This is a genomic window from Flavobacterium sp. LB2P53 (assembly GCF_003970305.1).
In the GTDB taxonomy this organism is placed as follows: domain Bacteria; phylum Bacteroidota; class Bacteroidia; order Flavobacteriales; family Flavobacteriaceae; genus Flavobacterium.
The window spans coordinates 115,344-173,014 of the sequence record NZ_RYDG01000006.1; the positions used below are offsets into that span (position 1 = coordinate 115,344).

Here is a 57,671-nt window from a genome sequence, read left to right on the forward strand (position 1 = left end):
CTTTTGGTTACCAAATCAAAAAAAACATTACAGCGGAATTAGCGTAATAAGAAACAACAGCCGAGAAGATACACCGCCCGACGCAATAATAATTGATTTTACAGATTAATCAAAAAAGCCCCGATAAACTAAAATGTTATCGGGGCTTTTTGTCTAGTAAAAAGTTATCAACATGTACAAAAGGCAACTAAACTGGCAACTAGAAATAAAAAACCCTTATAAATCAAACGTTTATAAGGGTTTTAGTGAAGGCAGAAGGATTCGAACCTTCGACCGCCTGCTTAGAAGGCAGGTTTTATTTAGTTTCCTTTGTTTTCCTATATTTTCTTTTTATTGATAATCAATAACTTATAAGTATTCACAGTTGCCTATTTCTTTCTTTTATTGTAGTTTTGCATATAAATGTTCGACAAATGTTCGACAAATATACAAACCTATATGATATCAACTAAATTTACAATCAGAAAAAAACCGAACAAAGACGGAAAGCATACAATTGTTATGACTTTGGTAAAAGACAGGAAAAACACTTTGGTTTCAACAAAATATTCTTGTGATTTTGAAGATTGGAGTTTTGAAGCTGACAGATTAAAAACTTCAAGCAAAAAGCATAAAATCATCAATGGTTTTATTGGAAAAACAAATAAAAAAGTTGAAGATTTCATTGACGAAAGAATAAAACTTGACGAAGATTATTCCCTAAGCGAAATTATAAATGAAATAAAAAGAGAAGAAACAAAGTCTATCACTTATGATTATTTTGGATTTCATCAAGAAATTAGGGATGAATTTTACGCCTCTGAAAAAATTGGTACTGCAGACATATACAAAGAAACGCTACAGTCTTTACAAAAATTTTGGAAAAGTGATACTTTGAAATTTACTCAACTAAATTTTGAGTTTTTACAAAAATACGAATCCTTTTTAAGAAGTAACGGAGGAACAGATAGCGGTATAAGCATTAGAATGAGGACAATAAGAGCTGTTTTAAATAAAGCAATTATGCGAAAACGTATTCCTGAACGGATTTATCCATTTAAAGACTATAAAATAGCAAAACTAAAAAACGAGGCTAAACGAGATTATTTATCTGAAATTGAAATTGGATTATTACTAAAAATAGACGTTTCAAACAACTTAAAACTTCAATTTGCAAAGGACATGTACTTGTTTAGTTTTTATTGTAGAGGTATGAATTTTATAGACATTTCTTGCTTAGTCAACTCAAATGTTTCTGATAATATAATGTCTTATACTAGAATAAAAACAGGTGTTCACTTGGAATTTGAATTAACTCCCATTTCAATAAAAATACTCGGTTTTTATAAAAGTAGATCCTTTGCAGATTATTTACATCCAATTTTAAGAGAAAAAAGCTTAACAAAAATTCAAATAAAAAATAGAGAAGAAAAAATATTAAAAGAAGTCAATAAATCTTTAAAAGAAATTGCCAATCTTATAGGAGTGAATAAGAATATTACTTTTTACACTGCAAGACATTCTTTTGCAACCTATTTAAAATTTAATGGTGTGCCAATTGATGCAATTAGCGAAATGCTTGGCCATACTGATATAAAAACAACACAAGCATATCTAAACAAATTACCAAACAAAAAATTAGATAAAATAGCTAATGATGTTTTTAAAAATTCTAAATATTTATAAAAGCTGAAAAACAATTTGCATAGACTTATTAAATCTACCTGCACAGATATTAAAAAAAAATATTTAAAAAACTAAAATGAAAGCTAAAGGAAAAGTAATTGGAATAATAAATCCAAAAGGAGGAATCGGAAAGTCAACATTGACATTGCACATAGCGATGGGTTTACATCACATTCGTGTTTTTAACCCCAATAAAAGTAATAATAGAGTCGTATTGTTAGATACAGACACACCTCAATATTCATTAGTTAATTTAAGGAAAATTGAGAGCGATTCTTTGAAAAATAATTCAATACTGGCATATAAAGAAAAATATGATTCAATATATACGGATGGATTTGAGCCTCTTTCAATCAATCCTAAATTTATATCAGAAATAGTAGAATCTCTTGAACTTATTAAAAATGAATATGATTTTACAATTGTTGACGTTGGCGCAAAATTATGCGACAAAGACTTTAACGAAGACTTTTTAAAATATTTTGATTATATTTTGATTCCAATGAATGAGGATTTTGAAAAACAGAGAATCACGGTTGAATTTGTTGAGAAAATAATCATACCTTCCTCAAAAAAATTAGGTTTTGAATATGATGTTGTTTTAAACAATATTCATCATACTAAAGAAACATATAGCAAAAACTTAAAAAAGATTTTAGAAAATAATGGGGTTCGTTTTTTGAACACATTAATCAGCAAAAAGGATAAGTACGTAAGCTACAAATTTGATGAACCAACAGGAATGTATAGTTCATTAATCTACACCTATGATGAACCTATTTATGAGTTAATAGATGAAATTATTAACAAATTTAATGTTGACGAAATTAATTCTCTAGATACACATTAAAAAAACAGACATCATGGAAAGAAAAATGAAAAAAATACACCCCGGACAAATTCTTCACATGGAGCTTGTCGAGGGAAGAAATTTAACTATTAGTAAAATTGCCGAACTACTTGGAACTACTCGATCCAATTTTTCAAACATCATAAACGGTCACACTTCTATTTCGCCAAATATGGCGTTAAGATTAGAAAAAGTATTTGGAAGTACTGCGAGTCATTTACTCAATTTGCAAAGATCGTATGACCTAGCAAAAGCAAAAGAAAATTTTTTAATCAACACACCAAATTTAAAAAGCTATGAAATGGCGAAGTAGGAGCTATCAAATTAGTATTAAATATACTGAATTACAGTAAAAAAAAATTATGAAAACAGATTTAGCTAGCTTTTTAAACCAAAGCAAAGAAATATTTACCGATTTAGGACTTGAGAAAGTAACAGGACTTAATTCAAAACAAATTCAGGACTTTGCAACTGGTAATAGTATACCAACAGTAAAGCAACTCAAGAAAATTGAGGATGCTATACATTGTTTTGGTCAAGAAATTTTAGATGATAAATGGATCTAAAATTAATTTTGTAGAATCCAAAGAGTAAATGTTTGAATCAAATCAAATTAGATAGAAAATACGGCATTATTTCTGTAATTTTCATTCTCATTGTATTTGATATATCCCAATTGATTAGTTACCAATTTGGTTTTACCAATTGTAAAATCAGTTATATTACAATGATGATGGCCATAGATCCAATAGTCTATTTCATTATTTTCTATGACAGATGACATTTCTGTCCCAAAAGCTTCATTTATATTGCTATTAGCATACTTCTCTGGATAATTGATAAAAGTTGGCGGATGATGGCTTATTACAACCGCGGGTTTATCTGTTTTGGTTTGGAAAGTTTCTTCTAAAAAGGATCGGCATTCAAGATGGAACTGATTATAATCATCAACAGTTAATCTTTTTTCATTATTTCGTATTACTCTAAAATCTGAAAGGCTTTGTTCTATTATAAATTGTTTTTCTACCGAAATGTGTGACCATAAGGTTGAAAATACTAGTCGTACTTCATTAATGGTTTTTACTGTATTGTTTAGTAAAGTTACATTGTCTCTTATTTTTTCTTCAAAAGAACCACTTCTTTTGGAAATATCTGCATTGTAGTATTCATGATTACCGGGAATCCAAAACGTTTGCTCAAAATTTTTGGATACATAATCAAAGAATTTTTGATGTTGGTGTATTTCCTTAAAAAGCACAATATCTCCAGCCAAAATTAGAATATTTCCAATAGGTATAATAGGATTTTCTAAAACCCATTTGCGGTTGTCTAAAAATTCTAAGTGAAGATCGGAGCAATATTGTATTTTCATAACTTTTAGAAAATTGTATTAAAAACTAATTATTCTAGGCTCTATACTTCTTAAAATTCTCTGCTTGCTCAAAAATTTCTTTATAAACTTCGTCTCTATCTACAGGGGGATAACCATTGTCTGCCAACAGAATAATCAAGCCTACTTTCAATTCAGCTTTAATATCGTCACGTTTACTCCAATCGGTATATTTTGCTTTATCATCAACGACCTCTTTTACTTTTTGAGCAAGTATAATAAGCTTGTTTTCTGGATAAACAAAATCATACTTAATCGCCAAGGCTTTTAAAATATCGTAAAACGCTTTTTCTTCAATGTCTATTCCTAAATCCTTAAAGGAATCTTTTTCTTTTTTTAAAGCAAAATACAAATCAATAATCTCATCGGTAAAATCCTCCAATACCATACTATCTAATACATCGCTTTCTTTTCGTTCGTTGTATTTATCGACAATAAATTGGAGGCGTTTTGTGAAATCAATCCCTATAATCTTATTGATTTTCTGTATGTCTTCAATAGCTTTTGCTAAGAGTTTTTGCAATAATTTGATTTTAGTATTGGGCAATTTGATTTTATCTAATTTTGCTAAGTAATCATCCGAGAAAATATCCACCTCTGTTTCGCCTGTTTCACCTAATTTAAAGATTTCCTCCACACCTTCACTCTCAATTGCTTCTTGAATCATGTTCCGGACACGATTATTCATTTGTGCAGTATCTGGCGCTATTCCTTTAGTTAATTTGAAAACAATGGATCTAACAGCTAAGAAGAAATGAATTTCATCTCTATCGTGATGCGTGAAAGCTTCACTACCTGAACAAATGTCATAAGCTAATTTCAAACGTTTTACGATATACATAAAACGCTTTTCTATTTCTTGTGTTATTTGCGCAAATTCAGCCCCTTTATTTAAGGTATTTAGCTGTTCGAGTGGCGTACCGTTGAAGTATTTACTACTATCGAATTTATGAAAGAGTTTGTGCAATAAATCCAATTGATCTTTAACCACTATAATAGATTGCTCGATATCTTCAAAAATATCGGAATCCTTTTTGTTATAATGTGCTAAAGCCAAGTTCATTTGTTTTTTAATACCTATATAATCTACGATTAAGCCTTTGTTTTTTCCTTCAAATTTACGGTTAACCCTTGAAATGGTTTGGATTAGATTGTGTCGCTGGATCGGTTTGTCAATATACATCGTATCTAAAAACGGAACATCAAAACCTGTTAGCCACATATCGACAACAATCGCTATTTTGAAATTGGATTTTTCATTTTTAAATTGGCGATCCATTTCTTTTCGATCCTCTTTTGTACCCAATAAATAATACATATCTTCAGGATCATCTTTTCCACGAGTCATAACCATTTTCATGCGTTCCATCGGTTTGATCTCCTTTTTCTCTTTATCCGTGAGGATAGCACCTTCATCACAAACTTTTATTTCGCCCCATTCTGGTCTTAGTTCCAAAACGTTTTTATATAACTCATAAGCAATGGGTCTGCTGCTGCTGCAAACAAACATAGCTTTTCCTTTTATTGTAGCCCCTTCGGATACTCGATTTTCATAATGGGTTACAAAATCCTCAGCCAAATCCTTTAAACGTTTTGGATCTCCGATGATCGCATTCATTTGCGCCATCACTTTTTTACTTTCTTCTATTTGGTGTTCATTGCTGCCTTCCTCTGCACAACGATTGTAATACTCTTCAATTTCTTGAAGTTTACGGTTATTCAATAAAACTTTGGCAGCACGTCCTTCATAAACGATGCGCACCGTGATTTCATCTGCAACAGATTCCGTCATTGTATAGGCATCAACAACATCCCCAAAAACATCAATAGTTGCATCAATGGGTGTTCCTGTAAAACCTACATAGGTTGCATTGGGTAGGGAATCATGTAAATATTTAGCAAAACCAAAAGTTTTAGTTACACCCTTCTCTGTTATTTTTACTTTTTGGTCTAAATTGGTTTGGCTTCGATGCGCTTCGTCTGAAATGCAAATTACATTTGTTCTGTCCGTTAATAATTTAGTGTCTTCCGTAAATTTATGAATCGTTGTCAAAAAGACTCCGCCACTATTCCTGCCTTGCATTAATTCACGTAAATTAGATCGGCTTTCAACACTAATAATAGTATCATCCCCTACAAATCCTTTGGCATTGGTGAATTGTCCCGACAATTGATCGTCCAAATCTGTTCTGTCTGTAATGAGAAGAATGGTAGGACTTCCAAAATAAGTGCTTTTCATTAGCAAGCGACTCAAAAACAACATGGTGTAGCTTTTACCGCATCCTGTGGTTCCGAAATAAGTTCCCCCTTTACCGTCACCATCTGGGCGTTGGTGTAATTTTATATTTTCAAAAAGTTTTGTAGCTGCATAATACTGCGGATATCGACAGACTATTTTTTCATTTTTCTTGGAACTATCAGGCAAATAGATAAAGTTGTGAATAATATCCCGCAATCTTTTACGATTAAACATGCCTTGAATTAGAGTGTACATGGCGTCAATGCCATCTACTTCATTGACCATGCCTTCAATTTTGCGCCAAGCATAAAAGAATTCGTAGGGCGCAAAGAAAGAACCGGCTTTGGTATTCACTCCGTCACTAATGACACAAAACGCATTGTATTTAAACAGTTCCGGAATATCTCTTTTGTATCTTGTGGTTAATTGTACATAAGCATCGTGTATCGTGGTGTTTTCCTGAATGGCTGTTTTGAATTCAAAAACCACCAATGGCAATCCATTGATGTACAGAATTAAATCGGGGATACGCATTTCATACCCTTTAATCGCCAACTGGTTGACAATCCTATAAGTGTTATTATCCTCCTCAGTATAATCAATCAACTGAATATAAACATCTTTCTGGTTACGGTCTTCGCGTTTCAACAGAAAACCATTACTCACCATTTTCATAACGGTTTTGTTGGTCTCGTATAAATCAGAAGCAGGCAAACGATCTAAATCCCTTATGATGGAATCAATTTCGTTTTCGGTAATATTTTCGGTCATGTATTGGTTGCGCAAATAGTTTTTCAGATCTTCTATAATCAAGACTTTTTCACTTACTACATGGCCATAAACAGTTGGTGGTTCCGCAAAACCGTTGAATTCTGTTTTACGCACTTCCCCGCCTGCAAGGTGCGTCATTTTCTCTTCTTGTAGTAGTGATATAAATGCCTTTTCTAATTGCGCTTCGGTGAATTTCATTTTTGTTCTATTATTTTCCAATACCCACTTTTTGTTGAACCTTCTCTTTCAATCACTTTATCATCCTTAAATTTAGCGATAACTTTTTCTATTGTACTTGCCGCTAGACCAAGAATAACAGCAATATCTTTAGACCTAATGGATGGCTCAAGCATGAAGAGCGTAAGAATATCAATTGCATTTCTTCCGTATTTCTTCCGTATTTCTTCCGTATTTCTTCCGTATTTCTTCCGTATTTCTTCCGTAAATACCCCGTAATTACCCTGCAAAAAAGCGATGTTCGTTTCCTTCCCGAGAGTAATTCGGTCTGACAATAACCCAAATTCTTTTTGGAGATCTTCTATAGACTTCGTTGTACCAGCTGGGATAACAGCTTGGTCGTCAACTTTATCGTTTGGCGACCAAGTTGTTTTTTTAAATACAGTAACCAAAATACCACCATCTAAGCTTGTGATTTCTGGTTCCGGCAAGCCCATCTCTTTACTGGCTTCATAAATCTTTAAAGTACCACGACCCCAAGAATCAATATAACCCGCTTTGAAACAAACATCGGCTATCAAAGGATTTCTGGGACGTGAAATATGGTGGCGTTTCAAGCTTTCCAGTTCCATACCTTCAGGCAGTAAACCTTCGTTCCAAATAGTTAATTTATTATCATACACACGCATTTGAATCATCGAACCCATATAGGAACGGTGTACCAAAGCATTCAGCAGCATTTCTCGTATGGCGGCTACAGGATACTCGTCTTTTTCTATGCGTAGCAAACCTTCGAAGTCAATGGGTTTGGTGAAAAACTTGTAGTTTAACTGATTGGGAACTGTTTTAAGCAATTCCATAATATTGCCTTCTTCCACTTCCTGAAAACGCAGGTCGGCATCGTTGACACCAAAACGACCTATTTTTACTTTAATGTTGGGATAAAAACGATTTGGGTCTTTACCAAAGAGGATTATGGCTGCTCTTTTGAGTTTCCCGTGATCGAGCAAACGAATTTTCTCCAAAAGTTCTACGGTAGAAAGTTCTCCAATATCATTGGGCATACGCCCGCTCTTTAAGGCATCTTTGATGAATGTTTTGATACTGGTGTCGTCTATATCATCCAAACCGGCACCTTCCTCAATGACATCATCCCAAGTTTTACCTGCTTTTTTGAGTAAAAACTCGTTTAGGGTATTTCCTGTCATTTCCATTTTGGAACTGCCCGAACGGTAATAGTAACGCCCCCGGAGCGACACAGGAACCGAATACGGATTGACTTTGATTTCGATATATTTTTTCCCTTCTTCGTCATGCAAGTTGACATCACAGATGATACCCAAATTTTCACGAATTTTATTGGGAAGGGACTCCATCAAGGCTTTGTAATGCTCCAAATGCATTACCGCACCACCATCATCATCCTTACCGATGTAAATTGTACCACCCACCGCATTGGCAAAACCGCATACCCATTTCAGATAGTCGTCATGCCAACTTCGTTTCCATTCTATGTTTTGTGATTCGCTCATATTTATTTATTTTTAAATGTAAGTTTTTTGAACAGAAAACTTGACATTTTAACTATTCATAATACTCAAACTAATATCAACATCAGTAAATTTTTCAATTACTTTCGCTTCTACAAAAAAATCTTTCTTCATTTCAATGGACTTCTGTGCATAATCCTCAAATTCTTCTACTGAAAAATCTGTAATAGGAAACCCAAAAACATGACCTAGAAATTCAATCTCAACAAATTTATTGTCTGAATACAAGTAATTCATCCTGTCAAAATATAAAATTGGTGTTTCAGCCTCACTTTTAAAAAAAATCATAACTCCAATTCTTCTAGTAAAATATAAAACAGGTAAATCACTAAAATTGTATCGGGCAAAATGTCTAATAATATTATAGTCTAATTCAAATCCTTTACCATATTGCCTATTTAACTCCTCTAAATACATTTTGTACAAGCCTCTTTTAAAAGCTCTACAAAGTTCTATTTGTGAGGCAAACATATATGATGGTCTAACAGCTAATCTATATTTACCATTTCTTTCTTTCATCTCAAAAAATTGGGATTTAAATTCCCCAACCTTTCTTTTAGGTATACCACCTAATAAAAATCTTTTTCTAGAAATAGAAAATGCTTCTTTCAAGGCAACTTCTATCGAATATTTTCCGTTATGGCTATCTCTGTTTCCAAAATAATAATTACAATCATCACATACATTATTATTGTAATTCTGTCCTCCTAATGATTTAGGAATAGTGTGTGCTTTTTTAACAAAAGTAACTTTTGGTTCTCTCGCTAAACACCATAAACATATTTTATCAGTTTGTGAATTTTTCATTTCAAAATTTAAGGTACAGGCCATATTTCTCAGCTGCCAAAACTGAACCAATATCATCAACAAGGTGACCATCCAACTGAAATTTTTTTTAGAGTTGAGTTCTCAACTTTTGTGTAATCTTCAGAAGTTATTTGATTTCTTGCCCTTCTATTTTTTATCTAGTTGTCTTAGCCTATTAATTAATCCCAAATCAGGATTATTACTTTTAAAAATATGTTTTGCCCTGCATTTTTGCATTAATAAATCAATAATTCTTCTTTGATCAATTTCCGTTGTTTTATAATTATATTGGAATTCTAAAGTAATTAGGACATCCGATAGAAAGAACGAATTTTTATCTAAACTGATAATGTAGTTATCAATAAGTTTATTCCAATTTTTTGGTCTTTCTGCTAATATCAAAATCATTAATTCATGTTTTATAAGACTATTAGTTTCATTGACGGCTTTATCACAAATAAGAGGAGCCATTTTATTTGAAAATAAATCATCTTTAAAAAGCCTTACAATATTTGATGGAATTGCAAGTAAAACAGCTAATCTTTTCTCATTTGGGTCTGTAATATTAAAATCATCTTCATTTAGAAAAAAGCTAGCACCTTGAAACGCAATTTTTCCTTTATCTGCAAGTATTGGAGAAAGAACAATTAACATTTTATTTATTTCATTCCATGATTGAACAATTTTGTCTAACATCTGTTTTTTTAATTCTGGATTAACAAAATCACTATTTCTTAAAGCTCTTGAAGCAGCTGATATTTGACGCATTAAAACCTGATATGAAAATTCTCGCAAAACAGAACTAATCACTTGATTATAAGGTCTTATTTGGTCATAATGCTTATCATCATATTTATCCTTAACTTCATCAGGAAAACCAGAAGAAATAACATTTTTACTGATTTTTTCTTGTTCTTTTTCTAAAACAGAAACATCTGGATTCCATGAGATGGATTTGTATGGATTTATATTATCATCAATTTTGACTTTATTTCTCACTAATTTTAAAGTCTCTTCAATATCCTCTATAAGCATTACTAATGCATCTGATTTATTTCTATCAATTCCCGTGTAAAATTCAATTATTTCAGGAAAATCAATGTATCTACTATTTTCATATACATTATCAAGAAATTCTTTATTTAGATTCATGTGATGAGCTAAAAAATAAAAGACCCAATAGGAATTTTTGAAATAAAAGTTATTTACTCCAATTCTACCAAATATTGAGTTATCCACTAATGCATTGAATAAATAATTTAAATCTAATTCAATATAATTCTTAGCACAAAAATCTCTAAGATTAGACATGAAAAAATCTTCAGTGAATTCAAAATCGTTTTGAATTGTTAGTAGTTCACAAAAATACCCTAAAACAAATGTACAGTCTTTTATATCTGGTTTTTTGTCTTTGTAGGTTGGTATTTCATATTCTTCAAAAACGATACTGAGTAAAGTATCTAATAATTTTGTTCGGTTTATTGGTGAATATCCAGTTCCTATTTTTGACGAAGCTCTTAAAATTGAGATACAATTTTTTGCTGTTCTATGCATGTTTAAAGTCTCTAAGTCCTTAGTAACCATACTTAACATAGATTCTTCATCTTCTTCAATGCATTTTATGAATGTATAAGATTTGACTAACTTTCTTACTTCTGTTTGAGGCAGAGGTAATAAATAATAGGATGTGAATTTCCTTTTAATTTCTACTTTATCATCTTCATCTGATTTTAAGAAAAAATTATTATCAATAGTGTTAAGAATAATAAGTGGGATTTCAGTAAACGAGTCACATATATTTTTAACCATTTGCATAATCCCATTTTCTTCAAGGCAAACAGAATCTAATAGTATACAATCTATTTTATTTACATCCTTTGTGAAATAATAATTTTCTAATGTGCTATAAATATCTCTTACTATTTTATGCTTTTTAGTTCTTTTAGCATCAATATATAAAAATGTTTTTCCATTTTTCCAAGCTTCCAATTTTATAAAATGAGCTAGGCTTGTCAATCCAAATTCAGAAGGAGCTTTAATAATATAATTATTAGGATTATTAATTATCCCTTTTAAATCTACTTTGAATTCGTGATTTTTTGTTGGATCTTTTGGTACTTCACGTTTAGAACTTATAATAGGATCAATCCATACAGGAATTGCCTCATTATATGATTTTAAAGATTCATCTAAATCATCTTGCATTTTTTTTGCAATCAAATCAATTTCTTCAATTCTTTTTTCAGGTTGAGAAATTGCGGAATTTTCCTTTATAAATAATTCAATTTTTTTTTCAAGTAAATTTTCAAAATTTGTAATACCATCAAAAGCTATATACAGTCCTTCATCCCCAATTTTTCTTTTAAACTCTTTTACTTTTTGATATTGCTCTGGATCAAAATTATCAGGATCTATAAGTTCTTTTCCAAAAAAGAATATTATTCTAGGTATCGAATTATCATCTTCTAATTTTCTTTCCAACGCATCATTAAATTCATGCTCAGTACCACTGCCTGCTTTTTTTGTTGGATGCCCAAATCTATTTTTCATTATACCAATAAAAATATCATATTTAGACTTTACAATATATTCATCTATTATTTCTTGCCCATTTTTTCCCATATCTGGTAGTACATCATATTCCCACATAAAGGTTTCAAAATTAACACCTAAGTGTTTCGCTAAACCGATGTTTATTTTATCTATTGCTTTCTGACAAGCCTCTCTTTCATTTTTACAATCTCCAGGAGACGATATGAAGCATTTATATATTTTTCTTGTTTCCATAATTAATTATAGTATTTCAGTTTTAACTTTGAACATTTTAAAGAAAGCATTTGTTTAAAAATTATTCTTTTTCTCCGAATAACTCTTAAATAAAAACACCGCCATTGAACCTGCTAAATTTACGGCAAGCTCACTATGTCTAACACTTGGTTTCACATTCGTTTTACTTTTTCCATGTGCATCACCTAATTTATTTCGTAAAGCTCCCAAACCAGTTACAACACTTGTTACACCACCAAGTATTTGCTTAAATATTCCTTCATTATGAAGTTCAGGAGCTAAATTTAAGAATTTTGCTACTTCTTTATATAATACAGGAAGATCGGCACCTTCATTATAAATAATTGATTGCTCATCAAGAATATGTTTCAATACACTTTCGATTAAAGTTCTGGCAGCTGTAATTGCTCCTTCGGGATCACTTTCTTTTCTTTCAATTGTTTTTTGCCACAAAGCATGAATATGTACTTCATCAAAAATAATTATTTCATTTAATGGCGATGTCTTACCTGTTTCAAGATGAGAAAGTAAATTATTGAATTCACTCCAAATAAAATCTCTTCTTTCCTGATAAGTGCTGTAACGAGCTTTTATAAAAGTCCAAAACTGATCGATAGTACGATTATTGTTTAACCACTTAGGTAATAAATGAGAAATCGATTTATTTCCAATCAATAAATTTCGACTTTTAATATAAGTATCTTCGCGAAAACTGCCGCCGGTAGCACGGACAATTAAATTATCTTGAAAATATTGAACCAATTCAAAATCATTCAAAGAATCGATGTATTTTAATTCATCATCCATATCAAACATCGATTTTAACTAATTGTTTTTCAGTATCAACTTTTGTCATTTTTGCTAATAGTAACTCTTTCAATTCCTCTAATTTTTGGTTCTCATTATTTTTTAAATTTTTTCGACTAAAAACTTTTTCAATTTAAACTATTGTACTTTCATTAACTTTATCCGTAACACCTTTCATCAAAATGGGACATAGCGGTTTAATCATGTCTTTTAATTGTTCATTTATTCTTTTTCGAGTTTGAAGAGCATGAAAAATAGTGACAATTGATTTTTGAATTTCAATATCAGGTATTGGTAATTTTATATCAATAAATCGTTCCCATTCAAGACTCGCTCTTACACTACTATCACTAATAAACCAACCATATCGATTAAATTCAGGTCTATGAAACCAAATCATTAAAAATTCTGGAAGTACAACATTTGTATCTTTTACCCTGAAAACATTATACGCAGGTGATATTATTGCTGGCTTATTTTTTTCATAAAGTGCAACTCTAACGGTTTCATCTCTACCAACTTGCATTGCACTATATGCGAATTGATTTTTGTTAATTATTTTGTATTTTCCCAAATCTGTATTTGAAACATTAGCTTTAGAAGGCATAAATTCTTTTTTTACGTTTATGCCCAGTAAAGTTTTTACGTCATAATTTGAATTTTTTTCATCAACAAGCTCAATTACTCTTCTTAATTCAGTTTTGGTTTTTAGATTTTTAAAATTGTCTAAAAAAGAATTAGTTGTAATTTGTAAATCTTCAAGACTTTTTTGATATGTTTTTTGATTATTGAGTAAACCTTGATACATGTCAACATAATACTTTTGAGCATCAATATCAGGTATTGGCAATTGTATTTCACAAAAACGGTCCCATTCTAAACTAGCACGTACTGTACTATCGCTGATAAACCATCCATACCTGTCAGACTCAGGGCGATGAAACCACATCATTAAGAATTCAGGATATACTTCCGTAATATCAATTACTTCAAAGACCAAATAAGCTGGTGAAATTATAGCTGGTGCATCATCGGTAAATAATACAACTCGAACAGTTTCATCTCGTCCTACTTGCATGGCGCTATAAGCAAATTGTCCTTTTTCAATAACTTTATACCTCGATAAATCAGTTTCTGAAACATTAGCAACCGAAGGCATAAAATTTTTAGTGATGTTAATACCTAGTAAACGGTTTACTTTCATATTAGTATTCCGGTTATCCACTAGCCTTATGTAATTACCTAAACGCTTATAATTTGATTTCATAACCCAATCCTTTAAAAGCATTTCTTAATTGATTTTGCGACTCTACTTCTTCAGCAAGGATGGTTTTAAATTCCTTTTGAATTCTAACCATTTCAGTATCAAAATCAATTGTACTATCTCTATCCTCAAATTCTATGTACTTACTTGGAACTAATGAAAAGTCATTTCTTTTAATTTCATCAAGGTTTGCCGAATAACAATATTCTGGAACATTGTTGTACTTGGTTTCAAATGAAGTCTGTTGCCAGTTATGATAATTCTCTGCAACTTTAGTAATATCATCAGACAATAATTCAATAAATGATTTTTCATATTCGGAACCCCATCTTCTTAAATCTACAAAAAGAATTTCTTCTTCTCTATCACGGAAGTTTTTTTGAACACCATTTATTTCTACAACTCTTGCTTTTTTATTTTTATTTAGAATCCATAGGGTAACACTAATATCAGTAGTGTAAAATGTATTTCTAGGGATAATAACAATCGCTTCAACCAATTTGTTTTCAATCAGTTTTCTACGAATTTTATATTCTTCACCACCACCAGAAAGGGCTCCATTTGCCAATATAAATCCAGCAACTCCGTTATCAGATAATTTGCTTACCATATTTAGAATCCATCCATAGTTAGCATTACTAACAGGAGGAACTTCATAACCTCTCCAGCGAGGGTCATCAATTAATTCATTAGCAGCTCTCCAGTCTTTTTGGTTAAATGGTGGGTTTGCCATAATGTAATCGGCTTTCAAATCGGGGTGTTGGTCACGCCCAAAAGTATCGGCAGGAATATCTCCGAAATTTGCATTAATTCCTCGTATAGCCAAGTTCATTTTGGCTAGTTTATAAGTTGTGGCCGTATATTCCTGTCCGTAGATGGAAACCTCTTTTTTGTTCCCGTGGTGGCTTTCTATAAATTTCATAGACTGAACAAACATACCACCAGATCCACAAGCGGGGTCGTAAATAATACCTTTGTAGGGTTCAATCATTTCAGCGATAATATTTACAATACTTTTTGGGGTGTAGAATTCGCCTTTTCCTTTCCCTTCGGCAATAGCAAATTTTCTTAGAAAATATTCATAAACACGGCCCACAATGTCAGTTTGTTTGTCCTTGATCGTGTCAATATTGTTGATGGTATCCAACAAAGCGGCTAGTTTACTCACGTCCATATTCAGGCGGGAGAAGTAATTATCGGGCAAAGCGCCTTTCAGGGCAGGATTGTTCTTTTCTATAGTATGCAAAGCGGTGTCTATCTTCAGGGCAATATCGCTTTGTTTAGAATTTTCTATAATGAATGACCAACGGGATTCTTCAGGCAAAAAGAAAATGTTCGACATATTGTAGAACTCCTTCATTTCGATGTACTTTTCTTTTCCATCAGCAATCAGTTCCTTACGGCGCTCTTCAAATTTGTCACTGGCAAATTTCAGGAAGATTAATCCTAAAACCACGTGCTTGTACTCTGATGATTCTACGGTTCCTCGTAGTTTGTTGGCTGAATCCCAAAGGGTTTCTTCTATGCTTTTTTCTTTTTTGGGTTTTACTTGTTTAGGAGTAACTTGTTTGGTCATTATTAAGAAGTGTTTTCTGAAAAATTATATTATTCGCTAAGGTATTGAAAAAAAAATCTTGTAGAATGCGGAAAACCGTAAAGGCAACAAATAAAATCAATTTTTACTTTCCTTTTGTTTCTAATAGTATAGTTTTAGTCATTTTGGTAAAAAAAATCGGCACACTTTAATTGGAATAATTATAATTCACAACTAAGTTTGCCACCATTGAAAATGAAATAGTAGTTACATTCTTCGTTTCTTTTTTCTCTTTATAACTGGTAATTTTGATTCCTGATTGGTAGGAATAGATGAAGAAAAGATGCTTAATAAGTTATCAAAAACATTTAAATGGTTTTCATAGGTGTGTTCTTCATTTTTTGGGAATGAAATTGCGTTTTTTTCTTCATTTTTTTCTGAAAGTAAATCACTTATTCCTTTCGATGATAAATTTTTCATATCGTCATCTATCGTTCCTAAAAAATCTTTTGTTTTAATTCTGAGATCCGAAGCAGTGTAAATATGTCCTTCCCTAATATCTTTAAAACGCAATCCATAAATTGAATTGGGGTTCTCCCCTGTTTGGCTTCTTTTTACTTCTAACTCAATCCCTTTCCGCTTTAATTGAGTTATTAAGCCACTTAATTTTTCTGGTTTTAATGAAAGTTCAGCGTTTTTAAGGATAGGATTGATAACAAAATAAACCCTACCCATCATATTTCTGAGCAGTTTTTCTTTTTCAACTTTGTTATTTAGTAGTGTGTTTTGAATATTTATAAATCCATAATTCGGGTCTAATTCTGATCCTTGAATTTTGTTTGATTCTTTTAAATATTCTATCTGACCTTCAATGTATTCTATTGGGCGCAAATCAAAATAATGTCCTTTTTGTTTTCCTTTTTCATCACAAACAATGGTTCTTATTAGTTGAAATTCTTGTAACAAACTGTCAAATTGTTTTTCTTCAGTTGGCTTTTTTTCTAAAACGTCTGTCAATATTCTTTTCATTATGGCAGACAAACTGTGTTTTCCTTCTTCCAAGTGTTCGTTAATCGCCTTTGACAGATCCTTTTTATCAAAGATTTCGTTTTTGTCAACTGCTTTTGTAATCTGGTATTTTTCTTCGAGTTGTCTAGTAATTTTATAACTTCTTCTTTTGACATGAGAATCATTAATTTTTTTTCCTAAATGATTAATTTGTGAGGATACGATGTGTACGTGAGGGTGTTCTTTATCAAAATGTCTGTAAACCGCATAAGGTTGCTCTGAATATTCCAGGTCTTTCATGTAGTCTTCCGCTATCTTATAAATGGTTTCATTGTCTAAAATATCGTCTTTATGGAAAGATAAACTTATATGAATATTGGGTTTTGAAACGTTATTATTTCTTGAATTAGCATTTGATATAGCGTTTACAATAGCATTCAATTCTTCTGAATTAATGTTATTTGTACCTAATATTATTCCTTTTTGTTCTTCGTTTTTTGTTTGACTTATTTTACTATGATTGTAATTAACCATTCCAGTAACGCAACTTCCAGTAGAGATTTTAGCTATCATTTTTCAAAAAATTTTCAATTTTAATGTAATATTTTCTAATTTCCTGTAGATTAAAAATTATGATATTCTTTTCATCAGTAGAAAAATTATCCAGTTTTTTTTGATTTAAATGCTTTAATAGTTGGTTAAAATTATTTCCAATCTTCTTAACGGAACCAATTAATAAATTTGTCTCTAATGTTAATTTTTGATCGGTTGTTATAATTTTATATTCATTTTTCAGTAATATATCTCTCATCATTTCCGTCAAATTATGATAAATTTTTGAATCCGAATATATTTTATTTAATGTTTCAAATTCTTGATCAGTAAACAATATTCTTTTTTCTTTAGTCCTTTTTTCTTCTTTTTCCGGTCTACCTCCTCTATTTAATTTATTCATAATTTATATATTTTAGAAACCCGACTTCGGAGGTTTTCAATTCCCGATAGGGCAAGGCGTTTTAATGCCGTTAAAAATGAAATTCGCAGAATGGAGTTTTTAACGGCATTAAAACACACCTTGCTATTTTTTGCTTTATCCGATGAATACTTACTTGTCTTATTACCCTTTTGTTAAAAGGGTTTAAATGTGAATTTTATATGTGTTGTTTTCAAATCTTACTTTAGGATTTTTTCTAATTTTAATTGCATAAATTTTGAACAAAAGGGAAGAAAAAATTACCTAATAATTTGTAATACTCTGCTCGTTTTTCAATTTGTACATTTTTTATTTATTGGCTATTATTGTTTTTCTGATGAAAAATCATAAACCCTATTAAAAGCCAAACCACGTCCTACACCTCCTACATTACCTACACTCACTGATTTTTAATGCATTACATTGAATAGTAACAAAAAAGGTGTAGGTTCTGGTAGGAAACATTAAAATGTCTTCCTACGGTTTCCTACTATTTCCTACTATGTTTTCTACTACTTTTTAATTATATAACACTAATAATCAATACCTTAAAAAAAACGTAGGAAGTGTAGGAAGTCAAAACAGTACTTTTTTGAAAAATTGAATTTAATTTATCTTTTATACTGTCATGATAATCATACGTTTAACCCACTGATTAAGTATTTTTTTATTTTATTGTTCACAAATCTGCCATTCAACTGCATTTACAATTTCTCCATGTATTTGCAATTTGGATAGATCTACTAAATAACCAGAAGTAATTCTTGCATCTTTACCCTTTTCAAATTTTATGCTACTTATCTCTTTAATAAAACAAGAATCTTTTTTCAAGTAATCTTGAATTAGTCCCTTGTTTGGTGCAGTTTCCCTGTATTGTAATACCCATTGTCTTTGGATTTTGTTGTAACAAGAGGTAAACTGAAAATACAGATTGTTTCCTTCTAGTTTTAAATCTCGAAACACTACAATTCTATCGTCCTTATTTCCTCGCATCGATGCCAAGAAGCAGTCCCAAAATTTTGTACCAATACTTGAAGAATTCAGTTTTCTTGTTTGGTTTTCTGTACATTTTTTAAAATGCGAAACCATTTCATTGTAAGTGAATGGAAAAGCAACCAAATCCTTGAATATTTCATAAGTAGCTCCTAAAACAGACAAGTTACCTATTACCCTAGTATGCTGCACTTCAATTAATGGGGTAAAATTCTCTTTACACATTCTATATTTACTTTTGAATTTTTCTTCATATAAGTCTCTGTAAATTAGCAAATCGTCTGTAAAATGACTAATCCCTTTCTTTGTCATATCTTTTAAAAGATCATAGTTTTTAGTTTCTTCAAGGCTAAATGTTTTTGCTTGAAACTCCAACCACAAAAGTCTTGAAATTAAAGCTTCTGATTCGGGGTATTCGTTCCCTGTCAAAAGTGTAGAAGACAAAATTGGAACAGTATCAGTAGAAACTTTACTTTCAATAGTTCCGAACTCGTATCCACGTCTATCCCAAAAACCCTTAATTGTGCCGTCAAGCTTTGAATCTCCCCGTTTGTATTCCGATAAATGGCAAATGATATTTGTAAATTGAGCAAACTTCCTAATTTGTCCCTTTAGCGTTGAAGCACCACCTTCCAGATTTATGGCTGTTTGTGGAATTCCGAAGAAGCTTTGGCATGACTCTGCCAATTGATCCTTGCCACTTGAACCAGCACCATACAAGAATAGGATCGGAAAATTTCCTATCTGATTAACAACAATATCCTGGAAAATACTGCTGATAGTAAATAATACCGCTGTAATAGAATGATCTTTATGCACCTCCATCATCTTTTGTAAATAGGTACTCATTGCAATATCAGAATTAACCAATTTCATCTTCTTTTGTGGTTGATATGCTGACAGATTATTAATGTATATCTTGTTTGCAGATGGAACATAAAAAGATTTTTGGTTATGATTAAAAATTCCATTTTCATCGATCTCAATACTTTTTCCGTTCAATAAATTTACTTTGTTGTTCCAAATCCAAAAATCATAGCCATTCTGATAGCCTAAACTTTCCAATTTCTCTCCATTTCCCATCTTATCGAAAAGAAAAGCCTTCAACAATTTAAAATCGCTTGCATTTCCGGTAAATAAAAAATTTCCTTGACGTGCTATACTATTTTCAAAACCACCCAGAGTATTGAACAAATCAGAAGAAACATCGAAAATCCGCTGCAAACCAAAAACGTTTTTAACTTTCAAGAGTTTCATTGGAAATTTTTCATCCTGAATATGTTGCAAAATTTGAATTTCAAAATTAGAGATCGATTCAAAATATTGTTTTGATGAAGTCCCCTTTAGAATATAAATCCTATTATTATCAGTAAATAAATGGTAATTATTAATATCCGACTGTAAAACGCTGTAAGGAGTCGTAACTTCCTTAGGAAGCTCGAAAATTTGTTTCTCCATAATACACAAATAGATTATTATTGTGCATATATTTGCATACACAATAGGTTGAAAACTAAATAACACACAATAATCATAGTCGTTAGCTATGTTTATTGTGTTTATTTTTTCCAGTGGTTTTGTGGGATTGAATCTTCTTCCTTTATTGTTTCGCTAGGATTGCGTAGTAAGAAACTTTCGAGATCTTCTTTCTTGAAGTATAATAATTTCCCATTCGGTTTATAAAACCTGATACGTTTGTCCGAAGTTAGTTTGTAGAGATACGATGGCTTTAAGTTTAAAAATGCACTTGCTTCTTCAACAGAAAAGATTGTTTTAACTGCTAGACTTAATTTTGATATGCTATTCTGTATATTGAATAGTTTCTCTTCGATTTGTAGATTGCTCATGATACATTGTTTAGTTATCCTTTCCTTTAGTTAGGAACGGCAATGCAAATCAACAATAAGAAAAGAGGGTAGGAAATAGAGAGATAGAAGTTACTTCTATCTCTCTATAATAATTTATGCTTTTTATTTGTTTTTCCAACGGCTAAAATGATTAGCATTCATTTCTTTTTCGTTTGGAAAATTTTCACTTATGAATGAAAAATAATTATTTACATGAATAACTATTTCAGATGCTATTAATTTTTCGTAATCAACATTGAATAAAACTTTATACATGTCTAATAAGTTAGCCTTGCTGATTTTCTTATTTCCTTTACGTCCATCATTAACTTTTGCATTATTCACTTCAGATAACCAAGTGATTTTGTTTTCTATACTTTTGCCTTGAGCAAAGGAATTAAAATCATCAAAAACAACAATTAAATCTCCATTTTTAATTCTAAAATTATATTCATTCTTTAATTCATCTTCGGCTAAATATGATTTAAAAATTGCTTTTTTTGGGATAGACGAAACGGAAACTTCTTTTGTTGCTTGAATGTTTTCAAAAGTATTAATTTGAAAATTATTTGGTTTTAATTCTTCAAGTATAGAAGTATTAGAATTTGGGCTTACTATATTTCTATAGTAATTCATTTTAGCTAATATTTTGGTACGATAGTGAAACGAAAGCATCAAAATTAACCCCAAAATAAAAAAAAATACGTTTAAGTATCCTGCATAAGTAAAAAAAGGACTGCCTTCAGTGTGCGATTGAATACATTTAATAGTAAATAAATACGAAATCAAAAAACAAAAAATTAATTGTGTTTTTATTTTCACTTTATCAAACTCCGATTTTAAATCGATTCCAGTTTTGTCCTTGAATGATTTTTTTAATAATACAAAACTATCTTTAGTGGTATAATAATATATCCACACTCCATAAATTAAAAACAGGCTTAGTACTGTAATATAAATAAAGTTTAAGCTATTAATATCCATAAGATTAAATTTTCATCAAATATAAGAAAATATAATCTTACTTTTTTTGCCTTTAATGTTCGGCAAATGTTCGTCACAAGGCATAAAAAAAGCCCTTACATTTCGGTAAAGGCTTGATTTTCAAAGTGAAGGCAGAAGGATTCGAACCTTCGACCGCCTGCTTAGAAGGCAGGTGCTCTATCCAGCTGAGCTATGCCTCCATTGCTCATGTAAAAAACTAGTCGGGGTGGCAGGATTCGAACCTGCGGCCTCCTGCTCCCAAAGCAGGCGCGATAACCGAGCTACGCTACACCCCGAAAAAAATATAAAGCGGAGGGACAGGGACTCGAACCCTGGCACCGATTGCTCGATGACAGTTTAGCAAACTGCTCCATTACCACTCTGGCACCCCTCCAAGCTCAAAGAAACGTGTCCTGTTTTGCGGTTGCAAATTTAACACATCTTTACGTTCCTCACAACTATTTAGACCTTTTTTTTAAATATTTTTTATCCTAATTCTAAAAAGACTTCACAATCAAACATATAGAATATAAATAAATTTTTAAAAGAGATTATCCCAACATCAAAATACGAAATTGTTTAAAAAAGATTAAATTTGCTACATAAACCAACATTATATAAATCATGAACAAAAGAGTTGTTATCGTTTCTGCTGTTAGAACACCTATCGGTAGTTTTATGGGAGGATTATCTACAGTTACCGCTCCTAGATTAGGTGCTGTGGCTATAAAAGGAGCTTTGGACAAAATAAAATTGGATCCAAATTTAATTGATGAAGTATTTATGGGTAATGTAGTTCAAGCTGGTGTAGGACAAGCTCCTGCTCGCCAAGCTGCACTATATGCTGGTTTACCTAATTCTGTTGCTTGTACTACAGTCAACAAAGTATGTGCCTCTGGAATGAAAGCTGTAATGCTAGGTACTCAAGCCATTTTATGTGGTGATGCTGAAATTGTTGTTGCGGGTGGAATGGAAAACATGAGTTTAATTCCTCACTATATGAATTTGAGAACAGGAACTAAATTTGGTCCAGCAACATTTATTGATGGTTTACAAAAAGATGGACTTGTTGATGCTTACGACAACAACGCAATGGGCGTTTGTGCGGACTTATGTGCTGCTGAATATAATTTTACCCGAGAAGACCAAGACAACGCCGCAATTCAATCCTACGAGCGAAGTGCAAAAGCTTGGGAGACCGGAAAATTTGATAATGAAATTGTCTCTGTAGCCGTTCCTCAAAGAAAAGGAGATCCTATTATAATTTCTAAAGACGAAGAGTTTTCTAATGTAAAATTAGACAAAATACCTTCATTAAATCCTGTTTTCACAAAAGACGGTACAGTTACCGCAGCAAACGCTTCTACAATAAACGATGGAGCAGCAGCTGTGATATTAATGAGCGAAGAAAAAGCAATCTCTTTAGGATTGAAACCTCTGGCGTATATAAAAGGGTATGCAGATGCCGCACAAGAACCAAAATGGTTTACAACAAGTCCATCAAAAGCAATTCCTAAAGCATTAGAAAAAGCAGGAATAGCCATTACTGATGTTGATTATTTTGAATTCAATGAAGCTTTTGCTGTAGTTGGCCTAGCCAATGCCAAAATTTTAGGACTAGAGAGCAGCACGATTAATGTGAATGGTGGTGCTGTATCATTAGGACATCCTTTAGGTTGCTCCGGAGTAAGAATTATTGTTACTTTGATCAACGTATTAGAACAAAATAATGGTAAAATTGGAGCTGCTGCAATCTGTAATGGTGGTGGTGGTGCTTCAGCAATTGTTATTGAAAGAGCTTAAAATAATTATAAATTAGGAGTTGTATATTAAAAACATATAACTCCTAATTCTAAACTCATAAATTACCCTAAATGTTCGGAATTTGTAATCTAGCAATGATACCACTTCGGTTTGAACCCAGTGATAAAAGCGAAATTGTTTCTCAAATTTTATTTGGAGAACATTTTGAAATTTTAGAGCAAATGAAACAATGGTCTCGCATCAAAGTACAGTACGACGAGTATGAAGGCTGGATCGATTCTAAACAATTACAGTTGATTTCAGAATCAAATTTTAATCAATTATCCGCAGAAACGATCATATTGAATTCCGATTTAATTGAATATATCACTACTCCAGATAATCAATTAATTCCTATTCCGCTCGGATCCTCGGTTTCATTTATAAATAACAGTGAGATAAACATTTCGAATTTTGAGTTTGATGGAACAAAAACAAGTGGCAAAAAAACAAAAGAGCATTTGATAAAAACTGCCTTTATGTATTTAAACGCTCCTTATCTTTGGGGAGGGAAAACTCCTTTTGGAATTGATTGTTCAGGATTTACTCAAATGGTGTATAAACTGAACGGATATAAATTGCTTCGTGATGCCTCTCAACAATCAAAACAAGGGGAAGCTTTAAGTTTTATAGAAGAAAGTGAACCAGGAGATCTCGCTTTTTTTGATAACGAAGAAGGCAACATAATCCATGTAGGAATAATTATGGATGATAATTACATCATTCATGCCAGTGGAAAAGTACGAATTGACAGGCTTGATCATTTAGGAATATTTAATGCCGAAACCAATAAGCATACACACAAATTAAGAGTAATTAAAAAAATCATATAAAAAAAACCTCTCTCAAAATAGTAATTCGAGAGAGGTTATTTTTAAATTTAAAAATCTAGCATTAATTCTTTGCCTTCAATGCCTTGTATTCAGCTGTCATTTCTAAAGCGCTATATACGCCTAAAAGTGTTTTTGAAACATCCTCATTTTTAGGATCTAGTTCAACTGCTTTTGCAAGAAAAGGAATTGTAGCTTTGAATAAATTTTCTCTTTTCTTTTTCAATTCATCATAGCGCTTCATATCCTTAGTAGAAGTTCCTAATTTATTCATTTCATCGATAATTACCTTTTCATCCTCTAACTTCATGGCCGCTAAATTGATGTAAGCATTAATGTATTTAGGATTAATTTCAATAACTTTTAAATAGTACTTTTCAGCGTCTACCTGATTTTTTGCATTAGCACTAAGAACTCCTAAATTAAAAACTAAATCAGCATCATTAGGATTTTTCTCTAATACTTGAGCGATCAGCTTTTTATACATTTCAAAATCTTTTGTTTCTAAATAAAGATTTGCTTCTGTCAAAACCAATGAAGTATCTTCCGGATTTGCTTGTCTTGCATCCGATATTGCTTTTTTAGCCTCTTCAATTTTTCCGTTTTGCACTAAAATTAAAGCTATGTTTTTATAGATCTCTCCTCTTTTAGAAGGAATAGCCTCTGTTCTTGGTTTTTCGTGAGTCCCTATTTTCACTACTCTGTCTCTTTCCGGAGCCGTTGTAAAAAGATCTTCTTCATTAGTGATTTTATTCACCGCAAAAAAACTGGTTCCTTTTCCAGAATAATTTAAGTTTTTCAAATCATCATACAACTTAAGTGCTGTGTCATATTCTGCTGCATTCACATAAGTAGAGGCCGCATAATACAAATTGATAGTGTCTTTTTTATCTAATAAATATGCATCATACAGTTTTTTTGCACTATTTGAATGCTTATTGATTTTTGAATCCGCTATGGCAGCATTAATCAATTTATATTTAATTTCTGTAATTGAAGCTGCAGCTTCTGTAGAAAATTTCAATTTACCGGAAACTTTTTCAGCATCAATTAAATCTTGATATGCTTTTGCCGCAAGCGAAAGATTAGCATCTGCATCCACTTTTTTATTGGCTAAATCCAATAAAGCTTTTCCTTTTACAAAGAAAAATTGTGCTTTCTCCGCCTCTTTAGCATTAGCGATGAGAGATTCGGCTTCCATCAAAATGGTTACTGCTTCTTGAGATTTACCCCCTTTTAATGCTTTTTCAGCGGCTTTAATTTGATCTTTTTGAGCAAAAGTGGCTACTGAAATCACTAACGCTGATGCTAGTACTACATATTTACTTTTCATGGTATTCGATTTTGTTTAATAGTTCTTGTTTAATAGTTCTTTTTTAATCTACACTTATTTAATTTCAAAATTTCCAATCCAATTGGATTGGAAGTTTTGAAACCAGTTATTAGTATTCATACTAAGCTTCGTCATCTGAATCGTCTTCGTCTTCAGTGTCTTCGTCTTCACTTTCAGAATCGTCCTCTTCATCCTCCTCTTCAGCTACACCATCCTCTTCAAGAACTTCAAGAACAGGTTTTACTCTTTCGATAGCTTCCGACTCAATAATATTTCCGTCTTCATCAACAACTACTTCCGCCACATCGTCTTTCATTACTTTAGTGACTGCAGCTATGGAATCGTTTCCTTTTATATTGATCAGTTTTACACCTTGCGTAGCACGTCCCATTACTCTCAAATCCTCTACAGCCATTCTGATAGTCAATCCAGATTTATTAATAATCATTAAATCATCCGCATCAGTAACGGCATTAATAGAAATCAGCTTCCCAGTTTTCTCCGTAATATTCAAGGTTTTTACTCCTTTACCCCCACGATTTGTAATTCTGTATTCGTCAAGGCTAGACCGTTTTCCATAACCGTTTTCAGCAACTACTAATATTTCGCTGCTCATATCGTTTACAGTGACCATGCCAATTACTTCATCCGTATCATCCTTAAGTGTAATTCCGCGAACTCCTGAAGCTGTTCTTCCCATTGGACGGGTTTTAGTTTCTTCAAAACGAACTAATTTACCAGATTTCACAGCTAAAATAATTTGGCTTTGCCCGTTCGTTAATTTTGCTTCTAATAACTCATCCCCTTCTTTAATAGTAATTGCAGCAACTCCATTCACTCTGGGTTTAGAATATTTCTCTAAAGATGTTTTCTTAACCTGCCCTTTTTTAGTCACCATAATAAGGTTGTGACTTTTGATGTAATCTTGATCTTTTAAATCCTGAGTACAAATAAATGCTTTTACTTTATCGTCGCTTTCTATATTTACCAAGTTTTGGATTGCTCTTCCTTTGGCCGTTTTACTTCCTTCTGGTATTTCGTAAACACGCATCCAGAAACATTTCCCTTTTTGGGTAAAGAACATCATATATTGGTGATTCGTAGCCACAAACATGTGCTCTAAGAAATCCTGATCCCGTGTTCCTGCACTTTTTTGTCCAACTCCGCCTCTGTTTTGAGTTTTGTATTCCGTAAGATTTGTACGTTTAATATATCCTGCATGTGAAATCGTGATAACTACATTTTCATCGGCAATTAAATCTTCAATACTTACATCTCCTCCTGAATATTCAATTACAGAACGGCGTTCATCTCCATATTTATCACGAATTTCAGTTAGTTCTTCTTTAATCAAGGCTATTCTTAAGTTTACATCTGCTAATAAAGCTTTTAGATGCTCGATTAACTTCATGATTTCATCGTATTCTGTTCTTAACTTATCTTGTTCAAGACCTGTTAATTGACGCAAACGCATTTCAACAATGGCTCGAGATTGAATATCGGATAAATTGAATCTTTCGATTAGTTTTTCTCTTGCTTCTTCGGTGCTTTTTGAAGCTTTAATTAAAGCAATTACTTCGTCAATATTATCCGAAGCGATAATCAAACCTTCTAAAATATGGGCTCTTGCTTCTGCTTTTTTCAATTCAAATTGCGTTCTGCGAGTCACTACATCATGACGGTGCTCTATAAAATAATGAATCAGATCTTTCAGATTCAACATTTGCGGACGCCCTTTTACAATGGCAATATTGTTTACACTGAAAGAAGACTGTAATTGTGTAAACTTATAAAGTGTATTCAAAACTACGTTTGGCGTAGCATCTCGTTTCAAGATATAAACGATACGCATCCCGTTTCTATCCGATTCATCTCGGATATTCGCAATTCCATCAATTTTTTTATCGTTAACCAAATCAGCCGTACGCTTAATCATATCGGCCTTGTTAACTTGATAAGGAATTTCGGTAACGATAATACATTCTCTTCCGTCCACTTCTTCAAAACCTACTTTGGCACGCATTACAATACGTCCTCTACCTGTTTTGAATGCTTCACGAACGCCTTCATATCCATATATAACACCTCCTGTAGGAAAATCTGGGGCTTTGATATGCGTCATCAACTCATCAATCTCAATATCGCTATTGTCCATGAAAGCCAATGTCCCGTTTATCACCTCAGTCAAGTTATGAGGAGGCATATTAGTGGCCATACCCACTGCAATTCCTGTTGCCCCATTTATTAATAAGGTAGGAACACGTGTTGGCATAACTGTTGGCTCCTCCAGCGTATCGTCAAAATTTAATTTAAAATCAACAGTTTCTTTATCTATATCCGCCAAGATTTCTTCTGAAATTTTACGCATTCTAGCCTCTGTATAACGCATTGCTGCAGGACTATCGCCATCTACTGACCCAAAATTACCCTGGCCATCAATCAATAAGTAACGCATACTCCATTCTTGTGCCATACGAACCATTGCATCATAAACTGAGGTATCACCGTGTGGGTGATACTTACCAAGAACTTCCCCAACAATTCTTGCGGACTTTTTGTGGGCAGATCTAGAATTTACACCCAAATCATGCATTCCAAATAGGACTCTTCGATGTACTGGTTTCAAGCCATCTCTAACATCTGGAAGTGCTCTTGATACAATTACCGACATCGAGTAATCGATGTAGGCCGTTTTCATTTCATCTTCAATGTTAATAGGAATTAACTTTTCTCCTTCAGACATAAGTTGTTATATTAAAAAATTATATTAGTTTCAAAACGTGCCAATATACATCTTTTTGAAATTTTTAAACCTATTTTAAAACACTAATTTCAATGATTTATTAACAAATAAAACTTCGCTTTTAGTTGATAATTTAAGGTAAATTTAACTTTAATATCTTGATAATTTTTGTCACTTAGCTGACACGACTTCATATAGGAATGGTTTTTGTTTTTCTATCACTAATTCACTAAATTTACGATATCAAATATATATTATGGATGATAATTTTTCACCAAGAGTAAAAGACGTTATTACTTACAGCAAAGAAGAAGCTTTGCGACTAGGACATGACTTTATAGGAACAGAACACTTAATGCTGGGAATTCTAAGAGACGGTAACGGAAAAGCAATTCAAATATTGAATAACCTTGACGTCGATTTAGACCATTTACGCAGAAAAGTAGAGATCTTAAGCCCCGCAAGTCCTAGTGTAGAAGTAAATGTTGAGAAGAAAAACCTGCACCTGACACGCCAGGCAGAACGGGCTTTGAAAACCACTTTTCTAGAAGCTAAGGTTTTTCAGAGTTCCTCTATCAGCACCGCACATTTATTGTTATGCATATTAAGAAATGAAAATGATCCAACAACCAAGCTATTGAATAAACTGAAAATTGATTATGATATAGCTAAAGAACAATATCTAAACATGACTCCAAACGAAGAAGAATTTATAGAGAAATTGCCAAGAAACGAATCGTATAATGACGATTCAGGACAAGATGACAGTCTAAAAGAAGGCACCTTTAACAATCCAGCCAACAAATCCAATAAAAAATCGAAAACCCCTGTTTTAGATAATTTTGGAAGGGATTTAACAGAAATGGCCGAAGAAGGAAAACTGGATCCTGTTGTAGGGCGTGAAAAAGAAATCGAACGCGTTTCGCAAATTTTGAGTCGTAGAAAAAAGAACAATCCATTACTAATAGGAGAACCAGGTGTGGGAAAATCAGCCATTGCCGAAGGTCTAGCGTTGCGAATTATTCAGAAAAAAGTATCACGTACTTTATTCAACAAACGTGTTGTTACCTTGGATTTAGCCAGTCTTGTTGCCGGAACAAAATACCGTGGGCAGTTTGAAGAGCGTATGAAAGCAGTGATGAATGAATTGGAAAAAAATGATGATATCATTCTTTTTATAGATGAAATTCACACCATTGTAGGTGCTGGTGGTGCAACTGGATCTCTGGATGCATCCAATATGTTTAAACCGGCATTAGCGCGCGGTGAGATTCAATGTATTGGCGCTACAACATTAGACGAATACAGACAATACATAGAAAAAGATGGTGCATTAGAGAGACGTTTTCAAAAGATAATTGTAGAACCTACATCCGTCACTGAAACGATTACAATTTTGAATAACATCAAAAATAAATATGAAGACCACCATAATGTTACTTATACACAAGAAGCTATTGAGGCTTGTGTAAAATTAACTGACAGGTACATGTCTGAGCGCTTCTTACCGGACAAAGCCATCGATGCTTTAGATGAAGCAGGCTCCAGAGTTCATATTACCAATATTGAAGTTCCTAAACAGATTTTAGATTTAGAGCGTCAATTAGAAGATGTTCGAGAACTGAAGAATGTTGTGGTAAAAAAACAAAAATATGAAGAGGCCGCTAAACTTCGTGATGACGAAAAACGTATTGAAAAAGATTTAGCTATTGCACAAGAACAATGGGAAGAAGATTCAAAAAACAACAGAATAGAAGTTACGGAAGACAATGTAGCCGATGTTGTATCGATGATGACCGGAATACCTGTGAACCGAATAGCACAAACCGAAAGCAATAAATTGGCTAAATTACCAGAACTTATTGAAGGAAAAGTTATTGGACAAAGAGAGGCCGTCATGAAGATTGCACGTTCGATACAACGAAATCGCGCCGGGTTAAAAGACCCAAATCGACCTATTGGATCCTTTATCTTTCTAGGACAAACCGGTGTTGGTAAAACACAACTTGCTAAAGTATTGGCTAAAGAGTTATTCGACTCTGAAGATGCTTTGGTACGCATTGACATGAGTGAATACATGGAGAAATTTGCTATCTCTCGTTTAGTTGGTGCACCTCCGGGATATGTAGGGTATGAAGAAGGCGGTCAACTGACTGAAAAAGTGCGAAGAAAACCCTATTGCGTGGTCTTATTGGATGAGATCGAAAAAGCGCATCCTGATGTTTTCAATATGTTATTACAAGTGCTGGATGACGGATATTTAACGGATAGTTTAGGTCGAAAAATTGATTTCAAAAATACCATAATAATCATGACTTCGAATGTTGGTGCCAGACAATTAAAAGATTTTGGACAAGGAGTCGGCTTTGGAACTGCTGCCAAAGTAGCGCAGGCTGATGATAATTCAAAAAGTATTATTGAAAACGCCTTAAAGAAAACTTTTGCTCCTGAATTCCTTAATAGAATTGATGATGTAATTGTATTCAATGCTTTAGAAAAACATGATATTGATTTAATTATCGAAATCGAATTAAAAAAATTATTCGCCCGTGTTGCCGAATTAGGGTATCAATTGAGTCTTTCTGACAAAGCAAAAGCATTTATAGCTGAGAAAGGTTTCGACAGGCAATTTGGCGCAAGACCACTAAAAAGAGCCATTCAGAAATATGTTGAAGATACCCTTGCAGAAGAAATTATCACTTCGAAAATAACAACCGGAGATGAAATCTTCATGGATATCGAAGAAGGGGCACAAGAATTAACGGTTCAGGTTCATAAAGCCGGCGAAGCCACAAATCCTTAAATAATTCCTTTGAATCTTAACCATAACCCGTTACGTTTTTATAACGTAACGGGTTTTTTCTTTATGATAAAATACACTTTTTTTGAAAACAAATATTTACATTTGGTTTTTATAACATTGATCCATTAAAATTACTTTATGTCTGAAAACAAAGTTATCCTAGGTAGTGAAGAATGGTGCTCATTCCCTGAAATAGGGATTCCAACCATTAAAGCACGTGTTGATTCCGGTGCTAAAACATCTGCGCTACACGCTATAAATATTGCTCCATTTATTAAAGACGAAAGCAATTGGGTGAAATTTGACATTAACCCAATCCAAAATAATTTAAAAACAATAATTCATTGTGAAGCGCCTTTAATTGATAAACGCATCGTTAAAAGTTCAAGTGGCTTTAGAGAACAACGCTATGTAATTCAAACAAATCTACAAATAGGAAGTTCAAAATGGCCTATTGAGATGACATTGACCAATCGAGATTCCATGGGTTTCAGAATGCTTTTAGGCCGTGAAGCCATGAGCGGAAGAGTATTGGTTGATCCGGAGCAAAAATATCTTTTAGGACAACCCACACCCGACAGTCTAAAAGAATTGTATAAAAATTCCGAGAAAGCAAGTTCCGGATTACGCATCGGACTTTTGGCCAGTAATCCTGAATTGTACAGCAACAAGCGTATAATGGAGGCTGGCGAAATGCGTGGTCACGAAATGCACTTTCTGAACATCAAGGAATGTTATATGAAACTGGATGCAAAAACGCCAGAAATTCATTATCGTGGCGGTAAGATACTAAATCAATTTGATGCCATTATACCCAGAATTAGACCTAGCATTACATTTTACGGTTGCGCTTTGACCAGACAATTTGAAGCATTAAAAGTATATTGCTTAAATTCATCGAATGCTATTACACAATCACGAGATAAATTATACTCTTTGCAATTACTATTGAATCATGGGGTTGAAATTCCTACCACCGGTTTTGCTAATTCCCCTTTGGATACGGATGATTTGATAAAAATGGTGGGCGGTTCTCCACTAATCGTGAAATTACTAGAAGGAACACAAGGAAAAGGAGTCGTGTTGGCAGAAACAAAAAAAGCCGCAGAAAGTGTCATAAATGCTTTCAAAAGCTTAAATGCCAATATATTAGTTCAAGAATTCATCAAAGAAGCCAATGGAAAAGACATTCGTTGTTTTGTAATTGATGGAAAAGTAGTGGCTGCTATTCAGCGTGAAGCAATGCCGGGCGAATTCAGGGCTAACATTCATCTTGGAGGAACAGCATCTATTATAAAAGTAACCGCTGAAGAAAAACGTATTGCCATCAAAGCAACCAAAGCAATGGACCTCAAAGTGGCAGGTGTAGACATTATTCGTTCCGCTAAAGGCCCGTTGTTATTAGAAGTAAATTCATCGCCAGGACTAGAAGGAATTGAAGGAGCTACCAATAAAGATATTGCCGGCGAAATGATCAAAGCAATCGAGAAAAATTTTAAAATAAAATAGCAGTCAGTAGCCGTTTACAGTCTATTGAAAACTTTTAAAATTACTTTAAAACTAAAAAAATGAACGAATATCTTGATATAATTCTTCGAAGTATTTTCGTTTATTTTTTTATGGTTATTGCCTTGAGACTTTTTGGCAAGAAAGAATTATCTCAACTAAACACTGCTGATGTAATATTAATTCTGCTAATCAGTAACTCTGTTCAAAATGCAATGGTAGGAAACGACACCAGTTTATCGGGAGGTTTAGCTGCGGCAACTGTATTGTTTACCATCAATTTTATTTTAAAAAAATTGATGTTTAAGTACCCAAGATTCAGTGATTTCATGCAAGAAAAACCAGAAATCCTTATACACAACGGCAATTTGGATTTTAAGACTCTTAGCAAATTAAATATCACTTCTGATGAATTAAAAGAAGCCATGCATGAACATGGAGTCGAATATTTTAAAGATGTAAAATTAGCAATCCTAGAAATAGACGGAAATATTAGCATTATATCCGGAGATGCTAATTTAAAACAGACCCATTACAAACGAAGACGCATTCATAAAAATTTGAGTGGAATAAATTAGACATAAAAAACTCAATATATATTCACGAAATTTATTTTCTTGAAATAAAGTGCTGTTAAAAAATTAAACACACCTATAAAATCACAAAATTTGACCTTAACGCCTTTTAATAAAAAACATATTTAACGAAAGAAAGACAAGATCTTCTGTTTTAAACAAATATATTTTTGGAGCATAAAAAAACCATTCTCAGTAAGAATGGTTTTTTATTATGATTTTTCTTTTAGTATTAAATAAAAATACTAAAAATATAGTAAATGATTGCTGCTAATATTGCTGAAATTGGAATGGTTAAAACCCAAGCCCATAATAAACTTACGGTCATTCCCCATCGCACGGCTGAAACTCTTTTAGTAAGTCCAACTCCAATTATAGATCCAGTAATAGTATGCGTTGTACTTACGGGCACTTTAAAATGCTCTGTAAAATATAAGGTCAGTGCCCCGGCAGTTTCTGCGGCAACACCTTCAAAAGAGGTCACTTTTGTTATTTTAGAACCCATTGTTTTCACGATCTTCCAACCGCCGCTTAAAGTCCCTGCTGCAATAGCAGAATAACAGGCAAGTGGAATCCAAGTTGGCATTTTAAAGGCTCCTTCGTCATTAGGAAGCACCACATCTAACCAAGCTGGAAGCGATTCCTGAGCAACACCACTGGTGTGAATATAAACCGCAACCGCTGCTGCAATAATACCCATTACTTTTTGGGAGTCATTCCCTCCATGCCCTAAACTAAAGGCTGCTGAAGACAGTAATTGCATTTTTTTTAACCAGGCCGTAGCTTGATTTAAATTTAAACTACTAAATATCAAACAGAAGGCGCTTATGGACAGAACGATGAATGCCACTAAAAACCATTTGATATTATGGGATTCAAACGCAACACTCCAAAAAGTAGACGATGGAAAACGAGGGTCTTTAATCTGGTCGTAATAGATCATTTGACTTTCTACAAACCAGATGGTCAAAATCATTAAAGAAGCTGTAAATATTTTAGGATAAATACTTTTTTTAGAGGCATTTAGTAACCAAATTGATATTAAATAAGACATTAAAGCGCCTAACAAAGGTGCCAATATAATAAATGCAATGATGATCAAAACACCCGAAGGCATTCCTCCATCTTTTCCAACATTGTACCAAGAAACCACACCAAATCCGGCATGAGCGATAGCTGCTCCGGCAAAACCACCAATTAAGGTATGTGAAGAACTAGAAGGAATTCCTTGCCACCAAGTGAATAAATTCCAAATGATAGCGGCGATTACACCCGCTAAAATAACGACTAAATTGATATCCATCGTATTGGCTGTTTTTGCCACAGTATCTGCAACACCAAAACCAAAAACCCAATACGCCAAAAAGTTAAAAAAAGCGGCCCAAACAACTGCTTGAAAAGGAGTTAATACTTTTGTGGCAACAACGGTTGCTATAGCATTGGCAGCATCATGAAAACCATTAATGTAATCAAAAATTAAAGCCAGGACTATAATAACTATAAGTAGAGTAAATTCCATAATTATAATTTCAGAATAAAACGAATGAATTAAGAATGTTTTACAGAAATGGATTCTAAAACACTCGCTACACTTTTACATTTATCAGTAGCCGTCTCTAAAACTGACAATACTTCTTTGTACTTGATAATGTTTTTTGCATCCGTTTCATTTTCGAATAAATCAAGAACTGCTTTATCATAAACATTATCTGATTTATTTTCTAATTTGTTAATTCTGACGCAGGCATCCGTGATGTTCTTCATATTTTTTAAATCTCTCAATTCTCTTACCGCTACATCAATATTTTGACATGCTTCAAGATTGATTTCAGTCAATTTTCTAATGGATTTCGTGATTTTATCAACTTGATACAATTTCATCCTGCTCGCTGCACCATGAAGATTATCCGCTACATTATCAATTGAAGTGATTAGAGAGTGTATGTCCTCTCTATCAAATGGAGTAATAAAATTTCTACTCAACTCTAAACTTGTTTGACGTGTTATATCCTCTCCTTTTTGTTCTAATGCATCAATTTTTCGAAAAAGATCCTCACGCTCCTTTAATGGAAGGTTTACAGCTTCGTGCAAATTTGTAGCAATTTCAATTAAATTACTTGATGCTTGTTCAAAAAGCGGAAAAAACTTTTTGTCTTTAGGAACCAAAAATTGGAAAAAATTATTTATGTTCATTTCATTAAAATTTAGTCCGGCAAAATTAATTCATTATTAATTGTTAATGTTAAGCTATTGTTAACAAATCATTTTCTATTTGAAAACTGTTCAAAAAAGAAACCGTCTTTTCAATATCATAATGCAAAATTCGATCTTCTTTAATCAAAGGAACTTCTTCACGATAGGCCTGTAAAAACATTTCAATAAAATCACTTGACAGCATTGGCCGTCTGTATTCAATGGCTTGCGAAGCATTCATCAATTCTATTGCTAAAATGCGTTCCAGATTATCCAAAACCCGCAATGCTTTAGTAGCAGCATTTGCCCCCATACTCACATGATCTTCCTGCCCGTTGCTGGAAACAATACTATCTACACTGGCGGGAGTTGCTAGTTGTTTATTTTGGCTGGCAATACTGGCAGCTGTATACTGAGGAATCATCAAACCAGAATTCAAACCGGGATTATCTACTAAAAATGCCGGAAGATTTCTAGTTCCGGAGATCAATTGATACGTTCTTCGTTCAGAAATACTTCCCAACTCAGCCAAAGCGATTGCCATAAAATCTAAGGCTAAAGCCAAAGGTTGTCCGTGAAAATTACCTCCGGAAATGATTTGGTCACTTTCAATAAAAATATTAGGATTATCAGTAACGGAATTGATTTCAGTCTTGAACACTTTTTTTACATAATCAATTGCATCTTTTGAAGCCCCATGCACTTGTGGCATACATCGGAACGAATATGGATCTTGGACATGATTTTTTTCCTGTTCGATAATTTCGCTCCCTTCCAAAAATCCTTTTATGCGGTTAGCAGTTACAATTTGCCCTTTGTGAGGCCTTATAAAATGGATCAATTCATTAAAAGGTTCTATTCTTCCATCAAATCCTTCAAGTGAAATAGTACCTATTAAATCTGCTAAATAAGAAAATTTGCTGACTTTCATTAAGATATGTACTCCATAAGCACTCATAAATTGTGTTCCGTTCAATAAGGCCAATCCTTCCTTAGACTGCAGTACTATTGGCTCCCAGCCAAAATGTTTTAGAACTTCGCTGGAATGCACTTTCTTACCTTCAAAATACACATCACCTTCACCTAATAAAGGCAATGATAAATGCGCCAAAGGAGCCAAATCTCCCGAAGCGCCAAGCGATCCTTGGGTATAAATTACCGGAAGAATATCATTGTTATAAAAGGCAATCAATCGTTCCACTGTTTGTAATTGAATGCCGGAATGACCATAACTCAACGATTGAATTTTTAGCAACAACATCAGTTTCACAATCTGAGTTGGTACTTCCTCTCCCGTTCCGCAGGAATGCGATTTGACTAAATTTTCCTGAAGTTTTGATAAATTTTCATTCGAAATCTTAACATTACAAAGCGACCCAAAACCTGTATTTATACCGTAAATGGGATCCGAATGTGAAGCCATTTTTTTATCTAGATAATCGCGACATTTTTGAATATTTATTTTTGCTTCATCAGACAAAGACAATGATTTATGATGTGTGACAATTTTCTCCAGTGTTTCCAAGCTAAGCAACTCAGTACTAATGTAATGCGTATTATCCATTTTGATAGTGTTTAAAAGGTAAAATTGAATAAATCTTTATAAATACACAACATTTATTGCTAATAATTTACATTTCATAACCCGTTGGGTTCAATTAATTTTTGATGATAATTTTCGTCAGTTCGAGTGATCCCGCTTTTGGGCGGGATTATATCGAGAACTAGAAAATTAGTATTAAAAACGGTTCTCGATACATTTTTTGTTCCGTTTTTACTACACAAAAAAACACTCGAACTGACGTTTTGAATAATTACACCCAACGGGTATTTTATAGTTAAACAAAAACCAAATAATAGCTTTCAGATAACGATAACTATATGACTTTAACAGATCAAATTTTGATTGTTCCTTTCCTTTTCCTTAGAACATTAAAGCACTAATTCATAAAAACACAAACCCATTAACCTGCTTGGAATGCAAATTAAGGAGAATTAAATTCTTTAAGCACTACAAAAAATAGAACTTCAGCTGCACACAATTTTTATAAAATTTAGAGATTTATACGAATAGTTTTATCTGAGACTTGATATATAACACAATATTTCATAATCCGCAAATAGCTTCTCCTATTTTAAAATATTCGCAAAAACACTGTCAAACGCTTTGTTTTTTATAAAAAACTGTACTTTTGAAAGATCAAAATGGAAAACAACAAAGCTACATATCACGCTTCGATAACAACTCAAATCTGGGTTAGCACTGCTGTTACGTTTACTACAACAACTACAACTACCCCCTTGGGGTAAATTTTCAACATATAATCCTATTTATCATATTTTTTTCACAAGAAAGAAAGACCTTGAGTGTATAACAAACATTACATTTTTCAAAAAAAACAACACACACCATTAGATCTCCTGCAGGCAATTAATCCTGAAAATGGCGACTCCCCATTACATTAAAAACAAATAACTTGCTATGAAAGTATTAAAATTTGGCGGAACTTCGGTTGCCAATGCACAAAATATAAAACTGGTTTTAGCTATCGTTAGCGATAAAGCAAAAGAAGAAAAATTAATCGTTGTGGTTTCTGCTTTCAGTAAAGTTACTGATTTGCTTCAAATTGCCTCCCAAAAAGCGGCCGCTGGAGACGAAAATTTCAAAGTTATCCTTGCCGATATAGAAAAAAAACACTTAGATACCTTAAAAGAACTTATACCAGTAAGCGAACAAAGCAGTCTTTTGAGCCATATCAAAAGAATCATCAATCACCTGGAAACCTTATTGGATGGATGTTACCTTTTAGGCGAATTATCTCCCAGAACTTCAGATACTATTTTGAGTTTTGGTGAATTACTGTCCTCGTATATCATTGCTGAAGCATTAAAACAAAACCTAAAAAACAGCTGTTATAAAGACAGCCGAGAATTAATAAAAACCAATAACCATTTTGGAAAAGCAATTGTTAATTTTGATGCTTCCAATGAATTAATTGTTGCTTTTTTTGCTTCGAATGAGAGTCAGGTAGTGGTTATGCCCGGATTTATTGCTGCCTCTTTAGACGGAATCAATACTACTTTAGGGCGCGGAGGATCTGATTATACAGGCGCTATTCTTGCAGGCGCTCTTGATGCAACTGACTTGGAGATTTGGACTGACGTCAACGGAATGTATACTGCCAATCCAAAAATTGTAAAACAAGCACAACCTATAGCTTACATTTCGTACCAAGAAGCCATGGAGTTGTCACATTTTGGTGCCAAAGTCTTATATCCGCCAACAATTCAACCGGTATTAAGAAAGAATATCCCAATTCTGATCAAAAACACTTTTGAACCTAAGGCTGAAGGAACCTATATTTCAAATCAGGTTTTTGCGCAATCAAATCCTGTAAAAGGTATCACACATATTGATGCTATTACCTTAATTACGCTTGAAGGCTCAGGAATGATTGGTGTTTCCGGTTCATCCAAAAGACTTTTTGAAGTATTATCCAATAAAAATATCAACGTAATTTTCATCACTCAAGCCTCCTCAGAGCACTCGATTTGTATTGGAATTCTAAATTCGGATGCCGATGTGGCGCAAGAAGCCATCAACAAAGCTTTTGAAGTGGAAATTTTACAAAATAAAATAGATCCATGCATTGTTGAAAATAACCTTTGCATCATTGCTTTGGTAGGCGAAAATATGAAAAACCACCAAGGATTGAGCGGTCGAATGTTCAGTACTTTGGGTAAAAACAACGTCAACATCCGAGCGATTGCTCAAGGTGCTTCCGAAAGAAATATTTCGGCAGTAATCAACGAAAGAGATGTGAAAAAAGCATTGAATTCATTGCACGAAAACTTTTTTGAAGAAAATACCAAACAGTTAAACCTATTTGTAATGGGCGTTGGAAATGTGGGGGAGAAATTCATCGAACAAATTCACCAACAAAAGAAATTCCTAAAAGAGAAGCTCAAGATAAACCTGCGCGTCATTGCGTTGTCAAATTCCCGAAAAATGCATTTTGATGAAGACGGAATCTCCTTAAAAGAATGGAAATTTGCTTTAGAAACTGGAGAACCTGCGGATAAAGAACAGTTTATTGCAAATGTAAAAGAGCTCAATTTACGCAATAGTATTTTTGTGGATATCACGGCAAATGAAAGTGTGTCTAAAACCTACGAACAGTATTTAAAAAGAAATATTGCCGTAGTAACCTGCAACAAAATTGCCTGCGCCTCCGAATACGACAATTATAAAAAACTAAAAAAATTATCCAGACAGTTCAATGCGCCTTTCCTATTTGAAACCAATGTGGGAGCTGGATTACCAATCATTGATACGATAAAAAATCTCGTTGCCTCCGGCGATAAAGTCAATAAAATCCAAGCCGTTTTATCTGGAAGTTTAAACTTTATTTTTAATAATTTTGATGAAAATAACACTTTTCATGACGTTGTTAAAGAAGCTGGTGTACAAGGATTTACAGAACCTGACCCGAAGATTGATTTGAGCGGAATTGACGTTGCCAGAAAGATATTGATTCTGATACGAGAAAGCGGTTACAAAATGGAAATCGATGAAATCACAAACGAATCGTTCCTGCCAGCAGAATGTTTGAATACGACTTCAAATGAAGCATTTTTCGAATCTTTACAGACACATGCCGCTCATTTTGAAACTATTTATAAAGAAGCGTTAAGCAAAGAATCTCGTTTGAAATACGTAGCGCAATTCGAAAACGGGAAAGCAAATGTTGGGTTGCGATTCATTCCTAAAGACCACCCCTTTTACAATTTGGAAGGAAAGGACAACATCGTATTATTCTTCACAGATCGTTACGTAGACCAACCTTTATTAATAAAAGGTGCCGGTGCTGGAGCTGCAGTTACCGCATCAGGAATATTTGCAGATGTAATTAGAATAGGAAACGTATAAATTAGGTCGTAAGGTCGAATGTCGTAAAGTCTGAAAGTTAGCCACTTGATTTTATGTTCATTCCTAAGACTTTACCACTTTATGACTTTAGAATTTAAGACTACTATTATGAATGAAATAAAAATATTTTGCCCTGCCACAATCGCCAATCTTTCTTGCGGGTTTGATGTCCTTGGTCTGTGTTTAGAAACTGCTGGTGACGAAATGATTATTCGGAAATCAGACATAAAAGGGATTCGCATCACTAAAATTGTGGGTGCCGACTTGCCTTTAGAAACCGAAAAAAATGTGGCTGGAGTATCCGCTTTGGCTATGCTGGAAGCTGTTGAAACGGAATTTGGATTCGAAATCGAAATCTACAAACACATCAAAGCCGGTAGTGGAATTGGCAGCAGTGCCGCAAGTTCAGCGGGAGCAGTTTTTGGAATCAATGAATTATTAGGGCGTCCATTTACACGCAAAGAGTTGGTTTTATTTGCCATGCAGGGCGAAAAACTAGCCAGTGGAAATGCTCATGCGGATAACGTTGCTCCTGCCCTTTTGGGTGGATTCACGCTAGTAAGAAGTTCCAATCCATTGGATATTATCAAAATAGAAAGTCCTTCTGAATTGTATGCCATCGTGGTTCATCCTCAAATTGAGTTGAAGACTTCGGATGCGCGATCGGTGTTGAAGCAAACAGTTTCCTTGAAAAGTGCGATTATGCAATGGGGAAATGTAGGCGGATTAATCGCTGGATTGTACACCAAAGATTATGACTTAATTGGTCGATCATTGCATGATGAAATCGTAGAACCGTTGCGTAGCGTTTTGATTCCGGGATTTGATTTAATCAAGCAAACTGCTTTAGAAAACGGAGCTTTAGGTTCCGGAATATCAGGTTCTGGTCCTTCTATTTTTGCTTTAAGCAAAGGAAAGGAAACTGCCGATAAAATTGCCAAAGCCATGAGTGTTATTTACGAAGAAATGTATTTACCATATGAAATTCACGTTTCTAAAGTGAATGATGAAGGAATTAAAATAATAGCCCCCTAACCCACTAAAGAGGAATAAAAAAAAACACAGCGATTTTAAAATTACAATAAATACATTCTAAATCCAGTTTCGTCTCCCTTCCCTTTGGGGAGGGTTGGGGTGGGGATTCTATAAATACTATACACAATGAAATATTACAGTTTAAACCATAACGCACCAAAAGTTTCTTTCAGAGAAGCCGTAGTACAAGGATTAGCCACAGATAAAGGATTGTATTTTCCGGAAACAATTACCCCATTAGCACCTGCTTTTTTTGATACCATCGAAAACTTAAGCCATGAGGAAATTGCTTTTGAGGCGATTAAACAATTTATAGGTGACGAAATTCCCACAGACACTTTAAAACAAATCATTGCCGAAACCCTGTGTTTTGACTTCCCCGTGGTCGAAGTCGAAAAAGATATTTATTCCCTTGAATTATTTCATGGACCAACAATGGCTTTCAAGGACGTAGGCGCGCGATTCATGTCGCGTTGTTTGGGGTATTTCAATAAAGATAACGCCGACAGTAAAAACACGGTTCTTGTTGCCACTTCCGGTGATACGGGAGGTGCTGTCGCCAGTGGTTTCCTTGATGTAAAAGGTGTGGAAGTGATTATCCTTTATCCATCAGGAAAAGTGAGCGACATCCAGGAGCGACAATTGACTACTTTAGGACAGAATATTAAAGCGCTTGAAGTGGACGGCGTTTTTGATGATTGTCAGGATATGGTAAAGAAAGCGTTCTTGGACGAAAGTCTAAAACATAAAAACTTAACATCAGCGAATTCAATAAATATTGCGCGCTGGTTGCCACAGATGTTTTATTTTTTCTTTGCGTACAAAGCATTAAAAAAACGAAACAAACCGTTAGTTTTCTCTTGCCCAAGTGGGAATTTTGGGAATATCTGTGCGGGGATCATTGCTAAAAAAATGGGCTTGCCTGTTCAACATTTTGTAGCGGCTACGAATGTAAATGATACGGTTCCTCGCTTTTTAGAAAACGGAATTTACTCCCCAAAACCTTCTATAGCTACTATTTCGAATGCGATGGATGTGGGGAATCCAAGTAATTTTATCCGAATTCAGGAAATGTATCACAATGACTTAGAGCAATTCAAAAAAGATTTCTCTTCGTTTACTTTTTCTGATAAAGAGACTTTAGAAGCCATGAATACCATCTATAATATATCCGGCTATATTGCTGAACCTCACGGAGCAGTGGGTTATTTAGGATTGAAAAAAGAATTACAAAATTACCCAAATGCTATTGGTATTTTCTTAGAAACCGCCCACCCTATTAAATTTTTGGATACGGTTGAACCAACATTAAACGTAAAACTCCCAATTCCTACCCAAATTGAAAGTGTTTTAGGAAAGGACAAAGTAAGCGTGAAAATTAAAACCTATAAGGAATTGAAAGCATTTTTGGAATAAAATTTTCTCAAAACAATTAAACTACTATGGCTTAAATATCCATAGATTTGGTTTGGCAGATTAAAGTCTGCAAGGTTAAAATGGGAACAAAAAAATCAAACCGCAGATTCGCAAATTAAACACATCAAAGCTGAATAAATAATTCGCATGTTCTTGGTGAAATTTTTAGAAGCGAAAGTGAAATGTACCAAAGTGCATAGTTTTAACTATATTCTGTATGAAATAATAAAAAACGACTTAGAATTCAATTTTAGTCATTTTTTATATCCAAATAAATCTGGTCTTAAGATGGTTCTAAACTTTTGTTTTAGAACACAAAAAAAACAATTCTACCAATTTAACGCATCAATTTTAAATATATAATTATGAGTAATTTACAGGAAAACAAAGCGATAAATTCTGTCACAGAAAAATAAAATTCAAGATCTAAAAATATAGCTTGAATATGACTTATTTAATACTTACTTTTGCAAAAAAATTGAGTTGTCTTCTTTAGGCCTTGTATGGGTATAAAAAACAACATCAACCCCATTAAAAAAACGAAGTATTTAAGAATCTGTTTAAATGTAACTAAAACAACAGATAAAAACACTCCAAAAAAACTACCTGATAAAGTAGCTTCCCATATCAACATAATTTATTAAAAAAAGGAGAAAAAAGTGTATGACGGATCATAGCATGAATGCTGTTAGTTTTGAAATTGAATTATTGGATAAACACAAAGACTATAGAAATCATTACAGATCAAATGATTTGTATTGGGGCGTAGGAATCGAAAATGAATGCTATTTAGAGTTTGAAAACCATCGTGTGGTGGACAAAGATTTTTTGCTTACTAAAGGACTTCATGAAAAGTATAGTGTTAATCATTTTAAGAATTACAAAGAAAACATATACCAGAATTCATTGCTGAAAATATTATCCGATAAAGAATATTATTTGCCGGTACTGATGAATTCCCATTCGTTTACAAAAACGGACATTAACAACCAACATAAGACTTTTGATCCCATAGATAATGAACCAAATCCTGACTATTCAGGGGAAAGTATCTTTGAAATACTACAAAAAAACAATCCTTATTTTATAGACGAGCTTCAAAAAGAATTCATTTTTGATGGTGACACAGTTGAATTTGTTACGCAAAAATTTTACAAAACAGATGTTGACTCGGTTATTGCTGAATTAGCTACAATAAAACAAGGTTTCATACACCATTTACAAAACGCTTTTGATAAAGACAAAATCTTTACGGAATACGGCCCTGTAAAAATATGTGCTGTAAACCATCCCTTTGCCATATTTATTTCAAACGATACGAATTATTCTGTTTTTAATAATATGACCTATCACTTCAATTTAACTATTCCAACTGAGTTAAATAGTGATGGAGAAATTAAGGACAAATTAGGTTTTATAAAAAAACACCAGAGGGCTATTCGATTATTCCAATGGCTGAGCCCCTTGTTTATGATAAAATTTGGTTCTTCTGATTATTTGTCGCACAATGACAGCAGCGTCAATTTGACAAAAGCATCACAACGATGTGCTATGTCAAGATACATTGGCGTGGGCACTTATGACACCTGTGTGATGAAAACCGGGAAGATTGTCCAGATGAATTTTGACGAACATCCCATGCATGAAAATCCAATGTGGTGGGTGAACCGTTATTCTGAAATATCAGATTACGAAAAGATTGATAAAATTGGCCTAGACATCAATTTTCATAAGCACAAAAATCATGGTATTGAATTCCGAATATTTGACTATTTCGACGAAAAACACCTACAAGAGGTTTTGAATTTTCTTGTTTTTATTCTGGATCATGCCTTATTAAACGAAATAGAAAATCCTATTTGCGATTTAGAATGGAATAACTTTGTTTATGAATCTATTATACACGGCAAAGAAACAGATGTACCAGCAAACCTTATCGCACTTTTAGAAAACATATTGTCTATTACAATTGAATCAAATGATCCTTTAGCAATTTACGAACAAATATACAACAGTTTACACGCTCGTTATTACGAAAATGGCTTTTGCAGTTCTTTACTAATTAAAAAGTAAGTACTGCAAATGCACTAGTGTCTTTATAGAAAAACCTGAAAGTATGTATACTTCTTAGTGACTTAACCCCACAAGAAGTAAACTATTTACAAGAGGTTTTAATTAATCATGATAATAAAAAATAGCAGAAGCATACCCACTTTCAGGATCATTATTACTCCACCAATCTTCTCTGATTTCTGAAAAATAATTATAATTATCAGCTCCTGCCTGAGACTGCAGCGGATAAATAACTTTGCCCTCTTTCCTGTAGGCTTTATCAGTATCTGTTTCTGGCACCACTACTACTATATGCCCGGATTTATTCAAAACAATTCTTTTGGCACAGATGATTCCTACACCACCATTAGCATTTACTTTCTCTTGAAGTTCATTAACATCAGCGATTCTTTCCCATCCAAACTCATTTCCGGATTGTAAAAACCAATCATAGATGTAATTTGAATAAAAAGGCCTTACCGTTTCATCAAAAATAACAGCCACTTCGTTCCCTTTCTCCAGTTGCTCAATTGCCTTATCCGTCCATCTCAATCTGGGAATATAGACCTTGGCAAAAAAGCAATAATCAAAAGTATAAATATTACAATAGGTATCCGATGCGTCTTTCTGATACCGAAAACTTTTTGAAACATCCAGTGCAGTGATGATGTTGCGAATTGACGTCAGTTTAGACTCAAGACTAGTTAAATCCCTAAAAGGAATTGAAGGATCACCAATAGGTTTGTACGTTTCCTCTTTACTGTCCAGACTTGCTCGTGCACCCAGTTCAAAATTAGGCACTTCAATATCCGTACTTTTTTCAGTGGTTTCATCTACGAGCTCAATATCTTTTGATAATACAAAACCCTCTTTTTCAGTGTTCAAAAGCTTTACTTTCCACCAATCTGATGCAGTTTTTTCAATTAATTTAACGGTATGTCTAAACGGTATTTTTATTAAAATTTTGGAATTATCATGCGTTGCCGGAAAATCTCTTAGATTTAATGACGGGGTAGCTACTCTATATTTCATACTAATCAGTTTCTTATAAATGATTCTACTGCCAAAATACTAAAAACAACTAAGAAAGTATCACCAGAAGCCGTTAATTTAAGATTTTTTTTAGAAACTAATAGTCTCCAATAACAATAAGGAGCGCTATCTAGCCTGTAATAAAGAGTGTGCACATTCTGGACATGCTAACTTTACCAGCATAAAAAGCTAAGAATAAAAACCTTAATTTTAACTTATGAAACAAGTGCGAAAAATTTATGACCGAGTTCTTAAAGAGAAAGCAGTTCAATTGAGTTATGAGAGACATAATATCTCCGAACTTGCCAGAGAATTAGGTATAACTGCTTCACAGTTATATAAGTGGCGAAAAGAGTATGAAGAGTTCGGACAAGGAAGTTTTCCAGGTAACGGCAATTTAAAGCAAACGCCAGAACAGGAACGAATTTCTGAACTTGAAAGAAAACTAAAAGATGCGGAACTAGAGCGAGATATATTAAAAAAAGCAATTGGCATCTTTTCCAAAAACGGTCGATGATTTATACTTTCATCAGAAACAATGAAAAGATATTTCCGATTGAAAAGATGTGTAAAGTATTGCAAGTTGGTCAAAGAAGTTATTATCAATGGAAAAGTTTTATGAATGTAAAATTAAAAACAAACAATTATTCTTTTAAAACATTTTTTTAATTAAGTTATTATTAAGAGTTTTGTTAATAAAAAATTAATATTTAAATAAATTAATAAAATAATCAAACAATCTTAATAATGTAAAAGTATGTGTTTTTTCTTAAAAAAATTACAACAAAAACTTATTTTTTTATTTAAAATGATACCCGTACTATTAATTAACCGTCTTGCAAAGAATATTTATAACATACAAAAAGTCATATTACAGTCATTTATAAATGTAGTTTTTAGGCAACCAATAATTAATTACGGCTTACTACTTATTAACTATCTTATTACCAAGACCTAAAAGCTGATTTAACAAAAACCTATGTTATAATTTTTATATAAAAACAATACTCTAACGCCAAAATTAATTTTGAATAGCCAAAAACTACTTGTTGATAATTTAGATGATTCTGTCCTTTGGAAAGCTTTAAAATCAGGAGACGAAAAGGCTTTTTCATCACTTTTTAAAAAGTATTACAGTCATTTAGTGCGATATGGGAATTCGTTTACTCCTTTTCCTGAAAAGGTACAAGATTGTGTGCAGGACGTATTTACAGACGTATGGGTTTACAAAAATTCCCTTAATGATAATGTTGTCGTAAAAGCTTATTTGTTATCAAGTGTCCGAAAACGTATTGCCAGACTTCACGAAAGAGACCATATTTTCAGAAAGTCCACTACTTTAGATTTGATTCCGTTTACTTTTGATTTTACCATCGAGGATATTCTTATCGCTGATGAATCTATGGCTATCAAAGTTTTAACACTCAACCAGCTCATCAATAATTTACCAGCACGACAGAAAGAGGCTTTATATCTGCGATACCATCAAGGACTAAGCGTTGAACAAATTGCAGAACTACTCGGAGTTAATTATCAGTCAGCAAACAATTTGATTCACAGGTCTTTACTAAATATTCGTAAAAATTGGAAAGAAAATAAGTCTCTTCTTTTTTTATTGTTATCTCAAGTATTTTAAATTTTTTGAAAAAATTTAGAATTAAGTGAGTATCAATTTAAAAAAATGTCCTCTTTCCTTTTATAACCCATTTTTATTCATGCAAAACCGTAATAATTATATTGAAATAGGCGATTTTTTGGCCGATGAATCCTTCAAAAGATGGGTACTACAACAAAACGACCAACAAAATTGGGAGCTTTGGACTTTGGAAAACCCCGTAAGAGCTAAATTAGTTGAAGAAGCGCGCGTATTGATTTTTGCAATGAAAGTTCCCTCAGACGATTTATCAGCTGATGCAGTTCAGACTGCTTTGGAAGCTACTTGGCATAAAATTGAGAATAAAAAGAAAACCACTCGCAAAACCAAAGTGTTGTTTTTAAGAAACAATTGGATTAAAGGCATTGCAGCAACACTTGTATTTGGGCTGATATCAACTTGGTTTTATCATAATTTTTTTAATGCCAATGATGGAGAGCTTAATTATAATGAATTAATTAAAGAGAATTCCGATGGCCTGTTAGAGCAAACAAACAACTCCAATAAGTCCCAAGTTATAATCTTGTCAGATGGCAGTTCGGTTTTATTACAACCGAAAAGTAAATTGAGTTATCCTAAAATATTTGTCGGAAACGAACGGAAAGTTTATCTGTCTGGTGAAGGTTTTTTTGAAATAAGCAAAGATGCTAAAAAACCGTTTTTGGTTTATTCAAATGAAATAATAACTAAAGTTATAGGAACAAGTTTTAGAATAAAATCCTATGAAAACGATTCTAATGTGGAGGTAATAGTTAGAACAGGTATTGTCAAAATCCATTCCAATAAATCTGCTTTTAATTCAACAAAGAAAGAAGTGATTTTATTGCCTAATCAAGCACTTCGTTATGGTAGAAAAACCCTTATATTCAATAAAATTACCAATATAACACAAGATGAATCATTAACTAGTGCTCTTGGTGACGTAGAAAAATTAAGTTTTGAATTTACCGATATTCCAGTAGTCCAAATTTTTAGAACTATAGAGCAAGCGTATTTAGTAGATATTGATTTTCCAGAAAATAAGTTAAAAGAATGTCATATTACTACTTCACTAACTGACCAGCCCTTATCTGAAAAATTAAAAATAATCTGTAAAAGTATTGGAAATAACACAACGTATCAAATGAATGGTAACCAAATTAGTATTCAATCAATTGGTTGCAACTAAATTACAATTTATATTAAATTAAAAAAAGCGCCGAAAATGCTGTAACATTTACGACGCCGTAAAAAATCAATTGATCTCCTGTAAAAGACAATTGTAATGTTTCGCTAATAACCAATTAAAGTATTAACCAAAAAACCAAAATTATGAAAAAAACTGTAGTAAAACAACGACGACGCTATCGTATCATAAAGTTAACATTATTCCAATTTGTTTTAGCTCTCATTTTTTCTAATGTAGTATTGGCAGATAGTGGTAAAGAACAAAGAAAACTTGACACTAAGGTGACAATTAGCATGACGAATGTGAGTCTGGATGATGCTTTATTTAAACTTGAGAAATCAATACACGTTAAGTTTTCTTATAATTCAAGAATGACTCAGTTAAAACAAAAAGTGGACATAGAAGCCACTAATGAATTATTATCCAGCGTACTTTCACGCATTTTAAAACCACTTAGCATTAAGTATGACGAAATAAACAATCTGATTGTACTACAAAGAGAGCGCATTTCGATGATAAATACAGCAACAGAAAGTTTGGATCAGACAGAAATTAAAGCAATAGCTGCTATTATAATAAAAGGAAAGGTAGTTGATGAAAAAGGATTAACGATCCCAGGAGCTAATGTTCACGTTAAAGGATCTACTATTTCGGTTCAAACAGACATTGATGGAAGTTTTGTTATTGAAGTGCCTTCTGTAAGATCCGTTTTAGTAATATCATTTATTGGGATGGAAACCAAAGAAGTTAATTTAGGAAGTGGTTTTCTTACTGTCGTTTTAAAAGAGGAAGGACAAAGCCTTAATGAAGTTGTAGTTACCGCTTTTGGTATTCGACGCAAAAAAAACACGCTTCCTTATGCGGCTCAACAAATAAGTGGTGATGATGTCAATAAAACGCAAGTAGGAAACGTTGCAAGTGGACTATCCGGAAAGATTTCAGGTTTACAAATAACTCAAGGTAACTCTGTAGGAGGATCAGTAAATGTTGTAGTTAGAGGAAATAAATCATTGACAGGAAACAATCAAGCATTATTTGTAGTAGATGGAGTTCCGGTGGATAATTCGAATACAAATTCAGCGTCGCAAAGATCAGGGGCAGGCGGTTATGATTATGGTAATGCAGCGGCTGATATTAATCCAAATGATATCTTATCGATTAACGTGTTAAAAGGAGCCGCAGCCTCAGCACTTTATGGTTCAAGAGCAGCAAATGGGGTAATAATGATTACCACCAAAAAACCAAAAAACGGGCTTGGAATTTCTGTAAATAGCGGAGTTACGGTTGGCAATATAGATAAAACAACATTTGTAAAATACCAACAAGAATATGGCGCTGGGCGTTCAATTCCTCAGGATAAAGATGGGTTTCTATTTTTTGATGCTAATGCTGATGGAATTAAAGACTTGGTAGTACCTACATTTGCGCCACGTTCATGGGGTCCACGTTATGACCCAAATTTATTAGTATATGATTGGGAAGCATTTGATCAGGCATCACCAAATTATCAAAAACCAAAACCTTGGATTGCACCTAAAAACGGACCGGACAGTTTTTATCAAACCGCTATTTCTACGAATCATAATGTTATGATTGATGGATTAGTTGCTGACAAAGGTTCTTTTAAAATTGGATATTCCAGAAATGATGAAAGAGGCGTATTACCAAATGCAAGTGTTTTAAAAAACATTGTAAATCTTAGTGCTAGTTATAATATAACAAACAAACTGGTGGTAAGTGGATTAGTAAATTATTCCCAAGTTGATGGCAAAGGAAGATATGGAACAGGTTATGATAGTGGAAGGAATGTGAATAGTAATTTCAGACATTTTAATCAGACTAATGTTGATGTTTTAGAATTAAAAGATGCCTATTTTAGAAATAGAAAAAATATTACTTGGAACTGGGCTGATCCTACAAAACTTACCAATTTAACTCCCGGTTTTTCAGATAATCCATATTGGGTTGTTTATGAGAATTATCAAAACGATACTAGAAACAGGGTCATTGGAAACGCAACAATCACCTATAAGGTTACCGACTGGTTAGACCTTTTAGGCCGAGTTTCTGTAGATACCTATTCAGAAATGCAACAGGAAAGAAGAGCCGTGGGAAGTGCTGGAATTTCATCTTATTCTCGTTTTGATAGAAATTTTAATGAAACTAATTACGATTTATTGGCAACAATAAATAAAAAATTAAATGACGATTTCAGTCTTAATGCCTTAGCTGGTCTCAATATTAGAAGAAATACAATAAGTTCAATTTTTTCTCAAACTGCAGGAGGTTTAGTTGTTCCAAAACTTTATGCCGTTTCTAATTCAAAAGGAACTGTCCCTGCAGCGATTGAATCGTATCAACCAAAAGCAGTAGATGGTGTATTTGGTGGCGTAACAATAAATTACAAGGAATTACTTCTTTTAGATGCAACCTTGCGTAGGGATAAATCTTCAACCTTGCCTGAAGAAGCAAATGCATATAATTATTATGCCGTTTCCGGCAGTTATATTTTTTATAATCATCTTCAAAATTTACCCTGGTTATCTTCTGGAAAGCTTAGACTAAATTATGCTACTGTTGGAAATGATGCCGCTTGGGGAAGTCTAAGAGATGTGTATGATAAGCCAAATCCTTTTGATAGCACATTGCTTTTTTCTTTACCTAATACTAAAAACAATAGTGCATTAAAACCTGAGAATACAATCAGTAAAGAAATTGGCTTAGAAATGTCCTTTTTTAATAACAGAATAGGTTTTGATGCCTCTTATTATCATACTAACACAGTAGATCAAATTATTCCTGTAGCTGTTTCTACTGCTATAGGTTACTCCAGCAAATTTATTAATGCCGGTGATATTGAAAACAAAGGTATCGAAGTTTCTATATTTGCAACTCCGGTAAAAGGCGCCGATTTCTCTTGGAATGTGAATTTAAATTTCACAAGAAATCGTAATAAAGTTTTATCCTTATACAACGACAGTAAAAACTTGCAATTAGGAACTTTCCAAGGTGGAGTTAGCTTAAATGCTTCGTTAGGTAAACCTTATGGCGAATTACAATCGGTGACTTATGAAATGTTAAATGGGGAACGACTTATAAAGGATAACGGTTTATATCAATTTACAACTACTACCTCAAATGTAATTGGAAATGTTAATCCAGATTGGATTGGTGGATTGAGTAATAGTTTCAGATATAAAAATTTTAACTTAAGTTTTTTAATTGATGTAAAAAAAGGAGGTCAATTATTTTCTTTAGACATGTACTACGGTACAATGTCGGGTATTTTACCCGAAACTGTTGGGCTTAATGATCTTGGAAACCCAAAACGAGATGCTGTTGCCAATGGAGGAGGTATAATTTTGGCAGGAGTTACAGCGAATGGAGAACCTAACACAAAAAGAGTTACTATAGTTTCAGGCACTAGTGGATATCTTCCTCAATCAAATTTTGTATATGATGCGAGTTTTGTTAAACTTCGCGAGGTAGCGATTTCATATTCTCTTCCAAAAAAAATAATGTCAAGAATTAAATCTATAAATGAAATAGAATTTTCGTTGACTGGAAGAAACTTATGGTTAATCCATAAAAATGTTCCCTACGCTGACCCTGAAGAAAACTTATCTTCAGGCAACATACAAGGCTATCAAAGTGGATCTTACCCTACAGTACGTGCTATTGGGTTAAACGTAAAAGTAAAATTATAAACTTACAATCATGAAAAAAAGATTTATTTCAATAGTAGTATTGGTGTTACTAATTAGCGCCTGTACAGACGACATTACTCGTTTTAATGATGAAACTAAACGGGCTAGTGAAGTCCCTCCGGGTAGTTTATTCTCAAATGCCGTTAAAACATTGTCAGATGGCTTAGCCTCAGCCAGTGTAAATGTTAACATCTTTCGACACTTTGTAAATCATTGGGCTCAGGCTGTTATTCAGGAAGAGGCACAATTTAATTATGTCACAAGGTCGATTAATGATGCATGGTGGACTAGAATGTATAGAGATGTTTTGAATGATTTAAAAGAAAGCTCCCGTATTATAACAAATGATGTTACTTTAAATCCAATTATAAAAACAAATCAATTAGCAATTATCGATATCATGCAAGTGTACACCTTTAACATTTTGGTGACTACTTATGGCGATATTCCTTACTCCAAGTCGTTAGATGATCAGCTACTTTTCCCAGTTTATGATGACGCCAAAACTGTTAACAAAGAATTAATGATCCGATTGGAAAATGACATAGCCAAATTAAGTATTAGTGCTCCTGGCTTCACATCGTCAGAAGATATTATTTTTCAAGGTTCTGTAGCAAAGTGGATTTCTTTTGCAAACTCTTTACAGGTAAGAATGGCTATGACAATATCTGACATAGATAATTCATTAGCGAAAACAGCCTTTGAAAAAGCCAATCCAAATGCTATTAACGCGATATCTAATAATGGTTTTGTTAAATATTTTACCGCAATACCTAATAATAATCCGTTGTATGATCAACTGGTGTTGGCCAATCGCACCGATTATATTGCGGCAAAAGATTTAATGGATGTTCTGAATAGCTTTGAAGATCCACGTAAACCAGGTTTTTTTGGAGTGAATAATGTAGGCTTATACGTTGGAGGCATAATGGGCATCCCAAGTGATTATCCAAAAATGTCAAAGCCAAGTACTCGTGTAGCTGACCCTAGCGCGCCAAACGTATTAATAGATTACGTGGAAATGGAATTTTATAGAGCTGAAGCAAAAGAGCGTGGCTACAACGTAACCGGTTCTGCAGAATCTCATTATAATAATGCCATTAAAGCTTCAATACTATATTGGGGCGGTACTGAGGCAAATGCTGATAAATACTTATTAAGATCGGACGTTGCTTACACGACCGCTGCAGGTGGATGGAAACAAAGAATAGGTTTCCAAAAATGGATTGCATTATACAATCGCCCATTTGAAGGATGGTTGGAAGTTCGCAGATTAGATTTCCCAAAATTAACAATACCCGTAAATGCTTTTTCAGGTTATCCAAACCGGATGAAATATCCAGCAAATGAGCAACAGTTAAATGGAACTAATTACACGAACGCGGCTACAAAAATAGGTGGTGACAAAAGCGAAACTAAATTATATTGGGATATAAACTAATTAAAATCATACACAAATGAAAAATCGATTCCTCTTTTTGTTGCTGATATCAACAACATTTATACTTGCTCAAGACCGGTTAACGGGCAGGAATTTTGCTTCAAGATCTGAAGTTATTGGGCAACACGGAATGGTAGCATCCAGTCAACCCTTAGCAACACAAATAGGAATCGATATTTTAAAAAAAGGAGGTACAGCAGTGGATGCCGCAATAGCTGTAAATGCCGCATTAGGCTTGATGGAGCCAACAGGTAGCGGCATTGGTGGTGATCTTTTTGCGATAGTGTGGGATGCAAAAACCAAAAAACTCTATGGCTTGAATGCCAGCGGACGATCTCCAAAAGCACTAACTTTAGATTACTTCACTAAAAATAACATTACACACATTCCACCAAGTGGTCCCCTGCCAGTATCGGTTCCAGGTTGTGTTGATGGTTGGTTCGAATTGCATAATAAATTTGGAAAACTACCCATGCAGGACATCTTAAATCCAAGTATAAAATATGCTGAAGAAGGTTTCCCAACTACAGAATTAATTGCTTATTATCTGCAAGTCACGATAAATAAATATATGAAACAGTACCCTAATATCAAGGAAACTTATACTGTAGATGGCAAATTACCTCAAAAAGGAGATATTATTAAAAACCAATTTTTAGCTAATACCTATAAAAAAATTGCCAAAGGAGGAAGAGATGCTTTTTATAAAGGAGATATTGCCAGAGAATCTGCTAAATTTATTCAAGCTCAAGGCGGATTTTTAGCTTATGAAGATTTTGCAACACACCATTCGGATTGGATTGAACCTGTCGCAACAAATTACAGGGGTTATGACGTATGGGAATTACCACCAAACGGACAAGGAATGGCTACTTTGCAAATGCTTAATATTATAGAAGGTTATGATTTTAGTAAAATACCCTTTGGTAGCGCTCAACATTTGCACATTGTAAACGAAGCAAAAAAACTTGTTTTTGAAGATCGCGCGAAATATTATGCGGACTCAGATTTTATGAAAGTTTCTGTAAATGATTTATTGTCTAAAGAGTACGCAACTGAAAGAAGGGATTTAATTAATCCTGACCGCGCAGGGACTTTTAAAGCTGGAAAAGAAAGCAGTGGCGGTACAGTTTATTTGACTGTCGCCGATAAAGAAGGAAACATGATTTCTTTAATTCAAAGTAATTATAGAGGCATGGGATCTGGAATGGTTCCGCCAAAATTAGGTTTTATGCTTCAGGATCGAGGCGAATGCTTCAATTTGGCTGAAGGAACGCCAAATTCGTATGCCCCTCAGAAAAGACCTTTTCATACTATTATTCCGGGTTTTGTTACTAAAGATGGACAACCATTTATGAGTTTTGGTGTAATGGGAGGCGATTTTCAACCTCAAGGTCATGTTCAAATATTAATGAACCTGATTGATTTTGGTATGAATTTACAGGAAGCAGGAGATGCACCAAGGTTTGAACACATTGGTTCAACTGATTTTACGGGCGAGCTGTCAACAGGCAAAGGCGAAATCCTAATTGAAAGTAGTTTTGATTTTGAAGAAATAAAAAAATTGATCCAGAAGGGACATAAAATTGGCTTTGGAGGGTATTATGGAGGGTATCAGGCAATCATGTATGACGCAATAAGAAAAGTGTATTTTGGAGCCTCAGAAAGTAGAAAAGATGGTGCGGCCGCAGGATATTAACTGTCTGTTTTTAAGTAGTATAATGTTTGAAAGAACTTTTCTTTATTCGAATAGTCTCATCAAAATAAAAGAACAAATAATATAATTTATCCTGATCTTATTCCAAAATTATTAATTTAAATTTTAATGAAATGTTAATAAAAAATACATGTGCTTTTATTTTCTTTTATATTTTATCTGTCCAATGTGTTACTGCACAGACAGATTTTCCAGCACCAATTGAGGGAGATTATCTAATAAAAGATTTTACTTTTAAAAGTGGAGAATATTTAGACCAACTAAAACTACATTACACAACCATTGGGAAACCAACAAAAAATAAGAAAGGTCAAATTAACAATGCTGTTTTAATTATGCATGGCACCACCGGAAGCGGAAGCGCCTTTTTGAGCAAACAGTTTGGAGGCAATTTATTTGGAAAGGGTCAATTGTTAGACGCCACAAAGTATTTTATTGTTTTAACAGATGATATTGGACACGGAAAATCGAGCAAACCAAGCAATGGCTTAAAGATGGCATTTCCCAAATACAATTATGACGATATGGTTTTGGCAAACTATAAATTACTGACTGAACATTTGAAAATAGATCATCTTCGATTGGTAATGGGAACATCAATGGGCGGCATGCACACTTGGGTTTGGGGTTACACCTACCCTGATTTTATGGATGCACTAATGCCTTTGGCAAGCTTACCAGCAGAAATAGCCGGTAGAAACCGCATTCAAAGAAAAATGGCGATTAAATTAATCGAAATGGATCCTGAGTGGAAAGAGGGTAATTATATTCAACAGCCACAACAAGGAATGACTGGCGCTATATTATCTCTGATGTTTATGGTGAGTAGTCCGTTACAATGGCAAATTGCAGCCCCAACCAGAGAGAAAGCAGAAATAATGATGGAAAATACTTTAGCCCGATATTCATCAACATTAGATGCTAATGATCTGATTTATGCTTTTGATTCCTCAAGAGATTACAATCCGCAACCTTACTTGTCAAAAATTAAAGCCCCTTTAATTGCTATAAATTCTGCCGATGATCAAGTAAACCCTCCTGAACTCGGATTGATGGAGAAAGAAATTAAAAACGTTAAAAACGGAAAATATATCTTATTACCTATTACAGATAAAACCACTGGCCATGGCACACATTCCAATCCAAAAATATGGGGTAAATATCTTAAAGAATTACTTAAAAAATCTGAACCCAAAATTAAGTAAAATTCAAGCTTATAATATTGTTTTCCAGAAATCAAAACTTACTAAGGTAGATTTTAAGTTTACGATTTATGTTTCTTAACGGAAAACAGGAAAACACTTTTATGTTGCCTCCAAATTAGCCATATTGATTTCAAGTGAGTGAGTGCATTTGTTAATAGTAAATTTTGTTAACTACTGAAAAAACAATACAAAATTTCCATTCCCAGAAAAACTTCTTTGTCAGAACTCTTCTTATTCTTTTCGCCATCTATACAACTGGGGAGCGGTAACTTCCAATTCTCTGGCTAGTTCAGAGATCTTATGTCTATCATAACTCAATTGAACGGCTTTCTCTTTAAAAGCTCGGTCATAAATTTTACGCACTTGTTTCATAAGTTAAATTAAGGTTTTTGTTCTTAACTTTTTATGCTGGTAAAGTTAGCAAGTCCAATATATCATCGGCAAAGGCAAGTAGAGACTTAAAAAAGGGGGGGGCATTGAATCTCTTTGAAATCGTAGGGACTCTGAACAAAACAAAATACCTGATAAAATAATTATTGTCAACACTACTGTAGCATTCCTATTTACACATAAAAAAAGCCCCTAAAAAAGCCGAAATGTATCAGTTTTTTAGGGGCTTGGTTTTTAAACTTACTTTTTACAATGTAGCCATGTCTATTACAAAACGATACCGGACATCTCCCTTTGTCATTCGGTCATATGCTTCATGAACATTTTTGATATCAATCATTTCTATTTCAGAAACAATACCATGTTCCGCACAATAATCTAACATTTCCTGAGTTTCAGGCAAGCCGCCTATAAGCGAACCTGCAAGACTTCTTCGTCCGCCTATGAGACTAAAAGCTTGAATTTCATAAGGTGTTGGTGGTACGCCCACAC

Annotated in this window: 42 protein-coding genes and 4 tRNA genes (1 of these 46 only partly in view); 20 read left to right on the plus strand and 26 right to left on the minus strand. The window is 33.4% G+C overall.

Annotation, left to right across the window (positions count from 1 at the left end; translation table 11 throughout):
* Window positions 1-246: 246 nt before the first annotated feature.
* Window positions 247-327: transfer RNA gene (locus EKL95_RS14935), tRNA-Ser, on the minus strand.
* Between the two features lie 111 nt (window positions 328-438).
* Between EKL95_RS14935 and EKL95_RS09305 the strand changes: the two genes are divergently transcribed.
* From EKL95_RS09305 to EKL95_RS09320, 4 genes are all read left to right on the plus strand, one after another.
* A complete protein-coding gene (locus EKL95_RS09305) occupies window positions 439-1,665 on the plus strand; it encodes a site-specific integrase (RefSeq protein ID WP_158614854.1) in 1,227 nt (408 codons plus the stop codon).
* A 76-nt stretch (window positions 1,666-1,741) separates the two neighbouring features.
* A complete protein-coding gene (locus tag EKL95_RS09310; RefSeq protein WP_126564018.1) occupies window positions 1,742-2,515 on the plus strand; it encodes a ParA family protein in 774 nt (257 codons plus the stop codon).
* 25 nt (window positions 2,516-2,540) lie between these two features.
* On the plus strand, window positions 2,541-2,828 hold the full coding sequence (locus EKL95_RS09315; RefSeq protein WP_199736800.1) for a HigA family addiction module antitoxin: 288 nt from the start codon (window positions 2,541-2,543) through the stop codon (window positions 2,826-2,828).
* Window positions 2,829-2,877: 49 nt separating this feature from the next.
* Window positions 2,878-3,081: a hypothetical protein gene (locus tag EKL95_RS09320; RefSeq protein ID WP_126564020.1), complete on the plus strand. Its 204-nt coding sequence runs from the start codon at window positions 2,878-2,880 to the stop codon at window positions 3,079-3,081.
* Window positions 3,082-3,128: 47 nt separating this feature from the next.
* On the opposite strand, the gene EKL95_RS09325 is transcribed toward EKL95_RS09320, so the two are convergent.
* The 17 genes from EKL95_RS09325 to EKL95_RS09400 form a co-directional block, all read right to left on the minus strand.
* Window positions 3,129-3,887 carry a metallophosphoesterase gene (locus tag EKL95_RS09325; protein WP_126564021.1) on the minus strand — a complete coding sequence of 253 codons (759 nt, stop codon included), beginning with the start codon at window positions 3,885-3,887 and terminating at the stop codon, window positions 3,129-3,131.
* Window positions 3,888-3,921: 34 nt separating this feature from the next.
* Window positions 3,922-7,113, minus strand: coding sequence for a type I restriction endonuclease subunit R (locus EKL95_RS09330; RefSeq protein WP_126564022.1), 3,192 nt, complete (start codon window positions 7,111-7,113; stop codon window positions 3,922-3,924).
* A complete protein-coding gene (locus EKL95_RS09335; RefSeq protein ID WP_126564023.1) occupies window positions 7,110-8,624 on the minus strand; it encodes an ATP-binding protein in 1,515 nt (504 codons plus the stop codon). Before EKL95_RS09335 ends, EKL95_RS09330 begins: the two co-directional genes overlap by 4 nt.
* Window positions 8,625-8,672: 48 nt before the next feature.
* Complete coding sequence (locus tag EKL95_RS09340) at window positions 8,673-9,449, minus strand: HNH endonuclease (protein ID WP_158614855.1); 777 nt, start codon at window positions 9,447-9,449, stop codon at window positions 8,673-8,675.
* Between the two features lies 1 nt (window position 9,450).
* Window positions 9,451-9,525 carry a hypothetical protein gene (locus EKL95_RS15420; RefSeq protein WP_410503654.1) on the minus strand — a complete coding sequence of 25 codons (75 nt, stop codon included), beginning with the start codon at window positions 9,523-9,525 and terminating at the stop codon, window positions 9,451-9,453.
* Between the two features lie 71 nt (window positions 9,526-9,596).
* Window positions 9,597-12,236 carry a DUF4062 domain-containing protein gene (locus EKL95_RS09345; RefSeq protein WP_126564025.1) on the minus strand — a complete coding sequence of 880 codons (2,640 nt, stop codon included), beginning with the start codon at window positions 12,234-12,236 and terminating at the stop codon, window positions 9,597-9,599.
* Window positions 12,237-12,290: 54 nt separating this feature from the next.
* Complete coding sequence (locus EKL95_RS09350; protein WP_126564026.1) at window positions 12,291-13,043, minus strand: abortive infection family protein; 753 nt, start codon at window positions 13,041-13,043, stop codon at window positions 12,291-12,293.
* Window positions 13,044-13,176: 133 nt separating this feature from the next.
* Window positions 13,177-14,310, minus strand: coding sequence for a restriction endonuclease subunit S (locus EKL95_RS09355; protein ID WP_199736802.1), 1,134 nt, complete (start codon window positions 14,308-14,310; stop codon window positions 13,177-13,179).
* On the minus strand, window positions 14,294-15,883 hold the full coding sequence (locus EKL95_RS09360) for a type I restriction-modification system subunit M (protein ID WP_126564028.1): 1,590 nt from the start codon (window positions 15,881-15,883) through the stop codon (window positions 14,294-14,296). Before EKL95_RS09360 ends, EKL95_RS09355 begins: the two co-directional genes overlap by 17 nt.
* A 225-nt stretch (window positions 15,884-16,108) precedes the next feature.
* Complete coding sequence (locus tag EKL95_RS09365; RefSeq protein ID WP_126564029.1) at window positions 16,109-17,422, minus strand: relaxase/mobilization nuclease domain-containing protein; 1,314 nt, start codon at window positions 17,420-17,422, stop codon at window positions 16,109-16,111.
* Window positions 17,412-17,804: a hypothetical protein gene (locus EKL95_RS09370; protein ID WP_126564030.1), complete on the minus strand. Its 393-nt coding sequence runs from the start codon at window positions 17,802-17,804 to the stop codon at window positions 17,412-17,414. Before EKL95_RS09370 ends, EKL95_RS09365 begins: the two co-directional genes overlap by 11 nt.
* Before the next feature lie 690 nt (window positions 17,805-18,494).
* On the minus strand, window positions 18,495-20,273 hold the full coding sequence (locus EKL95_RS09375; RefSeq protein WP_126564031.1) for a hypothetical protein: 1,779 nt from the start codon (window positions 20,271-20,273) through the stop codon (window positions 18,495-18,497).
* 101 nt (window positions 20,274-20,374) lie between these two features.
* Window positions 20,375-20,662: a helix-turn-helix domain-containing protein gene (locus EKL95_RS09380; RefSeq protein ID WP_126564032.1), complete on the minus strand. Its 288-nt coding sequence runs from the start codon at window positions 20,660-20,662 to the stop codon at window positions 20,375-20,377.
* A 123-nt stretch (window positions 20,663-20,785) separates the two neighbouring features.
* Window positions 20,786-21,484, minus strand: coding sequence for a hypothetical protein (locus EKL95_RS09385; protein WP_148103994.1), 699 nt, complete (start codon window positions 21,482-21,484; stop codon window positions 20,786-20,788).
* A gap of 288 nt (window positions 21,485-21,772) precedes the next feature.
* Window positions 21,773-21,846, minus strand: a tRNA-Arg gene (locus tag EKL95_RS09390).
* A 21-nt stretch (window positions 21,847-21,867) separates the two neighbouring features.
* Window positions 21,868-21,942, minus strand: a tRNA-Pro gene (locus EKL95_RS09395).
* Window positions 21,943-21,956: 14 nt separating this feature from the next.
* Window positions 21,957-22,040, minus strand: a tRNA-Ser gene (locus EKL95_RS09400).
* 230 nt (window positions 22,041-22,270) lie between these two features.
* Here EKL95_RS09400 and EKL95_RS09405 point away from each other — a divergent pair.
* Together EKL95_RS09405 and EKL95_RS09410 are read left to right on the plus strand one after the other, a co-directional pair.
* Window positions 22,271-23,449 (plus strand): acetyl-CoA C-acyltransferase, encoded by a 1,179-nt coding sequence (locus EKL95_RS09405; protein ID WP_126462440.1) that lies wholly within the window; start codon window positions 22,271-22,273, stop codon window positions 23,447-23,449.
* Window positions 23,450-23,520: 71 nt separating this feature from the next.
* Complete coding sequence (locus tag EKL95_RS09410) at window positions 23,521-24,282, plus strand: C40 family peptidase (RefSeq protein WP_126456224.1); 762 nt, start codon at window positions 23,521-23,523, stop codon at window positions 24,280-24,282.
* A 61-nt stretch (window positions 24,283-24,343) separates the two neighbouring features.
* On the opposite strand, the gene EKL95_RS09415 is transcribed toward EKL95_RS09410, so the two are convergent.
* Together EKL95_RS09415 and gyrA are read right to left on the minus strand one after the other, a co-directional pair.
* Window positions 24,344-25,612: a tetratricopeptide repeat protein gene (locus EKL95_RS09415; RefSeq protein ID WP_126462443.1), complete on the minus strand. Its 1,269-nt coding sequence runs from the start codon at window positions 25,610-25,612 to the stop codon at window positions 24,344-24,346.
* A gap of 121 nt (window positions 25,613-25,733) precedes the next feature.
* Window positions 25,734-28,355 carry a DNA gyrase subunit A gene (gene gyrA / locus EKL95_RS09420; protein WP_126462446.1) on the minus strand — a complete coding sequence of 874 codons (2,622 nt, stop codon included), beginning with the start codon at window positions 28,353-28,355 and terminating at the stop codon, window positions 25,734-25,736.
* A 256-nt stretch (window positions 28,356-28,611) separates the two neighbouring features.
* On the opposite strand from gyrA, the gene EKL95_RS09425 reads away from it, so the two are divergent.
* From EKL95_RS09425 to EKL95_RS09435, 3 genes are all read left to right on the plus strand, one after another.
* Window positions 28,612-31,158: an ATP-dependent Clp protease ATP-binding subunit gene (locus EKL95_RS09425; protein ID WP_126462449.1), complete on the plus strand. Its 2,547-nt coding sequence runs from the start codon at window positions 28,612-28,614 to the stop codon at window positions 31,156-31,158.
* A gap of 138 nt (window positions 31,159-31,296) precedes the next feature.
* Window positions 31,297-32,667, plus strand: coding sequence for a 30S ribosomal protein S6--L-glutamate ligase (gene rimK / locus EKL95_RS09430; protein ID WP_126462452.1), 1,371 nt, complete (start codon window positions 31,297-31,299; stop codon window positions 32,665-32,667).
* Window positions 32,668-32,726: 59 nt separating this feature from the next.
* Window positions 32,727-33,242 (plus strand): DUF421 domain-containing protein, encoded by a 516-nt coding sequence (locus EKL95_RS09435; protein WP_126462455.1) that lies wholly within the window; start codon window positions 32,727-32,729, stop codon window positions 33,240-33,242.
* A gap of 229 nt (window positions 33,243-33,471) precedes the next feature.
* Here EKL95_RS09435 and EKL95_RS09440 read toward each other — a convergent pair whose 3' ends face one another.
* From EKL95_RS09440 to hutH, 3 genes are read right to left on the minus strand one after another with little or no spacing between them, the layout of a single operon-like run.
* Window positions 33,472-34,758, minus strand: a complete 1,287-nt coding sequence (locus EKL95_RS09440) for an inorganic phosphate transporter (protein ID WP_126462458.1) — start codon at window positions 34,756-34,758, stop codon at window positions 33,472-33,474.
* Between the two features lie 29 nt (window positions 34,759-34,787).
* Window positions 34,788-35,432, minus strand: coding sequence for a DUF47 domain-containing protein (locus EKL95_RS09445; RefSeq protein ID WP_126462461.1), 645 nt, complete (start codon window positions 35,430-35,432; stop codon window positions 34,788-34,790).
* A gap of 49 nt (window positions 35,433-35,481) precedes the next feature.
* On the minus strand, window positions 35,482-36,996 hold the full coding sequence (gene hutH, locus EKL95_RS09450; protein WP_126564034.1) for a histidine ammonia-lyase: 1,515 nt from the start codon (window positions 36,994-36,996) through the stop codon (window positions 35,482-35,484).
* A 918-nt stretch (window positions 36,997-37,914) separates the two neighbouring features.
* On the opposite strand from hutH, the gene thrA reads away from it, so the two are divergent.
* The 4 genes from thrA (at window position 37,915) to EKL95_RS09470 (ending at window position 44,886) form a co-directional block, all read left to right on the plus strand.
* A complete protein-coding gene (thrA, locus tag EKL95_RS09455; RefSeq protein WP_126564035.1) occupies window positions 37,915-40,362 on the plus strand; it encodes a bifunctional aspartate kinase/homoserine dehydrogenase I in 2,448 nt (815 codons plus the stop codon).
* A gap of 108 nt (window positions 40,363-40,470) precedes the next feature.
* Window positions 40,471-41,397 carry a homoserine kinase gene (locus EKL95_RS09460; protein WP_126462470.1) on the plus strand — a complete coding sequence of 309 codons (927 nt, stop codon included), beginning with the start codon at window positions 40,471-40,473 and terminating at the stop codon, window positions 41,395-41,397.
* A gap of 126 nt (window positions 41,398-41,523) precedes the next feature.
* Window positions 41,524-42,813 carry a threonine synthase gene (gene thrC / locus EKL95_RS09465; RefSeq protein WP_126564036.1) on the plus strand — a complete coding sequence of 430 codons (1,290 nt, stop codon included), beginning with the start codon at window positions 41,524-41,526 and terminating at the stop codon, window positions 42,811-42,813.
* A gap of 663 nt (window positions 42,814-43,476) precedes the next feature.
* Window positions 43,477-44,886, plus strand: coding sequence for a hypothetical protein (locus tag EKL95_RS09470; protein WP_126462476.1), 1,410 nt, complete (start codon window positions 43,477-43,479; stop codon window positions 44,884-44,886).
* A gap of 102 nt (window positions 44,887-44,988) precedes the next feature.
* Here the strand turns inward: EKL95_RS09470 and EKL95_RS09475 are convergent, their stop codons facing one another.
* On the minus strand, window positions 44,989-45,897 hold the full coding sequence (locus EKL95_RS09475) for an SH3 domain-containing protein (RefSeq protein ID WP_126462479.1): 909 nt from the start codon (window positions 45,895-45,897) through the stop codon (window positions 44,989-44,991).
* A 217-nt stretch (window positions 45,898-46,114) separates the two neighbouring features.
* Between EKL95_RS09475 and EKL95_RS09480 the strand changes: the two genes are divergently transcribed.
* The 7 genes from EKL95_RS09480 (at window position 46,115) to EKL95_RS09510 (ending at window position 56,789) form a co-directional block, all read left to right on the plus strand.
* Window positions 46,115-46,414, plus strand: a complete 300-nt coding sequence (locus EKL95_RS09480) for a transposase (protein ID WP_126554163.1) — start codon at window positions 46,115-46,117, stop codon at window positions 46,412-46,414.
* A gap of 510 nt (window positions 46,415-46,924) precedes the next feature.
* Window positions 46,925-47,533, plus strand: coding sequence for an RNA polymerase sigma factor (locus EKL95_RS09485; RefSeq protein ID WP_126564037.1), 609 nt, complete (start codon window positions 46,925-46,927; stop codon window positions 47,531-47,533).
* Between the two features lie 187 nt (window positions 47,534-47,720).
* Window positions 47,721-48,719, plus strand: a complete 999-nt coding sequence (locus tag EKL95_RS09490; RefSeq protein ID WP_233589403.1) for a FecR family protein — start codon at window positions 47,721-47,723, stop codon at window positions 48,717-48,719.
* Between the two features lie 143 nt (window positions 48,720-48,862).
* Window positions 48,863-52,426, plus strand: coding sequence for a SusC/RagA family TonB-linked outer membrane protein (locus EKL95_RS09495; protein WP_233588563.1), 3,564 nt, complete (start codon window positions 48,863-48,865; stop codon window positions 52,424-52,426).
* Window positions 52,427-52,436: 10 nt separating this feature from the next.
* The gene (locus EKL95_RS09500) at window positions 52,437-53,867 is read left to right on the plus strand and encodes a SusD/RagB family nutrient-binding outer membrane lipoprotein (protein WP_126564038.1); all 1,431 of its coding nucleotides are present in this window, start codon (window positions 52,437-52,439) and stop codon (window positions 53,865-53,867) included.
* Window positions 53,868-53,883: 16 nt separating this feature from the next.
* On the plus strand, window positions 53,884-55,566 hold the full coding sequence (gene ggt / locus EKL95_RS09505) for a gamma-glutamyltransferase (protein WP_126564039.1): 1,683 nt from the start codon (window positions 53,884-53,886) through the stop codon (window positions 55,564-55,566).
* 131 nt (window positions 55,567-55,697) lie between these two features.
* Entirely contained in the window at window positions 55,698-56,789 is a 1,092-nt protein-coding gene (locus EKL95_RS09510) for an alpha/beta fold hydrolase (RefSeq protein ID WP_126564040.1), read from the plus strand.
* A gap of 231 nt (window positions 56,790-57,020) precedes the next feature.
* Here EKL95_RS09510 and EKL95_RS09515 read toward each other — a convergent pair whose 3' ends face one another.
* Entirely contained in the window at window positions 57,021-57,161 is a 141-nt protein-coding gene (locus tag EKL95_RS09515) for a transposase (protein WP_126462499.1), read from the minus strand.
* A 265-nt stretch (window positions 57,162-57,426) separates the two neighbouring features.
* Window positions 57,427-57,671 carry the final stretch of an NAD(P)-dependent alcohol dehydrogenase gene (locus tag EKL95_RS09520; RefSeq protein ID WP_126462502.1) on the minus strand. The gene runs 799 nt beyond the window's last position, so 245 of the gene's 1,044 nt are visible here — the last part of the coding sequence; the start codon falls outside the window, past its right edge; it ends in the stop codon at window positions 57,427-57,429.

Excerpts from the sequence above, each read along its gene's own strand:
- EKL95_RS09370 (WP_126564030.1), bottom strand. The coding sequence starts at position 17,804 with ATGAATAAATTAAATAGAGGAGGTAGACCGGAAAAAGAAGAAAAAAGG.
- EKL95_RS09445 (WP_126462461.1), bottom strand. The coding sequence starts at position 35,432 with ATGAACATAAATAATTTTTTCCAATTTTTGGTTCCTAAAGACAAAAAG.
- EKL95_RS09495 (WP_233588563.1), top strand. The coding sequence starts at position 48,863 with ATGAAAAAAACTGTAGTAAAACAACGACGACGCTATCGTATCATAAAG.
- EKL95_RS09320 (WP_126564020.1), top strand. The coding sequence starts at position 2,878 with ATGAAAACAGATTTAGCTAGCTTTTTAAACCAAAGCAAAGAAATATTT.
- EKL95_RS09470 (WP_126462476.1), top strand. The coding sequence starts at position 43,477 with ATGACGGATCATAGCATGAATGCTGTTAGTTTTGAAATTGAATTATTG.
- thrA (WP_126564035.1), top strand. The coding sequence starts at position 37,915 with ATGAAAGTATTAAAATTTGGCGGAACTTCGGTTGCCAATGCACAAAAT.
- EKL95_RS09365 (WP_126564029.1), bottom strand. The coding sequence starts at position 17,422 with ATGATAGCTAAAATCTCTACTGGAAGTTGCGTTACTGGAATGGTTAAT.
- thrC (WP_126564036.1), top strand. The coding sequence starts at position 41,524 with ATGAAATATTACAGTTTAAACCATAACGCACCAAAAGTTTCTTTCAGA.
- EKL95_RS09500 (WP_126564038.1), top strand. The coding sequence starts at position 52,437 with ATGAAAAAAAGATTTATTTCAATAGTAGTATTGGTGTTACTAATTAGC.
- EKL95_RS09305 (WP_158614854.1), top strand. The coding sequence starts at position 439 with ATGATATCAACTAAATTTACAATCAGAAAAAAACCGAACAAAGACGGA.
- EKL95_RS09380 (WP_126564032.1), bottom strand. The coding sequence starts at position 20,662 with ATGAGCAATCTACAAATCGAAGAGAAACTATTCAATATACAGAATAGC.
- gyrA (WP_126462446.1), bottom strand. The coding sequence starts at position 28,355 with ATGTCTGAAGGAGAAAAGTTAATTCCTATTAACATTGAAGATGAAATG.
- rimK (WP_126462452.1), top strand. The coding sequence starts at position 31,297 with ATGTCTGAAAACAAAGTTATCCTAGGTAGTGAAGAATGGTGCTCATTC.
- EKL95_RS09460 (WP_126462470.1), top strand. The coding sequence starts at position 40,471 with ATGAATGAAATAAAAATATTTTGCCCTGCCACAATCGCCAATCTTTCT.
- EKL95_RS09340 (WP_158614855.1), bottom strand. The coding sequence starts at position 9,449 with ATGAAAAATTCACAAACTGATAAAATATGTTTATGGTGTTTAGCGAGA.
- EKL95_RS09425 (WP_126462449.1), top strand. The coding sequence starts at position 28,612 with ATGGATGATAATTTTTCACCAAGAGTAAAAGACGTTATTACTTACAGC.
- EKL95_RS09405 (WP_126462440.1), top strand. The coding sequence starts at position 22,271 with ATGAACAAAAGAGTTGTTATCGTTTCTGCTGTTAGAACACCTATCGGT.
- EKL95_RS09440 (WP_126462458.1), bottom strand. The coding sequence starts at position 34,758 with ATGGAATTTACTCTACTTATAGTTATTATAGTCCTGGCTTTAATTTTT.
- EKL95_RS09515 (WP_126462499.1), bottom strand. The coding sequence starts at position 57,161 with ATGAAACAAGTGCGTAAAATTTATGACCGAGCTTTTAAAGAGAAAGCC.
- EKL95_RS09355 (WP_199736802.1), bottom strand. The coding sequence starts at position 14,310 with ATGAAATCAAATTATAAGCGTTTAGGTAATTACATAAGGCTAGTGGAT.
- EKL95_RS09315 (WP_199736800.1), top strand. The coding sequence starts at position 2,541 with ATGAAAAAAATACACCCCGGACAAATTCTTCACATGGAGCTTGTCGAG.
- EKL95_RS09310 (WP_126564018.1), top strand. The coding sequence starts at position 1,742 with ATGAAAGCTAAAGGAAAAGTAATTGGAATAATAAATCCAAAAGGAGGA.
- EKL95_RS09510 (WP_126564040.1), top strand. The coding sequence starts at position 55,698 with ATGTTAATAAAAAATACATGTGCTTTTATTTTCTTTTATATTTTATCT.
- EKL95_RS09350 (WP_126564026.1), bottom strand. The coding sequence starts at position 13,043 with ATGGATGATGAATTAAAATACATCGATTCTTTGAATGATTTTGAATTG.
- EKL95_RS09410 (WP_126456224.1), top strand. The coding sequence starts at position 23,521 with ATGTTCGGAATTTGTAATCTAGCAATGATACCACTTCGGTTTGAACCC.
- EKL95_RS09345 (WP_126564025.1), bottom strand. The coding sequence starts at position 12,236 with ATGGAAACAAGAAAAATATATAAATGCTTCATATCGTCTCCTGGAGAT.
- EKL95_RS09435 (WP_126462455.1), top strand. The coding sequence starts at position 32,727 with ATGAACGAATATCTTGATATAATTCTTCGAAGTATTTTCGTTTATTTT.
- ggt (WP_126564039.1), top strand. The coding sequence starts at position 53,884 with ATGAAAAATCGATTCCTCTTTTTGTTGCTGATATCAACAACATTTATA.
- hutH (WP_126564034.1), bottom strand. The coding sequence starts at position 36,996 with ATGGATAATACGCATTACATTAGTACTGAGTTGCTTAGCTTGGAAACA.
- EKL95_RS09375 (WP_126564031.1), bottom strand. The coding sequence starts at position 20,273 with ATGGAGAAACAAATTTTCGAGCTTCCTAAGGAAGTTACGACTCCTTAC.
- EKL95_RS09330 (WP_126564022.1), bottom strand. The coding sequence starts at position 7,113 with ATGAAATTCACCGAAGCGCAATTAGAAAAGGCATTTATATCACTACTA.
- EKL95_RS09335 (WP_126564023.1), bottom strand. The coding sequence starts at position 8,624 with ATGAGCGAATCACAAAACATAGAATGGAAACGAAGTTGGCATGACGAC.
- EKL95_RS09325 (WP_126564021.1), bottom strand. The coding sequence starts at position 3,887 with ATGAAAATACAATATTGCTCCGATCTTCACTTAGAATTTTTAGACAAC.
- EKL95_RS09415 (WP_126462443.1), bottom strand. The coding sequence starts at position 25,612 with ATGAAAAGTAAATATGTAGTACTAGCATCAGCGTTAGTGATTTCAGTA.
- EKL95_RS09475 (WP_126462479.1), bottom strand. The coding sequence starts at position 45,897 with ATGAAATATAGAGTAGCTACCCCGTCATTAAATCTAAGAGATTTTCCG.
- EKL95_RS09360 (WP_126564028.1), bottom strand. The coding sequence starts at position 15,883 with ATGACCAAACAAGTTACTCCTAAACAAGTAAAACCCAAAAAAGAAAAA.
- EKL95_RS09480 (WP_126554163.1), top strand. The coding sequence starts at position 46,115 with ATGAAACAAGTGCGAAAAATTTATGACCGAGTTCTTAAAGAGAAAGCA.